The sequence below is a fragment of the Xenorhabdus sp. KJ12.1 genome (assembly GCF_963876495.1).
Classification (GTDB): Bacteria; Pseudomonadota; Gammaproteobacteria; order Enterobacterales; family Enterobacteriaceae; genus Xenorhabdus; species Xenorhabdus stockiae.
Genome location: NZ_CAWNQH010000060.1, coordinates 1 through 57,671, shown reverse-complemented (window position 1 = coordinate 57,671; position 57,671 = coordinate 1). Strand labels below are relative to the sequence as shown.

Below are 57,671 nucleotides of genomic sequence, written 5' to 3'. Positions count from 1 at the left end.
CACCCTGCTCTTTCAGCCACTTGAACACCATACCAGAGAGATACCATGCAAATGTTGGTGGTGTGTTATACATAGAATCGTTGTTCACCTGCACGGTGTAATCCAGAATGGATGGCGTGTGCTTATGGGCTTTACCCAATAAATCTTCACGAATAATAACGACGGTAATCCCAGCCGGACCGATGTTTTTCTGAGCGCCTGCATAAATAACCCCATAGCGGCTCACATCGATTGGTGCAGAAAGAATGGTTGAAGAGTAATCAGCAATAACAATTTTATCATCACCAAAATCAGGCTCTTCAAAAATAGCAATACCACCAATGGTTTCATTAGGGCAATAATGCACATAGGCCGCATCATTACTCAAATCCCATTCATTCATTGGCTTCACACTTTTAACGCCATCTGTTTCGGTAAGAATATTAATGACATTGGGTGTGCAATATTTTGCGGCTTCTTTAGCTGCACTTTCGGCCCAATAACCGCCAACGATATAGTCTGCTGACGTTTTATCACCAAGCAGATTTAATGGCAGAGCTGAAAACTGACCACGAGCACCACCATGACAGAACAGCACTTTGTAATTTTCAGGTATCGATAATAAATCCCGGAGATCTTTTTCTGCTTCAGACGCAACCGACATAAACTCTTTACTGCGATGACTGATTTCCATAACGGATGTTCCCAGTCCATGCCAGTTACAAAGTTCCTGCTCTGCACGACGTAATACTTCTGCTGGTAACATGGCTGGACCAGCACTGAAATTATATACCTGACTCATTAACTCCACCCTATCATTACGGATACAATAAAATCGGATGCATTGGTTTTATCACTCCCGCTCTACCTCTGCAATGGTTATTACTAGATTGTTACCAACCAGGGCATAATGGCTACCGGACAATACTGCTTATATATCCGTCGTCTTTCAGGTTGCCTCTTTGTTTGTTTCGCTCATTCACCCCTGCCTCCATTTTTATCAATATACCGTTATCTGTGCTCCAGGGGATTCTCTTCCTTGCCAAAGCAACACATCTTGAACACATTGTTTATAGTCAAAAATTCAGGAATTAAATAAAATACATTCAACTATTACGCCGAAACACTATTGTTCTGATTATATAAATCCAGCCTATTTAAATAAGAAAATTAGCATCAAATTATATGTAACACGAATTTAAATTAATCATAATAAAATACCAATTAAGTATATTCTTTTAATCTGAGATAATTAAAAAATAAACCACATATTTTATTAAGTTAAAATAGAACCTTTCTTTTTGGTTCTATGCCAATGAGAAGGAAATGTATTTAAAAAAACGAAAATAATAAATTTATACTTCCAATATTATAAAAAATTCAACATGTTAATAAGTTCACATATTCAATGTATTGTTTTTCATCTATAACATCTCTTTTGTAAAAAACATATATAGCCACAGTGGAAGTAAAATATCGATTAATGTCTTCCAATGAAGGACATTAAAAAAACAAAAAGACGCCTAAAAGCGCCTTTCTGTATATTTAATTCAGGAATTAATATTTAGAAAACATTTCCTGAATTTTTGCTGTGTCAGCAGTCTCAGTCAGAGCCAATTGCAGAAGAACACGAGCTTTCTGCGGGTTCAGGCGTTCTGATGCAACAAAACCGTATTTGCTGTCATTAACTTCAGCATTCTGAGTAGTGAAACCGAAAGGAATACGGCTGGAACGAACAACAACAACACCATCTTTAGCCGCCTGTGACAGAGAGTCCAGAATAGACTTATAGATGTTACCGTTACCAACACCAGCACTGATAATACCTTTATAACCATTCTCTACAAATGCTTTAACCGGCAGATCGGAAGCATTAGAGTAGTTATACACAATACCTACTTTTGGCAGTTCAGTCAGTTTGCTGACATCAAAAACAGCTTTATCTGATTTCACCGGTGCCGCAGAGTAGTAATTTACTTTACCGTTATGAATGAAGCCTTGTGGACCTGCATTCACTGCCTGGAAAGCCTGAACTTCAGTTGTGCTCAGTTTACCGATGTCACGTCCATGAATTACAGAATCATTCATAGCAAGTAAAACACCACGGTTTGCAGAGCCTTTATCTGACGCTACAACAACAGCATTATAGAGGTTCAATGGACCATCAGCACCCAGAGCCGTTGATGGACGCATTGCGCCAACCATTACGATAGGTTTATGACATTGAGTGGTCAGATCGAGGAAATAAGCAGTTTCTTCCATGGTGTCTGTACCGTGGGTGATGACAAAACCGTCAGTTTTATCACAATCTGCATTGATCTTTTTCGCCAGAGTCAGCCAAACCTGATCGTTCATGTCCTGGGAACCGATGCTAACAACCTGCTCACCTTTCAGATTAGCAATGTTTTTGATAGCAGGAACAGCATCCAGCAATGAATCAACACCAACTTGACCCGCAGTGTAGCTGGATTTAGTTGCAGATTCACCACCACCAGCGATTGTGCCACCCGTTGCCAGAACAGTAATGTTTGGCAATGCAAATGCAGAACCGCTGACTAAAGCCAAAAAGCTGGCTATTGCTGTTTTTTTAATACTTTTCATCATTCAACCTCTTGTAAAAAAAGCTATTCTAGTATGTATTGGGCAAATAAATAAACTCTAATTAACAATAATTTTTGGGAATTAAATAGAGGAGACAAAAAAAACGCCGTATGATATGTAACTCTTTACAGAAATCAAAGTGAATAATGATGACGCAGACCTACATTCCAGGCAAAGATGCCGCATTAGAAGACTCTATTAATAATTTCCAACAGAAACTGAGCGCACTGGGTTTCAATATTGAAGAAGCCTCATGGCTGAACCCTGTTCCTAATGTCTGGTCAGTACACATCCGCGATCGTGACTGCCCACTCTGTTTTACTAACGGCAAAGGAGCCAGTAAAAAAGCGGCATTGGCCTCTGCGTTAGGTGAATACTTTGAACGTCTATCAACTAACTATTTTTTCGCTGATTTTTATCTTGGTGAAGCCGTAGCTCAGGGCGATTTTGTTCATTACCCGAACGAAAAGTGGTTCCCTTTACCGGAAGATGATTCCCTGCCAGCAGGTATTCTGGACGAACATCTGCACCGTTTTTACAACCCGGATAATGAACTTTATGCCAGCCAGCTGGTTGATTTACAGTCCGGTAATGAAGAACGTGGGATCTGTGCCCTGCCTTTTACCCGTCAGTCTGATAATGAAACTGTCTATATCCCAATGAATATTGTTGGGAACCTGTATGTTTCAAATGGCATGTCAGCCGGTAATACCAAGAATGAAGCCCGTGTTCAGGGGCTGTCCGAGGTATTCGAACGTTATGTGAAAAACCGCATCATCGCAGAATGCATTAGCCTGCCTGAAATTCCGCAGACTATCATGGATCGCTATCCCGGCGTTGTAGCATCAGTCAATAAATTACAGGAAGAAGGCTTCCCGCTTTATTGCTACGATGCTTCTCTGGACGGTCAGTTCCCGGTTATCTGCGTTGTTCTGTTTAACCCGAATAACGGTACCTGTTTTGCTTCTTTTGGTGCTCACCCTGAATTTGGCGTTGCACTGGAGCGTACCGTCACTGAGCTTTTACAGGGCCGCAGCCTGAAAGATCTGGATGTCTTCACAGCACCTACTTTTGATGATGAAGAAGTTTCTGAGCACACTAACCTTGAAACCCATTTCATTGACTCAAGCGGAGCAATCAGCTGGGATCTGTTCAAACAGGATGCTGATTACGAATTTGCCGACTGGAATTTCAGTGGTACAACCGAAGAAGAATTTGCAACCCTGATGGGCATTTTCAATACTCTGAGTGCCGAAGTCTATATTGCTGACTATGAGCATCTTGGTGTTTATGCCTGCCGTATTCTGGTACCGGGGATGTCAGATATTTATCCGGTTGAAGATTTGCACATTGCTAATAATACGATGGGAACTCACCTGCGTGATACCATTCTGGCCTTACCGGATAGCCAGTGGCAGCCTGAAGAGTATCTGGCGTTTCTTGAGCAGATAGACGAAGAAGGGCTGGATGATTTTACCCGTGTTCGCGAATTGTTAGGGATCGCCTCAGGTAAAGACAATGGCTGGAGCAATTTAAGAATTGGTGAACTGAAATCTATGCTGGCGCTGGTTGGTAATGATCTGGAGCAAGCTCTGATCTGGGTTGAGTGGACACAAGATTTCAACTCTTCTGTCTTCACCGCCGAAAGAGCAAATTATTATCGCTGCCTACATACATTGCTGCTATTAACCCAGGAAGAAGATCGTAACCCAAGCCAGTATTATCAGGCATTTGTCAAAATGTATGGCCAGGATACAGTTGATGCCGCCTCTTCAGCTCTAACTGGTAAAAATTGTTTCCACGGGCTGTGGTCTGTCGATTCAGAATTAAAAGCATTACCAGCTCATCAGGCATTATTAAATGCTTATGAAAAACTACAAAAAGCTAAACGCACTTTTTGGTGTAAATAATCTGAAATATATAAACTGTTAAATTAATGCTTATTAATTAACAAAAGTAAAAATCAGGTTAAATTGAATTTTATTTAAAATAACAAATAAATGACAATTTAACCTGTTATTTTACCTTTCGTCTATTTCACACCAAATTCCTTATATAAAATTTTTTTATAAATTTTAAAAAATATTTTTAATTTAAAAATCAATTTGTTAGAATCGAAAAACGTTATTTAGCTAGTCATATATCACTGAACTTTCAATTTAATATGATCCATATCAAATTCATGTCAGTGTCCGTTTGTTACTATCATTACGTGCTATAATTAACCTAAGATAAAGAGAGTGTTAGTATGAAAACTGACGACACTTTTAACCTATTTCCACCTGCTGTAATGGCACAAATTGCTGATGATAGTGGTGTCTATAAAGTCAACAAAAATCCAGCAGTGACTTATTTATCAGCAATTATGGCTGGTGTATTTATTTCCATTGCATTTGTTTTTTATATTACGGCTACAACAGGAACTTCTTCTATTCCCTATGGCTTAGCAAAATTAACCGGTGGAGTATGTTTCTCTTTAGGGCTGATGCTGGTCGTCGTATTTGGTGTAGACCTCTTCACTTCCACAGTGTTAACTATTGTTTCGAAAGCAACCGGCCGTATTACCTGGTCACAAATGTTCAAAAACTGGCTGCACGTTTATATCGGTAATCTGATCGGTGCCCTGTTCTTTGTCACCTTGATGTGGCTGTCAGGCCAATATGCCGTTGCCAATGGTTTCTGGGGGCTGAATGTATTACAGGTCGCTGACCACAAAATGCACCATACTTTTGTCGAGGCTTTGTGCTTAGGCATTCTGGCTAACCTGATGGTATGCCTTGCCGTCTGGATGAGCTACGCAGGCCGCAGCCTTATTGATAAATTATCTGCATTAATTCTGCCAATTGGTATGTTCGTTGCCAGCGGCTTTGAACACAGCATTGCTAACATGTTTTTAATTCCTTTCGGGATTATTATTAAAGAATTCGCTCCAACTGAGTTTTGGGAAAAAGTCGGAGCAACACCAGAGCAATTTCCCCAACTGACAATTTCAAATTTCATTACTGATAATCTGATCCCTGTAACGATGGGTAACATCATCGGCGGTTCGATATTGGTTGGGTTAACTTACTGGTTCATTTATTTACGTGGCAGCCGCTGATCTTCATTTGCTTCCACACCCAATTTTTTACAAGTTCTACTGTTAAAAGGTAAAAATATCATGTCCGAGTTAAATGAAAAATTCTCCGTAGCATGGCAAGGCTTTAACGAGGGTAACTGGCAGAATGAAGTCAATGTTCGTGACTTTATTCAGAAAAACTATACTCCGTATGAAGGTGATGAATCATTCCTTGCGAGTGCCACAAAAGCGACAGATATTTTGTGGGAAAAAGTCATGGAAGGTATCAAAATTGAAAACCGCACTCATGCGCCGGTTGATTTTGATACTAACGTTGCGTCTACAATAACCTCCCATGATGCTGGTTATATTGAAAAAACTCTGGAACAAATTGTTGGCCTGCAAACTGAAGCGCCTCTGAAACGTGCCATTATCCCATTCGGCGGGATCAAAATGGTTGAAGGTTCCTGCAAGGCATATGATCGGGAGCTGGATCCGAAACTGAAACAAATTTTTACTGAATACCGTAAAACTCACAATCAGGGTGTGTTTGATGTTTATACCCCTGATATTCTGAAATGCCGTAAATCAGGTGTATTGACAGGTCTGCCAGATGCTTACGGTCGTGGTCGTATCATCGGTGATTACCGTCGTGTTGCTCTGTACGGTATTGATTTTCTGCGTGATGAAAAATATGCACAATTCACTTCATTGCAGGAAAAACTGGAAAACGGTGAAGACCTTGAAGCAACTATCCGCCTGCGTGAAGAAATTTCAGAACAGTATCGCGCTCTAGGCCAGATTAAAGAGATGGCCGCTAAATATGGCTACGATATCTCTGCCCCGGCGACTAATGCCAAAGAAGCAGTACAGTGGACTTATTTCGCTTATCTGGCGGCAGTAAAATCCCAAAATGGTGCTGCGATGTCTTTCGGTCGTGTATCCAGCTTCCTGGATATCTACATCGAGCGCGATATACATGCAGGAAAACTGACAGAGCAAGACGCGCAAGAGCTGATCGACCATTTGGTCATGAAACTGCGTATGGTTCGCTTCCTGCGTACTCCAGAATACGATGAGCTGTTCTCCGGCGACCCTATTTGGGCAACTGAATCTATCGCTGGTATGGGGCTGGACGGTCGTACTCTTGTTACCAAAAACAGTTTCCGTTTCCTGAATACCCTGTACACAATGGGACCATCTCCGGAACCTAACATGACCATCCTGTGGTCTGAAAAACTGCCTACTAATTTCAAAAAATACGCGGCAAAAGTATCCATTGATACTTCATCTCTGCAATATGAAAACGATGACCTGATGCGTCCTGATTTCAGCAGCGATGACTATGCTATTGCATGTTGTGTCAGCCCGATGATTGTTGGTAAACAAATGCAGTTCTTCGGTGCCCGCGCAAACCTGGCAAAAACCATGCTGTATGCCATCAACGGCGGTATGGATGAAAAACTGAAAATGCAGGTTGGTCCAAAAGAAGAGCCAATAAAAGATGACGTTTTGGATTATGACACCGTCACCGAACGTATGGATCACTTTATGGACTGGCTGGCAAAACAGTATGTCACCGCGCTGAATATCATCCACTATATGCATGATAAATACAGCTATGAAGCTTCTTTAATGGCACTTCATGATCGTGATGTTCACCGTACGATGGCATGTGGTATCGCAGGATTATCTGTAGCAGCCGATTCTTTATCCGCGATCAAATATGCAAAAGTAACCCCAATCCGTGACGAAAACGGTCTGGCTGTTGATTTCAAAATTGAAGGTGAATATCCACAGTTTGGTAATAATGACGCGCGGGTTGATGATATCGCTTGTGATTTGGTTGAACGCTTCATGAAGAAAATTCAGAAGTTACAAACCTATCGCAATGCAACTCCAACTCAGTCTGTGTTAACTATTACTTCTAACGTTGTTTATGGTAAAAAAACCGGTAACACGCCAGATGGACGTCGTGCAGGTGCACCATTCGGTCCGGGTGCTAACCCAATGCATGGCCGTGACCAGAAAGGGGCAATTGCTTCACTGACTTCAGTGGCTAAACTGCCATTTGCTTACGCAAAAGATGGTATTTCTTATACCTTCTCCATCGTACCTAATGCCCTGGGTAAAAATGATGACGTGCGCAGAGCCAACTTGGCAGCTCTAATGGATGGTTATTTCCATCATGAAGCCAGCAATATTGAAGGTGGCCAACACCTGAATGTTAACGTCATGAACCGCGAGATGTTACTGGATGCTATGGAAAATCCTGAGAAATATCCTCAATTGACAATCCGTGTATCCGGCTATGCTGTACGCTTTAACTCTCTGACTAAAGAACAACAACAGGATGTGATTACCCGTACATTTACCCAGACAATGTAAACATCCTGCTGCGTATTACCTCAAAAATGTCATTGTTTTAATAAGACAATTTTGATGAAATGAAACAGCATACACTTCAAGGCCCCTTTGCAATCGGGGCCTTTATTATCCTGTCAGTTTTTGGAGAAATCTTCCCATGCCCGTACTTGGCCGTATCCACTCTTTTGAATCCTGCGGAACCGTTGATGGCCCGGGTATTCGTTTTATTGTATTTTTTCAGGGTTGCCTGATGCGTTGCCTTTATTGCCATAATCGCGATACATGGGACACTCACACTGGCAAAGCAGTAACAGTCGAAGAACTTATAAAAGAAGCGACAACTTATCGTCATTTTATGAATGCTTCCGGAGGTGGAGTGACAGCTTCTGGTGGGGAAGCAATCCTTCAGGCTGAATTCGTTCGTGACTGGTTCAGGGCCTGCCATGCCGAGGGGATTCATACCTGTTTAGACACCAATGGCTTTGTCCGACGCTATGAGCCGGTGATTGATGAGCTACTGGATGATACCGATTTAGTCATGCTGGATCTGAAACACCTTAACGATGATATCCACCGGGAACTGGTTGGCGTTTCCAATCACCGAACACTCGAATTTGCTCGTTATCTGGCAAAACGTAATCAAAAAACGTGGATTCGTTATGTCGTTGTTCCCGGATGGTCAGATGATGACAAATCTGTCCATATGCTGGGAGAGTTCATCAATGATATGAAGAACATCGAAAAAATTGAGTTACTTCCCTATCATGAACTTGGTAAACATAAATGGGTTGCTATGGGTGAAGAATATAAGCTGGAAGACGTAAAACCACCGTCGAAAGAGACGATGGAAAGAGTAAAAGAAATTCTGATGAGCTATGGCCATCAGGTTATTTATTAATTAAATATACTCATCGGCTTTCAAGTAATCTCTAGTGGGCTGCGATACAACTTAAAACCCATTGGATTAAGTACATATTTATTATTCCTCAAATTAAATAATTACTGGCTCAATCATAAATTGCAGCCAGTTTTTTCCAAATGCCGTCTTATTTAACTATCGTTTAGTTTAAATTATGACATTTTCCCGTTCTATTTCCGTCATGAACTATACTAGTTAATAGTCATAGAAAATCAGCCAATAATATATAAGCCATCTTTCACATTTTGTGAGTAAATAAATTTAATTTTCACACACAGAGGATTACCCAATGAGTAATATAATAATTTATATTTTAGCATGTTATGTATTTTTTATTTCTTTGAGCTCACAAGCAAATGAAAAAGAATTAAAGTCAGATAAAAAAATATATCATTCTAATGATAATATTTTATTAAGTTACAATAAATCAAAGACTGGAGATACAACCTGGATTGGAATCTGGAAATTTAAATCTGATTCAAATACTCATCTAAACCCCTCAGATAATAACTCATGGCATCAATATTCCACTCATAGACCATATAAATTGAAATATATTATTGGAAAAAAAGGAATATATACCCTGAATGCCCTCACATTAGGCCCCGGACGCTATATCGCTTTTTTACTCAAAGGAAAAAATGACAATCAACTAAGTCACCCTGTCATTTTTGATATCGCAGATAAGAACAATAATATTCAACTAAAAGCTCTTACATTAAATATCTGGCAGGAAGGAACTCAAGTTACAGGAGGTTATGGTGGAATAGTAAATACAATTATAAACTCAAACGCCGATATTATTTCACTTAGTGAAGTAAGAAACTATCATTCTGATTTTACTTCACAGTTATCAAAAAGTCTTAATGATAAAGGCTATAAATATTATACTTATAGATCAGGAAATGATGTCGGTATTCTTTCGAAATATCCTATTAATCAACATAGTGATATTAATAGCTTTACAAAAGCATCAATTAATATAAGTGGAGAAAATATTGAGTTTTATGCAGGGCATTTAGATTACCACAATTATGCCACTTACCTACCCAGAGGATATGATGCAAATAACTGGAGTGAACTACCAAATGGCCCTGATACTAATCTAAACGATATCTTGAATGTAAATAATAATTCTGGACGCCCTGCTTCAATTCAGGCATTTATCCCTGATGCTAAGAATGAACTTAATAATAAAAAAATCGTTATCATGGCTGGTGATTTTAATGAGCCTTCCTGGCTGGATTGGACTGAGGCAACCAAAGAACTATTTGATCATCATGGAGCTATCGTTCCTTGGACAAGTACCAAATTACTAGCCGAAGCTGGCTATCTTGATACCTATCGCACTAAATACCCTGATCCAGTTAAATATCCCGGTTTTACTTGGGTAGCAAATAATCCAGATGTCGCAATCAATAAGCTTACCTGGGCACCAAAAGCAGATGAACGTGATCGGATTGATTATATTTTTTACTATCCTAGCCCACAGTTACTGGTGAAAGATGCGTTCATTGTCGGCCCTTCCAGTAGCATAGTTAAAAGCCAAAGGGTTAAAGAATCTTCGGATGATAAATTTGTAACACCAAAAGGAGTATGGCCATCCGATCATAAAGGCGTTTTAATTACATTTAATCTGAAAATCAAATAAATTTTAAATGAAAAATTATATTATATGATTATCTAACTACTAGTTTCATATGAAATTATCTTGAAATAGTACTGATTTTAAATAACTTATATAGTAAATACCCACTGTAATACAAAGGGCATTAACCTAAAATATTAAATAATCTTATTCCTCAATATAAATGAAAAATAGAATGATAATCCTTTAATCGGAAATAAATTAACCCTTGTTGATTAATGGCTTTCATGGAACAATTCTACCTAACTTATCCAGAAATCTTCCAGGATGGATTTAGTTAATATTTAATTTGGAAATTATCATTCAATCAAATAAAGCGAAAAAAATGAATAATCAAGATATCGAACTCAACTCTGGGGAAGGTAATATTTCCCTAACTAAAGAAAAAGAAATTTTCATTCGTGAAGGTCAGGCTGTAGGTGCTGGTGCTGCAACTGAATGGATTGGCGATGCCTGGAAAATGTTTAAAGCAAATCCATTACAGTGGATACTGTTTACATTAGTCTATTTCGCCATTATTTCAGTATTGAATTTTATTCCATTTATTAATTTTTTAGTGGGTTTATTCGGTCCGGTACTTGTTGCTGGTGTTATCGCTGCTGCTGAAAAACAGAGGACTACAGGGGACTTTAAGATAGATTTACTCTTTTACGGATTTAAAGAAAAATTAGGTTCACTGGTTGCTGTTGGTGCTCTTTACATAGGAATATGTGCACTTGGAGTCATTGCTGCTATTTTTATTGCAGGCTTTGGTATGATCGATTTTATTTTAGCCTCTCAAGAGGTAAATCCAGACCCACTACTATTGATTCAGGCTATCCCTTCTTTTATGTGGGCGTGTCTTGTGTTCTGTGTTTTCGCCATTATTGCTCTTGCATTTATCTGGTTTGCCCCTGCACTGATTATTATCAATAATCTGAAATTTGGTGACGCAGTGTCAATGAGTCTGAGTGCTGTAAAGAAAAATTTATTGGGTGGTTTTCTGTTTTTCTTACTCATGGGTATTATGATGTTTGCATCAGCGATCCCCTTACTTTTAGGCTTCATTATCACCTTGCCCATGAGCCTTCTTGTTTATTATACAACGTACCGCAGCATTTTTTATGCACAGGAAGACAAACAAACACAATCAGATTTAATTGTCTAAAGTTTTTTCTTTCAATATCTATAATAAGCGCTATTTCAGTGTTTATTATTTTTCTCTAACTAAAAACGTATATGTCATTAAATAAAAAAGCGCCTCACTAGGCGCTTTTTTATTACTTAGAATAAGCAGTTATTAACCAATATATTCCAGTCCATTCATATAAGGGCGTAATACTGCCGGAACTTCAATTCGGCCATCTTCCTGCTGATAGTTTTCCATCACTGCAACCAGGGTACGGCCAACAGCCAGACCTGAGCCATTCAGTGTATGTACCAGCTGGGTTTTCTTATCATCTTTACTGCGGAAACGAGACTGCATACGACGAGCCTGAAAATCCCACATGTTAGAACAAGATGAAATTTCACGATAAGTATTCTGGGCCGGTAGCCACACTTCCAAATCGTAAGTTTTTCTTGAACTTGCACTCATATCTCCGGTACACAACAACATCTTACGGTACGGCAGGTTTAGTAACTGCAATACTTTTTCCGCATGTCCCGTCAGTTCTTCCAGTGCTTCCATTGATTTCTCAGGATGGACAATCTGAACCAGCTCGATTTTATCAAACTGGTGCATACGGATCAGGCCACGGGTATCACGACCATAAGAACCCGCTTCAGATCGGAAACAAGGCGTATGTGCCGTCATTCTCAAAGGAAGATCTTTCTCATCCAGAATTTCACCACGCACTAAGTTAGTCACCGGTACTTCCGCAGTCGGGATCAGCGCATAGTTACTACCAGATTCTTCTTCCAGCGCTTTAGTATGGAATAAATCTTCACCAAATTTAGGCAGCTGACCTGTACCAAACAGAGTGTCATGGTTGACCAAATAAGGAACATAGGTTTCCAGATAACCATGTTGTTCAGTATGCAAATTCAGCATAAACTGCGCCAATGCACGGTGCAAACGGGCAATCTGGCCTTTCATTACCACAAAACGCGCACCCGTTAATTTCACTGCTGCCGCAAAATCAAGACCATCAGTCAATTCACCCAATGATACGTGATCTTTCACTTCAAAATTATACTGATGCGGCTCACCCCAACGGCTGATCTCTACGTTATCGCTGTCATCTTTACCATCAGGAGAAGAATCATCAGGAATATTCGGCATACTCAGTGCAAGATCACGGATCTCAACCTGTAATGCTTCCAATTCCGCTTTTGCTGTATCCAGCTTTTCTCCCAATTGATTGACTTCCTGACGCAGTGGTTCAATATCCTCACCACGGGCTTTCGCTGCACCAATAGATTTCGATCGGGAATTACGTTCTGCTTGCAGGGTTTCAGTTTCAACTTGTAAAAGTTTACGGCGCTCTTCTTGTTTACGCACCGTCTCCACATCAAGGGTATAACCCCTGCGAGCCAGTTTTTCGGCGACTGCGTCTAGCTCATTACGCAGCATATTTGGATCGAGCATGCTATTCCTGTGCTTGTTTGTTATTGAGAAAAAAGTTATTGGTAAAACAGTAATAAAATCAGTCTGGACTAAGCAGACTGATAGAGGTTTTTTAACATACCAACATTACCGTATCAGCCACATTAACGATAGCGTTTTATTGGACTATTTTGATCCTGCGACATTAGCCAGTTTAATTTTTCACCGATTTTACCTTCCAATCCTCTGTTAGTCGGATGGTAATAAGTTGTCTTTTGCATCTCAGGCGGAAAATAAATCTCTCCGGCGGCATAAGCATTAGGCTCATCATGCGCATAACGGTATGCTTCACCATATCCCATCTCTTTCATCAGCTTCGTTGGGGCATTACGCAAATGAGCCGGGACATCATAATCAGGCTTCTCCTGAGCATCGGCCATAGCCGCTTTAAATGCAGTATAAACAGCATTGCTTTTAGGGGCACAGGCAAGATAAACAATCGCCTGCGCAATGGCCCGCTCTCCTTCTGCGGCTCCGACACGCGTGAAACAATCCCATGCAGCAATGGCTACCTGCATCCCACGAGGATCTGCATTACCAACATCTTCAGAAGCTATCGCCAGTAAACGTCGGGCAACATAAAGAGGGTCACCGCCGGCAGTGATGATCCGCGCATACCAATATAGTGCAGCATCTGGTGCTGAGCCGCGGATTGATTTATGTAAGGCCGATATTAGATCGTAATATCTGTCACCTTTATTATCAAAGCGTGCACTTCTTTCCCCACTGACTTCTTTCAGTAGTTCAATTGTCAGAATCCGCTGGCCTTCCGCATCAATTTCTGCCATATCTGACATCATTTCCAGCAGATTCAGTGAACGGCGCGCATCACCGGCTACCAGCTCTGCGAGTATCTGCCGGGTATCTTCCGGCAACACAATATTTTGTCCACCAAGACCACGTTCTTTATCATTTATGGCCTGAGTCAGCACTTGTTCTATTTCTGCTGGCGAAAGGGATTTCAGTAAATAGACTCGTGCCCGTGATAACAGAGCTGAATTTAATTCAAAGGAGGGATTTTCGGTTGTAGCACCAATAAATGTAATTGTGCCATCTTCAATATGTGGCAGAAATGCATCTTGCTGGCTTTTATTAAATCGGTGAACTTCATCAACAAATAGAATTGTTCTACGACCTGCATTGCGATTTTGCCGTGCTTTTTCGATGGATTCCCGGATCTCTTTGATACCAGAAGTCACCGCAGAAATACGTTCAATATCTGCCTGCGCATAATAACCAATGATTTCAGCTAATGTGGTCTTTCCCGTGCCGGGTGGTCCCCATAAAATCATAGAATGGAGTTGACCCGCACGAATAGCTTTTGGTAAGGGTTTACCTTCCGCTAATAAATGCTGCTGACCAATATAGTGATCTAACGTGATTGGCCGCATTTTTGCGGCCAATGGCTGAAATTCATTCTGTGAAAAATCAAGAGAAAGATTGTTCAATTAAACCTCACTGGCGTTGATCGTCCAGCGTCACACCTTCTGGCAGAGTGAATTTAAATTTTGACGCATCTACACTCGTGTTCTGCTGCCCTTTCAACTGATAAGCACTTTTCTGTCCATCTTGTTCAACAGCAGTAAATTTCTGAATAGTGCCATCTGGTGTCACTGTGATTGAAAAATACTTAAGATTCCTGCTAGCACTCTTAGGTGTCAACTCAAAATGATTACCATTTTGGGTCACTTTGTATTGTTTCCAATCAGCTGAATCATTACGGGCAATCAACATAAATGGCGTATTCCCCGTAGCATCTTTCAGCCAATTGGCCGTAACTTGTTCGACAAAAGGATTATAAAACCACAATGTCTTACCGTCAGAAATCAAAGTACTTTCATCAGGTGATGTCATATGCCAGTTAAACAAATTAGGACGTTTAACCCAAAGTTGACCTTCACCATTTTGAATCGCTGAGCCATCATTACTGGTAACTGTCTGGGTAAAATTTGCATGAAAGCTATTTACCTTACTCAAACGTTCCTGCAAATCATGGGCAGCATCAGCCCATGCAGAACTCACGCTCAATCCCATCATCAGACAGCCAATCAACATCAGTTTTTTCATGTGTGAGTACCTTCAATTCATATTATTATCAGTGTTCGTGTGGCGGAGGAGCTAAAACCTCACGATTACCATTATGACCCGGCGTACTGACAATTTGCTGAGCTTCCATCTGTTCTACGATACGGGCTGCCCGATTATAACCAATGCGGAATTGACGTTGTACTCCGGAAATAGACACCCGACGTTTTTCAATCACAAACTCTACAGCTTGATCGAACAGAGGGTCCAACTCTTCATCACTATCCAATCCCAAACCGCCTTCACCATCTTCACCCCCTTTAATAATACTATCAATATATTGAGGGCGACCACGAGCTTTCCAGTCATTAACAACTTCATGAACTTCCTGATCACGCACGAAAGCCCCGTGAACACGTACAGGAATAGATGAATTTGGCGCTAAATAAAGCATATCCCCCATGCCAAGCAGTGATTCTGCACCACCCTGATCAAGAATAGTACGGGAATCAATTTTACTGGAAACGGTGAAGGCAATTCGCGTAGGAATATTAGCTTTAATCAGACCTGTAATAATATCAACAGAAGGACGCTGGGTTGCCAGCACCAGATGGATACCTGCTGCCCTTGCTTTCTGGGCCAGACGGGCAATCAACTCTTCTACTTTTTTCCCTACCGTCATCATTAGGTCGGCAAACTCATCGACCATCACAACGATATAAGGCTCTTTTTTCAGAACAGGGTGTTCCACATCCATGCTGTCACCGGGTTTCCAGAATGGATCAGGAATAGGACGGCCCATTTGCTCTGCCTGTTTGATCTTATCGTTATAACCTGCAATATTGCGCACACCTAAAGCTGACATCAGTTTATAACGGCGTTCCATTTCATTAACACACCAACGCAATGCGTTAGCTGCATCTTTCATATCTGTAACGACTTCAGTTAACAGATGTGGTATGCCTTCATAAACAGATAGTTCGAGCATTTTCGGGTCGATCATGATAAAGCGGACATCTTCGGGTTTTGCTTTATACAGGATGCTGAGGATCATCGCATTAACCCCCACAGATTTACCCGAACCGGTCGTCCCTGCAACCAGTAAGTGCGGCATCTTCCCTAAATCAGCCACAACAGGCTGCCCCCCGATATCTTTCCCTAAAACGATGGTTAAAGGTGAGGGGTTATCACGGAATTTTTCGCAGTCCAATACTTCTCGCAAATAAACGGTCTGACGTTTTTTATTAGGTAACTCCAGACCGACATAAGGCAGTCCCGGTATCACTTCTACAATCCTGACAGCTACAGCTGAAAGTGAACGAGCAAGATCACGGGATAGATTGGAAATACGCGAAGCTTTAACGCCGGGAGCCAGATCCAGCTCGAACCGGGTAATCACAGGGCCAGGCGAAAACCCGACAACATCAGCCTTGACCCGATAATCATTCAGGCGAGATTCAATTAAACGTGAAGTCTGTTCCAGAGCGAACATGTCGACAGGTTCTTCTTCTGCTGGCGGAGCTGCCAGAAGATCGAGAGAAGGCATCGGTGTAGTTGGTTTAGGTAATGGTTGATCATTACGCACCAAAAATGGATGGAACAGGCTTTGCTGTGGTTGCTGCGGTTGCTGCGGTTGCTGCGGTTGCTGCGGTTGCTGCGGTTGCTGCGGTTGCTGCGGTTGCTGCGGTTGCTGCGGTTGCTGCGGTTGCTGCGGTTGCTGCGGTTGCTGCGGTTGCTGCGGTTGCTGCGCAAAATTATGCCGGACTTCTGCCTCGTGGGAAACACTCGGAACAGGAGAAATTGCTGAAACACTTGAAACAGGCGGAACATTTTTTTCCTGTTCTGGTTGTGCAATATCTTCTACAGGTATGAACTCAGAAGGCATAAAGAGTGGCTCTGTTGGCACTGATTTATCTGAACTATCAATTTGTGAAAGATATTCAAACACAGATTTTTCAGGCTGTTGTAAAGCGGTAGTCTGGTTTTGGTAGCGCTCACTCTGCTGCTGCTCAAATGCTTGCCGCAACATTTCTTCCTGCTCTGCCTGCTCGTCAACATTATTGATAGGTCGCTCAGCTGGAGCCTCTACTGCTGTATCGTCATATGTGTTATCAAGAACAGTCTCGTTTGGAGCATAGTTAAACAACTCTGCATCCTCTTTAGGCTCTTTTTCAACATCACTGCCGTAACGCTCACGTTGCTGATCAAGAAATTGCTGGCGCAGCATATCTTGTTGTTGCGCATCCATTTTCTGTTCTTCAGCCTCAGCATTAAGCTCTTCCTGTCTCTCCTTTTCTTTTCGCTGTAAATGTTCAGCCAAACGATGAGAAGGAACTTTAACGCCATACAATTCACGGCGAGTCGGTATCCGTACTGGGTTCGGTCTCGGCATCTCGGGACCAATACCTTGTTTTACCTGCGGGTTTCTTACTGACACAGCAGGAGTTGTTACCGGACGCTGCAACTCATCATCGTTATCAGGTAATGGCGACACAGCTAAAATATCCTGCACTGTAGCTGAATGAATATTGGCTGGAGATAGGTCTGGTTCCGGCACAGTATGCGACGCATTACTAAACTCTGCGGTTATATTCCTTGTTTGCTCATCACCCGGCAGTTCAAATGTATAACGGGTAGGTTCTGCTTCCTGAGTATTCTCAGCCTGCTCTGATATAGCCTGAGTTGTTTCCGGAACAATAGAAACCAGAGGTTCAAATGAAGCACTCTCAGATGCAATGCTTCCAGATGAAATACTGACAGGAGAAAGGCTTTCTTCTGATTTTTCGCTTTCTGGCTGCTTTGAATCAATATTCGCTAATTCTGCTACCGTTGGTGTTACCAACAACGCATCGTCTTCATCGACAATACCTGAATTCTGCATAATGTCAGCAGTAGCAGGCTTATTCCCATTATGACCAGATTCTTTTTCAGCTCCAGAGGAAGCAGAGACTGCATCTTTTTCCAGTAGCAGCTCTTCCTGTTCTTCATCATATTCAGATTCAGGACGGCTACGATTGAGGACAAAGCTAATTGAATCGAGAATACAAGCGCCAATTTTTTCTGCAATAGTAAGCCAGGACCAACCAGTAAATAGCGTAAATCCAATAACCCAAATACCAAGCAGGGCCAGAGTGGTACCCAGAATATTGAGCCACGGCAAAACGGCGTTACTGAATAAACTGCCAACTACACCACCTGACGCAAAATCATTGAAATCATCAATATTAAGTTCTGCTAAACCACATGAAGTCAGGATAAGTGCCAAGGCACCAATAATACGTAATGCGAGCGTGAAAAAATCTACATACTCTTGCCTATCTTTCTGACGGAAAGCATTCCAACACCCTAAAAAGATCAATGGCGGGACTGCATAGGCAAGAATACCGAATGCGGAAAATAGTATGTCTGATAACCACGCACCAACACTGCCACCTAAATTATGGACAGGCTCATGCCAGGCAGTTTGGGACCAGCTGGGGTCGGAAGGATGAAAACTGACAAGTGCTACCATTAAGTAGACGGCACATATAGCAATAACCAACAGAATGGCTTCCAGAAGCCTGCGGCCACTGCTGACTCTTTTTAATTTAACACGTTTGTCTTCTGTATATTCCTGGTTCAAGAAAGGCTCTCCAGGTTTTCCTGTAGATTAAACGGAACAACGCTGAGGGCAGCTCAGCGTTGAAACTGTATGCATAAACAGGAGTGTACCTAACTTTTTCCTGTTTTGCATCTATGCACTGTACATTGTAGACAAAAGCTTAACGAGTCTTAATTACCAGACGGTTACTCTGTTTCACTTCTTCCATAACTACATAAGTACGAGTATCGTTAACACCCGGAAGGCGTAGCAGGGTTTCACCCAGCAATTTACGGTACGCAGACATATCTGGTACACGTGTTTTCAGTAAGTAGTCAAAATCTCCAGAAACTAAATGACACTCTTGAATTTCTTCAAGTTTTTGTACGGCAGTATTGAACTGCTCAAAAACATCTGCTGCTCCGCGATTCAGGGTGATTTCAACGAATACCAGCAATGATGCATCCAGGTAGTGAGGATTCAACAACGCCGTATAACCAGAAATAAAACCCTGACGCTCTAAACGACGTACACGCTCCAGACAAGGAGTTGGTGATAACCCTACTCGTTTGGATAATTCCACATTAGAAATACGGCCGTCTTTCTGCAATTCATTAAGGATATTACGGTCTATGCGATCAAGATCTTTTCCTGGACGCTTCTTATTATCTATCATCTTATTGCTCTCTCTTTATATTCCTACACCCATAACATTTTCCCTATCTCTTTTAAGCAGTTGAGCTGGAAAAGATGTCTTCAAAGGCTAAAGCTCAATCTGTAACCAAGGTTTGGGGCCTGCACGTAATCTTCCAGAACACAATTTCCCAGAACTCGATTAACCAAAATACGACTTACTAGAACACCGTCTTCCAGAATGTAATTTCCCAAAACACGATTTTCCCAAAACATTGGGTTTCCCAGAAAGCAGCTTATCGGCAATTTTTAATATTCTATGAGAAAATCATCCCCTCAGAATTGTCTATTCTATAGAAACAATTGATTAGCGAGGTAGATAATTATCTCTTACACAGATGTTTTCGCAAATGCATAGCCGATTGTCAAAGTAAATGAACAAAAATCAGAACAACATACCAAACAAATTTTCGGTAAATCGCCTTAGTCGCTCGTTTCATGACTAAAACGCATAAATGATGTTCAATTCAAAATGTTAAGCACTTACTCCTTACATTCCCATTACATCATAGTTACTATCTATCGGTAAAATCGTTAATAACATGAATATTTTATCTGATAATCGCTTTTTTTAACTTATCATTTCTCCTACAATCCCTAAATCCACGATATGTGATAATGGAAATGAGGTATTCATGAGTACAGCCAAACACAGTAAGCTCATCATTCTTGGCTCAGGTCCTGCTGGTTATACTGCTGCTGTTTATGCAGCCCGTGCTAATCTAAGTCCCGTACTCATTACAGGGGTTGAGAAAGGCGGCCAATTAACCACCACGACTGAAGTTGAAAACTGGCCCGGTGACCCTGAAGGGCTGACAGGCCCTGGCTTGATGGAGCGTATGTTCCAGCACGCTGAAAAGTTTCAGACAGAAATTGTTTCCGACCACATTAGGAAAGTTGATTTCTCAAAAAAACCATTCCATCTGTATGGTGATGATCAAGAATATAGCTGTGATGCTCTGATCATCGCAACTGGTGCTTCGGCTCGCTATTTAGGCTTACCTTCCGAGGAAGAATTCAAGGGGCGTGGTGTTTCTGCCTGTGCAACCTGTGATGGTTTCTTCTACCGTAAACAAAAAGTTGCAGTTGTCGGTGGTGGTAATACCGCTGTTGAAGAAGCATTGTATCTGGCAAACATTGCATCTGAAGTTCACCTGATACACCGTCGTGATACTTTCCGCTCAGAGAAGATCCTGATTGACCGTTTGATGGATAAAGTTAAAAACGGCAATATTATTCTGCATACAGACCGCACTCTGGACGAAGTTTTGGGTGATGAGATGGGCGTAACAGGTGTTCGTATCCGCGATACTAAGAGCGATAACACCGAAGAGTTGGATGTTGCCGGTGTTTTCATTGCTATCGGCCACAGCCCGAATACCGATATTTTTGCAGGGCAGCTTGAACTGGAAAACAGTTATATCAAAGTCCAGTCAGGTTTGCATGGAAATGCCACTCAGACTTCTATTCCGGGTATTTTTGCCGCTGGTGATGTAATGGACCATGTTTATCGTCAGGCGATTACGTCTGCCGGTACTGGCTGTATGGCAGCACTGGATGCTGAACGTTTTCTGGACGGGCTGGCAACCAAATAAAATTATCTCCCTTAAAAGCGCTATTCCGGTAGCGCTTTTTAACAGGGCGCATTTTTTGTAAGTAACATTTTGTAGATAGCATAGTGTTGTAGATAGCATGGTGTTGTAAATAAAATAGTGCGCGGAAGCTGGCAAGGTGGTTACCAGCTTGTTTTGATACTTTGTATCATCTGTTAATCTGAAATTTTTCTTATGGACAAAACAAGACAATCTGAACTGGTTCGATGGCTGAAACAACAAAGTACCCCAGCTCGTCGATGGCTTCGTCTATCCATGCTATTGGGCCTGATTAGTGGCCTACTGATTATCTCTCAGGCCTGGCTGCTCGCTTCCATTCTTCAGGCGCTTGTCATGGATCATGTTCCCCGTGAAAATCTTATCAGCCAATTTGCAATGCTACTGGCTTCTTTTACCCTGCGAGCGGTTGTCAGTGCTATTCGGGAGCGTATCGGCTTTATCTGTGGCAAGGTTGTACGTCAGCAAATCCGCCGTATGGTTTTGGATAAGCTGACCCAATTAGGGCCTGTCTGGGTAAAAGGTAAACCTGCTGGCAGCTGGGCAACGATTATTCTGGAACAGATCGAGGATATGCAGGATTTTTATTCCCGCTATTTACCTCAAATGACCCTCGCAGCCACTATTCCAGTGCTTATTCTGATGACAGTATTTCCAATCAATTGGGCTGCCGGTGTTATTTTATTGGTAACAGCACCTTTGATTCCGCTTTTTATGGCATTAGTCGGATTAGGAGCAGCAGATGCGAATCGACGCAATTTTATTGCACTCAGCCGGTTAAGCGGTAATTTTCTTGATCGTTTGCGGGGTCTCGAAACATTGCGCTTATTCCATCGGGGAAAAGCTGAAGTTAAGCAAATTACCGAATCAACTGAAGATTTCCGCCTCAGAACGATGGAAGTGCTGCGCATGGCGTTTTTATCTTCTGCAGTACTAGAGTTTTTTGCTGCTGTTTCTATTGCCGTTGTCGCTGTCTATTTTGGTTTTTCTTATCTGGGAGAATTGCATTTTGGCAGTTATGGCCTTGGTATCACACTATTTGCCGGTTTTCTGGCGCTTATCCTGGCTCCGGAATTTTTTCAGCCGCTACGTGATCTGGGTACTTTCTACCATGCTAAAGCTCAGGCTATCGGTGCGGCGGAATCACTTTTCACGCTGTTAACCAGCGATGAGGAACATGCCTCATACGGCGGTAAAAAAATCCTGTCAGATAAAAATGCTGTCAGTATTGAAGCAAATGAGCTGGAAATTTTGTCGCACGATGGTCATCGTCTTGCTGGCCCTTTGAACTTTACGATTGAGCAGCATCAGCGTATTGCATTAGTGGGTAAAAGCGGTGCGGGAAAAAGTTCTCTTATAAATGTCTTACTCGGTTTTCTTCCTTATCGCGGCTCACTAAAAATCAATGGAAGTGAACTCAATGAACTTGATCTCGACAAATGGCGTGAACAATTAAGCTGGGTTGGGCAAAACCCTCACCTGCCAGAACAGACCATACTTGATAATATCTGTCTTGGTCAGTTTGATGCGACACAGGAACAAATTCAGAGTGTCATGCAACAAGCCTATGTTACGGAGTTTGTCTCTGAACTGCCCGATGGCATAAACACCGTTATTGGTGATAATGCAGCACGGCTATCTGTTGGGCAGGCACAGCGTATTGCTGTCGCCAGGGCTTTATTGCATCCCCGCCAGCTTTTGCTGCTGGACGAGCCCGCCGCCAGTCTCGATGCTCACAGTGAGCAACGGGTAATGACAGCCTTGAATCAGGCATCCAGTCAGCAAACCACGCTATTGGTTACACACTTACTGGAAGAAACGCCGGAATATGATCAAATCTGGGTGATGGAAAGTGGACTTATTATCGAAAAAGGCAACTATGAAAGCCTGAGACAATCTCAAGGCGCATTTTCCCGCCTGTTGTCTCATCGCAGTATGGAGCTTTAATCATGCGTATATTACTTCCATTTCTCGCACTATATCGCCGCCACTGGTTTCTCATCAGTTTAGGGATGGTTCTGGCAACACTAACTCTGTTAGCCAGTATTGGCTTACTTACACTGTCTGGCTGGTTTCTAGCTGGTACGGCTGTGGCGGGCTTTGCCGGAAAATATACCTTTAATTACATGCTGCCTGCCGCAGGTGTCCGGGGCGCCGCAATTTTCCGCACTGCCGGGCGTTATGGAGAGCGGCTGGTTAGCCATGATGCTACATTTCGGGTATTGGCCCATCTGCGGGTATTTACCTTTCAGAAGATCCTGCCACTTTCGCCGGGAGGGATTGCCCGTTTTCGTCAGGGGGAGCTATTAAACAGGATTGTGGCTGATGTAGAAACATTAGATCACCTCTATCTTCGTGTCCTGTCTCCATTGCTTGCTGCACTCGCTGTGATTGTAGTTCTGACATTAGGTCTAGGCTTTCTTGACTGGACTCTCGCCTATACTCTCGGCGGTATTATGCTGGGATTATTACTGATCTTACCTTTTGTGTTTTATCACGCAGGTAAACCTTATGGCAGGAATATCACAGTATTACGTGGGCAGTATCGAACTTTACTCACCAGTACATTACAGGGTCAGGCAGAATTAACCGTTTTCGGTGCCCTTAAACGTTTCCGCCAGACAATGTCCGAAGTTGAATATCAATGGCTAAAAAGCCAGCAACAGCAAGCCAACCTGACAGGGCTTTCTCAGGCCATCATGATTTTTGCTACTGGTATGACGGTAACATTAATATTGTGGCTGGCAGCAGGAGATGTAGGCGGAAATAGTCAACCCGGTGCATTAATTGCCCTGTTTACATTCTGTGCTCTTTCAGCATTTGAATCTCTGGGGCCAGTCACTGTTGCATTCCAGCACATGGGGCAGGTGATCTCGTCAGCAACCCGCGTTTCTCAGCTAATGCATCAGAAAGCAGAAGTCACCTTTCCTGCTGACGGGCCAAAAAGTACAGGCAATCTCAGCCTTGAGATAAAAAACATAGAATTCACTTACCCTAACCAGCCTATACCTGTATTGCAGAGTGTTTCACTGTCTCTTCAGGCAGGTGAACATATCGCCTTATTAGGTAAAACTGGCTGTGGTAAATCGACTCTTTTGCAATTATTAACCCGGGCGTGGAATGTTGATAACGGAGAAATTCTACTCAACCAGCAGCCCATTTCTCTCTATGATGAAGCCACACTGAGATCAATGATATCAGTCGTTCCTCAACGGATACATGTATTCAGCCATACTCTGCGGGAAAATCTGTTAATGGCAAAACCGGGTGCCACAGATGAAGAATTAGAAACGGTATTGCAACAGGTTGGCTTAGGAAACTTGCTAGAAAACAATGAAAAGCTAAACTGTTGGATGGGCGAAGGCGGACGTCAGCTTTCAGGTGGTGAACAACGCCGCTTGGGTATTGCCAGAGCATTACTACATAACTCACCACTCATGCTTCTGGATGAACCAACAGAAGGGCTTGATGCAGATACTGAACAACAAATCCTGGCACTATTACGCCATAATTGTCAGGATAAAACACTTATTGTAATTACCCATCGGTTAACAGGCTTACAACACATGGATCGGATCTGTGTGATGGATGGGGGACGTATCATTGAGCAAGGACAACACGATGTGTTATTGTCCCAACAAGGACGCTACTACCAATTCTATCAACGACAGAGCTATCCTGATCAGGAGTAATAAGTTTTATGTTGATAGCTCAATTGGATAACTCATATGAATTTCCCCATCCAGATACTGCGCTGGCAGAACCAAATGGCTTGTTAGCATTTGGGGGTGATCTAAGTGCAGAACGATTAAAGACCGCATATCGCAAAGGCATTTTTCCGTGGTTTTCACCGAATGAACTTCCTTTGTGGTGGTCTCCCGACCCCAGGGCTGTCCTGATCCCTGGAGAATTACATACCGGCCGAACTTTGCGACGTTTTATTCGCAAACATCCTTACCAAATTACGGTAAACTATGCTTTTGAACAGGTGGTCTATGGTTGTGCCCAGAGACAAGAAGGCACATGGATCGGTTCTGACATTCAATTGGGTTACCAAACCTTGCATCAGGAAGGTTTAGCTCACTCAGTTGAAGTTTGGCATAAACAACAGCTCGTCGGTGGGTTATATGGTGTTAATATAGGAACACTATTTTGCGGCGAATCGATGTTTAGCAAAATGGAGAATGCATCCAAGTGTGCTTTTGTGGCATTCTATCACCATTTTTTGCGTCATGGCGGCCAACTGTTTGATTGCCAGGTGCTAAACCACCATACAGAATCACTGGGCGCCAAAAATATTCCAAGGAAAGAGTTTCTCCGGCATCTTGACCAGTACCAAAAACAATCATTGCAAGCTGGTTGTTGGGATGCGCAAGCGCTGGAGTTATAGTCAATACTTGGTGGTTTATGCTGTTCACGGTGGGAGTGTCAATACCATTATGAGGAAAATAATGGTGTAAAATACGACATTCCTTTACATAATGAGGGTTTTTCGGCATTATCTTGCCGGTTAAAAACTATGGTTGTTACATTTAGAGGATTAGATGGCCAAAGAAGACAATATTGAAATGCAAGGTACTGTGTTAGACACACTGCCAAACACCATGTTTCGTGTCGAATTAGAGAACGGACACGTCGTTACTGCTCACATTTCAGGCAAAATGCGTAAAAACTATATCCGCATCCTGACTGGAGACAAGGTTACAGTTGAACTAACTCCATATGACCTGAGCAAAGGCCGTATCATCTTCCGTAGCCGCTGATTCCGATACCTTCTTACACACCACAGGTTATGTACTTTCAACATTCGCCTGTGGTGTTGCTCTTAACTTAATTGCTAGTTTTGCATATACCGTACTGATTATAGTACGGCATCTTCTGATTTTTTCTTGTTTGATTTTTGTACGCTTTTGAAATCGTATTTCAGTGCATTTTTATCTTTATCAAGACTAATTCTGACTGAACCTCCATGTACTAAAGAGCCAAACAATAACTCGTTAGCTAATGGTTTTTTCAGGCTATCCTGAATCACACGGGCCATCGGACGGGCACCCATCGCTTTATCGTACCCTTTATCACATAACCACTGACGGGCATCCGTGCTGATTTCCAGTGACACACCTTTTTCATCCAGTTGAACCTGCAATTCAACAATGAATTTATCAACCACTTGTTGAATAACTTCCGCAGAAAGTGAGTCAAACCAGATAATACTATCAAGACGATTGCGAAATTCGGGGGTAAAGGTTCGTTTGATCTCAGCCATCCCATCAATGCTATTATCCTGTTCCGTGAACCCAATAGATTTACGCTGTATCTCACGTACTCCCGCATTGGTTGTCATCACCAGAATAACATTACGGAAATCTGCCTTCCGACCATTGTTATCAGTCAACGTTCCGTTGTCCATCACCTGCAGCAGGATATTGAATACATCCGGATGGGCCTTTTCAATCTCATCAAGCAACAACACAGAATGAGGGTGCTTAATAATAGCATCTGTCAATAAACCACCCTGATCATAACCAACATAACCTGGCGGAGCACCTATCAAGCGACTGACAGTATGACGCTCCATATATTCAGACATATCAAATCTTAATAATTTAATATTGAGGACCTTCGCCAACTGTACTGTGACTTCTGTTTTACCAACTCCTGTAGGCCCGGCAAACAGGAAAGAACCAACAGGTTTGTGCTCCTGCCTCAGCCCCGCACGGCTCATTTTGATGGCTTCGGTTAATACACCAATTGCTTTGTCCTGACCAAATACCAGCATTTTCAAACGATCATCCAGTGTTCTCAAGACATCTTTATCACTGGCTGAAACTGTTTTCTCCGGAATACGGGCAATACGGGCAACGACTGATTCAATATCTGCAACATTAATGGTTTTTCTACGACGGCTGATTGGAACCAACCTTGTACGCGCACCGGCTTCATCAATCACATCAATAGCTTTATCCGGCAAATGGCGATCGGTGATATATTTCACCGACAACTCGACAGCAGCCCGAATAGCTTTTGCTGTGTAGCGAACATCGTGATGCGCTTCATACTTAGCACGTAACCCATTAATGATCTGTACCGTTTCTTCGGAAGAAGGCTCCAGAATATCGATCTTCTGAAACCGACGGGCCAGAGCGCGGTCTTTTTCAAAAATATTGCTGAATTCCTGATAGGTTGTCGAACCAATCACGCGAATACGGCCACTGGATAAAAGAGGTTTAATCAGATTGGCTGCATCCACCTGACCACCCGAAGCGGCACCAGCACCGATAATGGTATGGATTTCGTCAATAAAGAGAATACTTTTACTGTCCTGTTCCAGGGTTTTTAACAAAGTTTTGAAGCGCTTCTCAAAATCACCTCGATATTTAGTCCCTGCCAACAATGAACCGATATCCAGAGAGTAAATCGTGCAATCCTTCATCACTGCCGGAACATCTTTTTGCACGATGCGCCAGGCAAGCCCTTCAGCAATCGCAGTTTTACCAACTCCAGATTCCCCAACAAGCAATGGGTTATTTTTGCGCCGGCGACACAACACCTGAATTGTTCTTTCCAATTCATGCTGACGACCAACCAGCGGATCAATTTGCCCTTTTTGTGCAGATTGATTCAGATTTGTAGTGAAATTTTCCAATCTATCCTCACCTATCGCTTGTTCTTCCTGAACTGGACTAACATTATGATGACTCTCATTATCGAGCTCATCTTTACGTGTTCCGTGAGATATAAAATTCACAACATCCAGCCGACTGACGTCATGCTTGCGCAGTAAGTAAGCCGCCTGAGATTCTTGTTCACTAAAAATTGCAACCAGTACATTCGCCCCGGAAACTTCTGAGCGGCCTGAAGATTGAACATGAAACACCGCTCGTTGCAACACTCGCTGAAAGCTCAATGTTGGCTGGGTATCCCGATCATCATTCTCTGGTAATAAAGGGGTTGTTTGAGTAATAAAATTTTCCAGTTCCTGGCGTAAAACTGCCAGCTCGACCTTACAAGCCTCCAGTGCTTCTCGCGCTGATGTGTTACTTAACAACGCCAGTAGCAGGTGCTCGACAGTCATAAATTCATGTCTGTTATCCCTTGCTTTGGCAAAAGCAATGTTGAGACTCAGCTCCAATTCTTGATTGAGCATAAGCACCTCCTCCAAAATCAATAAGCCAGATCAGACTTTTTCCAGCGTGCAAAGTAACGGATGCTCGTGCTCCTTAGCATACATGTTCACTTGCGCAGCTTTAGTTTCTGCGACCTCTGCTGTATAAATACCGCAAATTGCCTTCCCTTGGTAATGGACATCCAGCATTAGTTGCGTTGCTCGTTCAATATCATAAGAAAAGAACTTTTGTAATACGTCAACCACAAACTCCATGGGGGTATAGTCATCGTTATTCAAAATTATCTTGTACATAGATGGCGGCTGTAGCGCTTGCTTTGCTTTGTCTTCTATAAATTCTTCAAAATTCAAGCTGTTATAAAACTGACTCATTGTCTTTCCACTGAGTATTATCTTTCTATCGGATTTTAGTATGAACTAATTCGTTCTACCTCTATATATTTTATCACTACATAAAGCACTCTGCTTATTCCCGTAGACGATCAGAGCCAGTATTCCACCTAAAAGTCTGATAACGTTATCTATATCAAACTTTGGCGATTTGAGACAACCTGTCATAACTTCTGCACTTGACGATAAAATGAATTTCACTACAGTGTATTTTATGAACACCATTCCTAGCTGGACGACTGTTCATGATCCTGAAATTTTTAGTGATTCCTAAACCCGAAATCATAATACGAGGGATAGAGAAGTATGGAAACAGGTACAGTTAAATGGTTCAATAATGCGAAGGGCTTTGGATTTATTTGCCCGGCAAGTGGCGGTGAAGATATATTTGCTCACTATTCAACCATTCAGATGGATGGTTATAGGACGCTGAAAGCCGGGCAAAAAGTGAATTTCAGCGTTAATCAAGGCCCTAAAGGCAATCATGCCTGTGTTATTGTTCCTTTGGAAGATGGCTCAAAATTAAAAAAGAGTAACCAATAGTTTCGTAATTCACACGCCACAGGTAAATTCCTCCTTTGTTTGTGGCGTGTTATTTAGCGGATAACCTCACTGTCTCCCTCCCCTAAGAACCTATTCATGTTTAGTCACAATAAATATAATTGAGTGAGATGTAAATCAATTGGATTTAAATGAAACAAATGTAAAAATCAGGAGAGTTTTATCATCAAATATCAGTCATAACTGACGCATATCTCTAAGACAGCCATTTTCCATACCATACAAAAAGATATTACCCTGTTTTGCTTTGAATTTGCTTAATTTTTTTGTGAATTCAAAATGACAGGATAGCAAGAATAAGCTGAATTTCAGTAGGTTTCCCTTTCCTCGACATGTTATAGTAGTGTGAATTATTTGTTGTTACAGCTTTTTTAGTTTTTATGACCAGTCAAAGATATACCAATGGATTTCGAAGTATGCCCTGCAACAAAAAAGCGACTTGAAAAACAAGAGTATAAAGCCAGATTAAAAGACGTTTATTATAAGGATATGTGACATGTTTTCAGGATTACTAATTATCCTCCTTCCATTGAGCCTAGGTTATCTGATTCGCTTAAATAACAAAACGATACTTACCAGAGTTCACCAATTGCTCAATGTCATGGTTTATCTCATTCTCCTGCTTATGGGTATCAGTCTTGCAATGTTGGATAATCTAGGTAGTAATTTGCTTTCTATCCTACTGTATGCGATGACATTTTTTCTGTGTATATTTGCAACTAACTGGCTTGCCCTTTTTTTTCTGGATAAAAAAGAACCGTGGATTATTACAGGACATAAACAGGAAAGTCCCCCTTCCCGCCTACATATGGCACTTGACTCCATCAAATTATGTGGTGCACTGATATTCGGTTTTTTGCTCGGCCTGACTGAATGGTCATGGTTCCATTTTTCCAGCAAGGCCAGTGAAATCACCTTAATTTTCTTACTATTTTTTGTTGGTATCCAACTACGTAATAACGGCTTAAGCCTAAAGCAAACATTCATGAATCGCCGTGGAGCTGTTGTTGCGATTATTGTCGCTATCAGTTCACTTATTGGTGGCGTGATAGCAGCATTCCTGCTTGGATTACCAACCAAGACTGGCCTGGCTATTGCATCCGGATATGGCTGGTATTCTCTTTCCGGCATTTTAATTTCTGATGCCTACGGGCCAGTATTTGGCAGTACAGCTTTTTTTAATGATCTAGCTCGTGAACTGGCATCTATTATGCTTCTTCCCATGCTAATCAATCGCTATCGCTCAACTGCACTAGGTTTAACCGGCGCTGCATCAATCGATTTCACATTACCCATATTACAGCGCTGTGGGGGTATAAGTATTGTACCCGCAGCCATCGTTCACGGTTTCATTTTAAGCCTGATGACGCCTATATTTATCGCATTTTTTACCCGATAGATTTATATAAATAAACGCATAACGTTATTTAATAATCTTATATTTACGCTAAAAACAGTACCTAACAAAAGGTAAAAAAAGAACACAGCCTGATTATAAAACCCATAAAACTGACTAAAATAACGATTTTACGCGCACATTATTGCATAGTTATTCTTTTGGGATTAATATCCCATCAACTAATTAACTATTCATAGTTTTCGCATGAAAATTCAATTAAAAAATATCAATTGTTTCTATGGAACTAATCAGGCTCTGTTTGATATCAATTTTGAATGTGGATCAGGGGAAACCGTCGTTCTGCTTGGGCCTAGTGGTGCAGGCAAAAGCTCCTTACTTCGAGTCCTGAATTTACTCGAGATGCCTCGTTCCGGCCAGTTAAGTGTAGCAAAGCATCAGTTTGATTTTAAACAACCTCCTAATGCAAAAGAAATCCGTGCCCTGCGGCAAAATGTAGGGATGGTTTTTCAGCAATATAACTTATGGCCACATTTAACCGTAATGGATAACCTGACTGAAGCTCCCTGTCGGGTGCAGAGGTTATCCAAACAAAAATCCACGGAAAAAGCGGCCAAGTTACTTTCCCGTCTTCGTCTTGAAGAGTTTGCTAATCGCTTTCCGCTGCACTTGTCAGGGGGGCAACAACAACGAGTCGCTATTGCACGTGCGCTAATGATGGAACCTCAGGTTCTGTTATTTGATGAACCAACAGCTGCACTTGATCCCGAAATCACATCTCAGGTCGTTGACATCATAAAAGAACTGGCAGAAACAGGAATTACCCAAATTATTGTGACACATGAAGTGGAACTTGCCCGTAAAACGGCTAGCCAGGTTATCTACATGGAAAAAGGACGAATTATAGAAAAAGGTGATGCAAGTCATTTTTTAAAGCCTCAAACCGAAGCTTTTGCTCATTATTTGTCACACTAAGTTTGGCATACTGAGCCAGCCATACAGATAATTTCAGAAAAATAACCATCAATCACATGATCATCAGTTACAGGACATGGCTATGAAAAAATTCTTGCTTGCAGCTTTATTAACTACTGTCACCCTATCAGCAACCGCAGCGGAGAAAGAAACTCTGCGTTTCGCGACTGAAGCAACTTACCCTCCATTTGAATTCGTTGGTGCTGACAACAAAATTCAGGGATTCGATGTCGATCTGGCAGATGCAATGTGTAAGAAACTTAATGCCGAATGTAGTTTCACTAATCAGGCCTTCGACAGTCTTATTCCCAGCCTGAAATTCCGTCGTGTTGATGTGTTAATGGCAGGTATCGATATTACGCCTGACAGAAAAAAACAGGTTGATTTTACTGATACTTATTATGATAACTCTGCCAATTTTGTGACTGTCAAAGGCAAGTTTTCCAAAATTGATGAATTAAAAGGCAAATTAGTAGGTACTCAGAATGGCACGACACATCAAAAATACCTGATGGAACAGCATAAAGAGCTACAAACAGTGCCATATGATAGCTACCAGAATGCAATTCTCGATCTGAAAAATGGCCGTGTTGATGCAATATTTGGTGACACTGCTGTTGTCAATGAATGGCTGAAAAAGAATAAAGAGCTAGGTACCATTGGTGAGAAAGTCACTGATAAAGATTACTTTGGCACAGGTTTAGGTATCGCTGTTCGTAAGGGCAATACAGACTTATTAAATAAACTGAATAAGGCTCTGGCAGAAATCAAACAGGATGGTACTTATGACACCATCTACGAAAAATGGTTTGGCAAAAATAATCAATTGAACTCCAATGAATGAATTTCAATCTTTAATTAGTGCCGCCGGTATCACCGTCGGCCTTGCTGTTTCCTCTCTTATAGCCGGTTTGATTCTGGCAATGATTTTTGCTGGCTGGGAATCTTCCCGCAGGAAAGCCTTTGCACTTTTAGGTTCCTGCTGGGTTACCCTGATCCGGGGATTACCTGAAATTCTGGTGGTCCTTTTTATCTACTTCGGGAGTTCACAGCTTCTTATCATTTTATCTGAAGGTTTTGATATCAATCTTGTAGTCTGGCAGTTCAGAATACAGATGGAAATTGATAATTTTGACGTCAGCCCTTTCCTGTGCGGTGTCATTGCGCTTTCCCTCCTTTATTCTGCCTATGCATCCCAGACGATAAGAGGGGCATTAAAGGCTATTCCTATCGGGCAAAGAGAAGCGGGTCAGGCACTGGGATTAAGCCCAAGCCGCATCTTTTTCCGGCTGGTTATGCCTCAAATGTGGCGTCATGCTTTACCCGGATTAGGTAATCAATGGTTAGTTTTATTAAAGGACACAGCTCTGGTCTCATTAATAAGCGTTAATGATTTAATGTTACAAACAAAAAGTATCGCCACTCGTACACAAGAGCCATTCACCTGGTACATGGTTGCCGCAATCATCTATTTAGTTATCACACTGGTGAGCCAATTTATCCTTAAACGACTTGAAGTACGTGCAACTCATTTTGAACGGAGTGCTTCTGATGCTTGAGTATATAAAGGATATCTTACCGGGCCTGCAAACCAGCCTGAGTCTGACTTTCACAGCATTGCTGGTGGCGTTTATGCTATCAGTCATCCTGACTGTCATTCTGACAATGAAACTGCCGATGCTCTCGCAATTGGTGAAAGGCTATATAACACTATTCACCGGTACTCCCTTACTCGTACAGTTTTTTTTGATTTACTATGGTCCCGGGCAATTTCCAGCCATAAAAGCATACCCGTGGCTATGGCAGTTAATGTCCGAGCCGTGGCTCTGTGCGATGGTGACGCTGGCGCTAAATAGCGCAGCCTATTCCACTCAACTTTTTTATGGGGCAGTTAAAGCAATCCCAGAAGGGCAATGGCAATCCTGTTATGCACTTGGTATGTCACAGGCACATTCTATGCGCATATTACTACCGTATGCCTTCAAAAGAGCGCTCTCATCCTACTCAAACGAAGTTGTGTTAATTTTCAAAAGCACGTCACTGGCCAGTACAATCACTCTGTTGGATATTATGGGATACAGCCAGCTACAATTTGGCCGCAGTTATGATGCAACCGTTTTTGTTGCAGCCGGTATCATTTACCTCTGCATAAATGGTCTTTTAACATTGCTGATGCGTACTTTTGAACGGCGCACACTATCATTTGAGCAACGTAACTAAACAACCAAGCATTATTTTATGATGTATCTTTGCTTCCATTGCTGATTACCAACAATGGAAGCTATTCTTCATTGCGGGCTAACCATTATTCAGAACCAACAGAGTCAGCGTTTCGTAATGTTCAGTGTGTGGAAACATATCGAATAACTGCACTTTTTCTATTCGGTATCGTTCGAGCATGGTGATATCTTTTGCCATCGTTTCCGCATTACAACTTGAGTAAAGAATATACTCAGGTGCCATTCGGTTAAGATACTGGCAAAGTTCTTTGCCAATTCCTCTTCGAGGCGGGTTAACTAATACCAACTCCGGAATTTGCGATTTTTCAAGAGCGAAATGCGTAGAATCCAGAGCCTGAAACTCAACATGTTTGAGCCCGAGGCTGTCAGCTGAATTTCTGGCACAGGCAATAGCTTCCTCACTGATTTCAATGCCTGTCAGCTTGGTTTCTTTATCTGCACAATGCAGACCAAAACCTCCCGCGCCACAAAACAGATCCCACATACTGCCTATATTTAGTTCCCTGACCCACTGCCCCGCTGTCATATATAACTGTGAAGCAATAGCCGGATTCGTCTGGAAAAAACTCCGGGGCCGAATATACAACGGAATATTATTGAAATTTTCCTGTAACATTTTCTTTTCAGTGAAAATAATCTCTTTTTCACCTTCAAGGATCGCCATATGTGTCGGTTGGATATTCGCAGAAATTACCGTCAGCTGTGGTAACTGTTTCTGTAACCAGGATAAGGATCGTTGTAACTGTTCCAGTTTTGTTTCTGAACGTAACACAAACCTCAGCATCATCTCTTTATCAGCCCGGCTTTCGGTCAACAGAATGTATTTCAGTTCACCTTTTTTACGTGCAACGTTGTATGGGACTAACCCCGCTTTTGCGATAAATATTTTTATTACGTCAAAGACTGGCTGAAAGTGTTGCGGATATAAAGGACAATCACAAAGATCGACTGTTCTGCCATCCCTATGCAGCATTCCGAGTAGCGGGCGCTCAACACTGCCACTTACGACCATTTTAGCTTTATTACGAAACCCACTAAGCTGGCTGGCAACAGGAGGTTGCCAGCGCGTGTTCGAAGTATCTCGTAAAAGCTGTTGTAAATGTTCTTGTTTCTCTGATAACTGATTTAAATAGGACTTATCAAGCCACTGGCAGGAGTGACAATGCCCCGCGGTATACTGCGCACACTGCATTGTAAAAAACCACTTAAAAAAATATTAGTGCAAGGTAAACGTTGATGTTTCTGTCGAAGCCTGTGCCTCATCTTCTTCATCTTCTACTTCCATTTCACTTTCCATATCACTCGTGACATAAAGGAAATTGTTACTGTGAACTTCAAAGATCACATTGGCAATTTGCTCCTCACCGAGTTTCAGAAAATGAGAGAATTGCTGGAACGTCATACCGGCGGCGATAGGAAATGACTGACAAACAATAAGTTTTGGTAAATTTTCATCCTGAATATCAAGGAATGCCTTCACAGTCAGAGAACTGGCATTAATCTGGCTAAGATTCGCAACCAATGGAATGATCGCTGTTGGCCGGACTTCAGCCAAAGCGGAGAAAAAGACAACATCCCCCAGCAGATCAATCTTGGCATCAAACAGGCCTTCAATGTTCTGCATATGAGGCAAATGCAATACCTGGCTTGCTTCATTTTCAAAATAAGAAATTTTCAGCTTATCAAGCCAATTACGTAATGTTGCTAAATTTGGGGTAACCATAGAATCCATTGAATCAACCTCATATGACTAAAAGTGACACCTGCTACCTTCAGAAAACACTCTATTAGGATAGCAACATGAAATCGTTAACCTATTTTATTTTTTCTCCATCAGAAACAACCCGATGATTGCTGCCCTCTTTCTTATGATCAATACCTAAAAAAGAGAGATTATAGATCGCACGCCAGATAATATGGATAGCTGCGGGAATCAAACAGCCGATACCCAATAAGATCATAGCAACGTGTGCTTCTGTCGTCATTAATAAAGGTGATAGAATTAGGCTATCAGTTATCGATAAATAGACTAACGCTAATAACCCGATACCCAATATTTCCAATAAAATAACCATCTTTGGCATATCAGCCAACGAACGCATCTCTTTTGATGTACTTTTCTTCATTTGTTGACCACCTTCCAAATCTGATACGGGTGATAAATTTTGACCATACCTCACCAGATAATCATGCCTGAACCGCTTGTATTGGCAGGACTAATTAAAGCGAAAGGAAATTCCTACTTTTTTTTACTGACACTTACAGGCATAGTAACTCAAGATGACATATCAATGTAGCCCATGATCATTACTACTTAAGGAGTTTATATGTACACTGTCATTTTTGGTCGCCCTGGTTGCCCATACTGTGTCCGCGCAAAAGAACTGGCTGAAAAATTAAAAACAGAGCGTGAAGACTTTGATTACCGCTATGTAGATATCTTGGCAGAGGGTATCACCAAAGAAGACTTGTCAAAAACGGTAGGCAAAACTGTTGAGACCGTTCCACAGATTTTCATTGATGAAACACATATTGGCGGTTGCACTGACTTTGAAGCCTACGCCAAAGAAAATCTAGAACTGTATAAATAATCACGGCACCATTGCTGTTCAGGCAAAAGAATTCTCTTAGCCTGAGCAGCAAATATCTCATTAATTCCAAAAGAAATTCCAGACCACACCATTCAAAAAGCCTACTAGGTAGAAAAAATTCGGTAATTTTTTTACGATCGTGAGAACTTTCAGGTTTTCGTACAGTCTCAATTAGTGCCACTGCTTTTCTTTGATGTCCCCATATTGAGGAGCCCGATAGTCATCCCCTTTGGTTAAAGACTATCGGGTTTTTTGTTTATACGGGGTGTTAAATGAGGGAAAAACAACTTATCCCATATCATGAATACATTATTGACCTACCCAACTGCAACAATCATTAAATAAAATGACAAATGAAGGCGATATCGCTTTACTGATCCACATGCTAAAATTATTGTTTTTACCGATAAATTGATAAACACGTTATCACATTTTTACTCCAAGGCACGTGTGAGGCTCATTTTGCTAGAACAACTGAACCACGATTTGTTTAACCTTATCAATGCGACACCAGATTCATCATCAGGCATGATCATGTTTTCAATCTTTATTGCAAAATATCTGGTGTATGTATATCCCATAACACTAGCAGTTTTCTGGCTTTGGGGGAAAAAAGAGGCCATCTCACATCAACGTGCTGTTGTCAGTAAATCCTGTATTGCTTTTGCCTTTGCCATAACAGCATCAACAATCATTGGAGCACTTGTTCCTCATGCCCGCCCATTTGTTGTAGGGATTGGCTATAACTTTCTCGCTCATGCGCCTACAGTTTCATTCCCCAGTAACCACGGTACAGCTGTGTTTACGTTCTCACTGGCATTTCTTTTCTGGCACCGTATCTGGTCAGGGTTGTGTCTGATGGTTATTGCTTGTGCTATCGTGTGGGCCCGGGTTTATGTTGGCGTTCATTGGCCAATTGACATGGCTGGCGCTTTTTTGGTCAGCCTGATGGGGTGTGCATTTTCCCAACTATTCTGGCATCTATACGGAGCATTTTTACAAAATAAGCTAACTTTTCTTTATCAATTCTTCTGTTCCTTTTTGATTAAAAGAGGCTGGGTGCAAAGTTAGCTTATCTTTTCCTCAGAAGGAAAAAAATATCCAGTAAATTTCAAGTTGTAGTTTTGTCAGCTACAACTTGAAAGACGCAGGGTATAGATATGAAGCCCTCTCAGTCATCATAAAACGCTTCGCTATATATAACATCACATAATGAAATATGATTACTCTTTCTACATAAAAAATAACCAATGATAATTCCCTTTCATATGATGACCGTTTAAAATTAAGATGTTTATTAAGTTATAATACTAAGAACCAAATTCCGATTCATAAAATTCACACCTTAACTCAAACCAAAAAAACAGAATTATTTTACTTTTATTTCAGCATGATACAATTAAATAGAATAAATTAAATTTATATTTAAGATTATAAGAACTAATATCAACCACTTTAATTGGAATTAAAAATTTCAAATTTAAAAATTTTGTTAATATTTTAATGATTATATTAATCGCATAATCAGAACAGAAAGTTTAAATTTAAATTATGATACTTATTATCTTCATTTTCTACCGCCACGTTTTATTTAATATTTAATTAACATCATCATAAAGATTCGTAACATATTAACTTTACGATATAAATCTTGCAATTGCGAGAGCGATCACGGTACATTTTACTAAAAATAATTATATTTCCCTTAGCAAATGTCTGTAGTTAAGAATTTTGATTTAAATATCAAAAATAGGACTAAACGGGATCTCAGATCATTAGTTTAAAATGACTGTATTTTAAACGATATTATTAGTATATAAATAAACATGTATAAATAAACGTCAGCTCAACATTTGACAATTTATTATTCATATAACGAATCCAACTCGCGCATTTTATTAATGTGCGAGTTTAGTAGTTTTTAAATTTTACTTTACCGCGTTATTTCGGAGATATTTATGGACACATCTCAAGCAGGTTCAATCGCATCCTCTGCTTCTGGCAGCAAAAGCGATTACTCTACCTGGCGTAAATCAGACACTGTATGGATGTTGGGATTATATGGTACAGCCATCGGGGCTGGCGTTCTGTTTCTTCCCATAAACGCCGGGATTGGCGGATTAATACCACTTATCATCATGGCTCTGCTCGCACTTCCGATGACATTTTTTGCTCACCGGGGAATGTGTCGTTTTGTCCTGTCCGGCAAAAATAGCGGTGAAGATATTACTGGCGTAGTAGAAGAGCATTTCGGGAAAGTAGCCGGCTTTTTTATCACTATCCTCTACTTCTTTGCTATCTACCCTATCCTGCTGGTTTATAGTGTTGCACTGACCAATACGGTAGAAAGTTTCATCATCCACCAGCTGAATATGGATGCACCTCCTCGCGCACTGCTGGCACTGGTCCTGATTCTCGGCGTTATGAGCATTATCCGTTTCGGTGAGCAAGCCATCGTTAAAGCAATGAGCGTATTGGTATTCCCATTCGTCACTGTATTAATGCTGCTGGCTCTGTACCTGGTTCCTCACTGGAACACTGCGATTTTTGACACACTGTCACTGGAAAATGCTGTTTCTTCCACAAACAGTCACGGCCTGCTGTTCACCCTGTGGCTGGCTATTCCGGTTATGGTTTTCTCTTTCAACCATTCTCCAATCATCTCTGCGTTTGCTGTAGCAAAACGTGAAGAATACGGCGAGAATGCGGAAAAGAAATGTTCACGCATTCTGGGCTATGCTCATATCATGATGGTACTGACAGTCATGTTCTTTGTGTTCAGCTGCGTACTCAGCCTATCACCTGAGAATCTGGCAGAAGCAAAAGCACAGAACATTACCATCCTGTCTTATCTGGCTAACCACTTTAATACACCACTCATTGAATATATTGCTCCATTCATTGCCTTTATCGCTATTACCAAATCATTCCTTGGTCACTATCTGGGTGCTCGTGAAGGTTTCAATGGTATCGTTAGTAAAGCTATGAGCGCACGAGGCAAATCTATTCAGCACAAAACGCTGAATCGAATCACCAGTCTCTTCATGCTGATCAGCGCATGGATTATTGCTACTCTTAACCCAAGTATTCTGAACATCATTGAATCTCTGGGTGGCCCAATCATTGCCATGATCCTGTTCATCATGCCAATGTATGCCATTTACAAAGTACCTGCTATGCGTAAATACGCAGGCAAGCCAAGCAATATCTTCGTTATTGTGACAGGTTCAATTGCGATTTCTGCCGCAGTTTACTCTGTAATGTAACCAGTATATCAGGCAACTTTTTAGCGTTGCCCTCCTGAAAAAAATGCCAGTCTCTTTTATAGGACTGGCATTTTTATATCGCTCTGGCTGTATGATACACAATGGATTTCAAGTTGCATCGCGACGGCAAGCAAGAGAGTAACAAATTCGTCGGGAACGAATTTGCCCAGCCAAAGGCTGGCCTCCGGTGAGAGGCAGAAGCCTCTCAGTAATCCCCAGGCGCATAGATAACCGTATGTTTATAAAAACGGTGACTGGGGTGAACGAGCGCAGCCAACAAAGAGGCAGCCTGAAAGACGAAGTGTATATATTTTCGTATTTTTAAATCACTTATTAACTGAAAATTGAATTAAACCAGCCACTAACCATCTTCACAATAAAATCCCAGATACGACCAAAAAATCCCGTTTCCTCAACCGCTTCTTTTACTACCAGTGGGTGCTGTTCAACTACCTTCCCATCCAGCATAAAATTAACGGTGCCTACAACCTGATTTTTTGCCAATGGCGCTTCCAGCTCAGGCTGATTCAGGGTGAAACTCGCTTTCAAATTACCGGCCTGCCCACGCAAGAGAGTAACGGCGGCATCTTTTTCAACACCTAATGCTACTTCCGAACGTGTTCCATACCATACTTTTTGCGTGACAAAAACTGCATCAGCTTTTAATGGGATCGTCGTTTCATAAAAACGAAAACCCCATGACAGAAGCTTTTCACTATCCACAAAGCGCATTCGATCACTGGAAGCTCCCAAAACAACCGAGATTAAGCGCATCGGACCTTCCGTAGCAGATGCGACAAGATTATATCCCGCACCACTGGTATGCCCTGTTTTTATGCCATCCACATTCATATTCTGATTCCACAACAAACGGTTGCGGTTAGGTTGGCGGATCTTGTTAAACGTAAATTCTTTTTCTTTATTCAGCGCATATTCTTCAGGGACATCACGGATCATCGCCTGCCCCAAAACAGCCATATCACGCGCAGTACTATACTGCCCTGAAGCATCTAACCCATGCACTGTTTTAAAATGCGTATTCGTCAGCCCCAGTGACTGAGAATATTTATTCATCAAATCAACAAAAGCATCCTGGCTTCCTGCAACATAATCAGCCAGCGCAATACTTGCATCATTACCAGACTGAATAACAATCCCGCGATTCAAATCAATAACTTTGACTCTATCACCCGGTTTTAAGAACATCAGGGATGAGCCTTTGAGCACAGGGTTACCTGTCGCCCACGCATCCTTTCCCACTGTAACCATATCATCCTGAGAGATTTTACCTGACTTCATCGCCTGCCCGACTACATAGCTGGTCATCATTTTTGTCAGACTTGCAGGATCTAAGCGTTCATCAGCATTATTTGATGCCAGAATTTTTCCGCTGGCATAATCCATTAAAACATAAGATTTTGCATCAACCTCAGGTGCTGCTGGTTCGTCCATTGCATATAAGCTGGTACTCACCAGCCAAAAAACACCCAGCCCCACCGTAAAAGACTTTATTCTCTTAATATGACCTCTTTTTTTCATCATTATCATCTACCTTCTCTCTCTGACAACCACATCCTATTCAACAATTGAAATACAAAACTCCTATTAATATAGATGTTATAGGATAAGTCTCCAATCCAATAACGCAAAGATTCTCCTGTTATTTCTATGAATTTATTGTCATATTATCAAACAACTTGATATTGAGGAGAAAATGATGCTGACAGTCTGGGGCCGTAAAAATTCATCAAATGTCAAAAAAGTGCTTTGGTGTCTGGAGGAATTAAATATTCCTTACCAGCAAATTGATATCGGAGGGAAATTTGGCAAGCTTGATGACCCGAATTATTTACACATGAACCCCAATGGAGTAATTCCATGCTTACAGGATGGTGATTTTATTCTGTGGGAATCAAATGTGATCGTTCGCTACCTTGTCGAAAAATTTGGCAAAAATACTCTATATACTAATGATATTAAAGAAAAATATAATATCGAAAAGTGGATGGACTGGACTGGATGCAATCTCTTCTCCCCCATCAAACAGCTCATGATAAGCCTTGTCAGGACACCAGAGGCACAGCGTGATCAAAAAGTCATCGCACAGGCTTTAGCTGAAATAGAAAGACTGCTGAAAATTGCCGATGAAGCATTAAGCCAACAAACATACCTTTCCGGTGATAAATTCGGCATGGCTGATATAGCCTTGGCTCCGTTTATCTACCCGTGGATCAATGTGGTAACTGAACGCCCATCATTGCCAAACTTAGAACGCTGGTATCAATTAATGACCGAAAGGCCAGCATTCCAAAAAATCGTTATGATCGAAATAAATTAATTACAGACTCATCGGCATACTCCCGGGATCTGGATACTGATACTCGAACCCCAGTTCCCGGCAAATACGGCTTCCATCCACAATTTTACATTTTTCAGTGTTGCTTTCCGATCCCTCATCTTCCGACTGTAAAAATTCTGGCGGAGTCAGATTAAGCTGGCAACAAGCCTGGGAGTAAAATTCAGACCTTTTAGGATGGACAGGCGCACATAGGTTGTAGACATTTCCTCCTTCAGAATGCTGAATAAGCAACTTAATAGCGGAGATAGCATCATCCTGATGAACCAAATTAACAGCATTTTCTCCTCCTGAAATTGCCTTCCGCCCTGCCAGAAAACGCCCTGCGTGGCGACCCGTACCGACCAATCCTGCCAAACGTAAAATATCAACTGAAGTATTGGGTAACTGATGCAGCCAATTTTCCAGTTCAACCAATGCTCTGGCTGGCTGAGTTTCAGGAGCTAATGGTGCATCTTCATTAAGGTGACCAACAGACGAGCCATAAACGGAAGTTGAGCTGGTAAAAATAATATGAGGAACAGAATGCGAAAGTGCTGTGTCTACAAGTAACTGTATTGCTCTGACATACTCTACACCACCTCCTGCGATACCACTGGTTGGCAACATCAGAACCAATACATCAACGGACATCAGTTGTTCAAGCTCATCAGCTGTACAGACTATTTCAGGAATCAGGTTTAATAAGTGGCAATCAATACCACACATACATGCTGCTTCAACCCCGTCTGGTGTTGTTTTACTGCCAATGACCTGTAAACCACTCCCTTGCAGGGCTTGCGCTAATGGGAGTCCCAGCCATCCCAGCCCGATAATTGAAACCTTTTTCACTATAATACTCTCCAGCTCATATGCTTTTGATTATTCGGTAAAATAATTCCCATAAAAATATTAATCAACTATATATTAATGAGATAAACTATAATTCCTTACAAAACAAAATGTTAATACCGAAAAGTAACTTTTTTGAAAAAAAGGTTGCTTTTCACACATAGAATCAGATAGGTTAAATGACAGACAGTTTATTATTTATTCTGGCAAACCACGCCAGCATATAGACAAAGTTAAGCATAAAGTTACCTTGAAGTCACAAAATAGCCCTTGATACAAATAACACAAAAATCACATCAAACAGAGAACACACATATTATGAATCGTATTCAATTTAGCCATCATCATCACCATCATCCTGACTAGTCTTTCAGGCTGTTGTGTGCTGGAAGACATTTAGTAAGTCTTCCGGAGGCATGAATACGATAAAACCCTCGGAAGATTTTCCGGGGGTTTTTTTTATACCTAATAAATCCCGAGTCAAATAAATTTCGAGCTACAGAAAATATTCTGATTTATATATAGGGTAGACATAACATGTTAGATAAAACACGCTTGCGGATAGCCATGCAAAAATCAGGGCGCCTGAGTGATGATTCCAGAGAATTACTGGCACGCTGTGGTATCAAAATCAATTTGCAACAACAGAGATTGATCGCTTTCGCGGAAAATATGCCTATCGATATCCTTCGTGTCCGTGACGATGATATTCCGGGCCTCGTGATGGATGGCATTGTTGATTTAGGTATTATTGGTGAAAACGTACTGGAAGAAGAGTTACTGAGCCGCCGGGCACAAGGGGATGCCCCCCGTTATACCACATTACGCCGTCTTGATTTTGGCGCTTGCCGTCTTTCTCTTGCTGCTCCTCTTGATTACAACTATACAGGGGTGGAATGCTTACAAAATTCACGCATCGCCACATCTTATCCACACTTACTAAAGCGCTATCTGGATAAAAAAGGCATTCAATTCAAACCTTGCCTGCTCAATGGCTCAGTTGAAGTTGCTCCAAGGGCTGGATTAGCTGATGCCATCTGTGATCTGGTTTCAACCGGTGCAACACTGGAAGCAAATGGATTACGGGAAGTAGAAGTCATCTATCGCTCAAAAGCCTGCCTGATCCAACGTGATGGCGAAATGCCGGAAGCTAAACAACAGCTGATCAATAAATTGATGACTCGTATTCAGGGTGTGATTCAGGCTCGTGAATCCAAATACATCATGCTACATGCACCAAGTGACAAACTGGAAGAAATCATCGATCTGTTACCGGGCGCAGAACGCCCCACCATTTTGCCGCTGGCCGGAGCGCAGAATCGTGTAGCCATGCATATGGTAAGCAGTGAGACACTGTTCTGGGAAACTATGGAAAAACTCAAGGCACTGGGAGCCAGTTCTATTCTGGTTTTACCAATCGAAAAAATGATGGAGTAAGCCCGATGAGCACCAATGTCAGTATTGTCGATTTTAGCACCATTATCCATTGGCAGGCATATACACCGAAGCAGCAAAAAATGTTGCTGACCCGCCCTGCTATCGCCGCATCTGAAGATATTACATATACGGTGAAACAGATTCTGGAAGCCGTTAAAGAGCGCGGTGATAACGTGTTACGGGAATACAGCCAGCGTTTTGACAACACAACAATTGATGCAGTCCGAGTCCCAAAAGAGGAGATTAATGCTGCAGGTAAGCACCTGACAACGGAAATCCGGCAGGCTATCCAGCAGGCAATGGATAACATTCGTCTGTTTCATGAAGCGCAAAAACCTGTGGTAATTGAAGTAGAAACTATGCCCGGTGTGTGTTGCCAACAAATCACACGGCCAATTGATTCTGTAGGGCTCTATATTCCCGGCGGCTCTGCACCACTGCCTTCTACGGTACTAATGCTGGGGATCCCTGCCAGCATTGCCGGGTGTCGTAAAGTAACTCTGTGTTCTCCACCACCTATTGCAAATGAAATACTCTATGCTGCGCAACTATGCGGTATCAGTGATATCTTCCAGATTGGTGGTGCTCAGGCTATTGCAGCAATGGCATTTGGCACAGAATCGGTTCCCAAAGTAGATAAAATTTTTGGTCCGGGTAACGCATGGGTGACCGAAGCTAAAAAACAGGTCAGTCAACGTATTGACGGTGCGGCCATTGATATGCCTGCTGGCCCTTCTGAAGTACTGGTGATCGCTGATAGTGGTGCCAATCCCGTATTCACAGCAGCAGATCTACTTTCACAGGCAGAACACGGGCCAGACTCACAAGTCATACTCGTTACACCTGACGAAGGTTATGCCGGGGAAGTTATCCGTGAAATTGAAAAACAGCTCCCAACCCTGCAACGCCAACAAATTGCAATACAGGCCTTGCAGTCCAGCCGGATTATTGTCGCTGACGATATCGCCCAATGTGTGGCGATCAGCAATCAATATGGCCCTGAACATTTGATTATCCAGACACGGCAACCGGAACAGCTTGTAGATAAAATTACCAGCGCCGGTTCCGTTTTTCTCGGCGACTGGTCACCGGAATCTGCGGGAGATTATGCCTCCGGTACCAATCACGTTTTGCCCACTTACGGCTACACCTCTACCTACTCAAGCCTTGGGCTGGCGGACTTTTTGAAAAGAATGACCGTACAGAAGCTAACGCCACAGGGCTTGAAAAAACTGGCTCCAACCATCGAAACACTGGCACAGGCAGAGCAACTCACTGCACACAAAAATGCAGTTACATTACGCATCGCTGCCTTAAATAATCCTGATAATACAAACAATAATGCAAACACTAGCTCTCAGGCTAAGGAGTAATTAATGAGCACTGTTTTTGATGTCACTTCACTGGCAAGAGAAAATATCCGCAAATTAGTCCCTTATATGTCAGCCCGTCGTTTGGGTGGCAATGGTGATATTTGGTTAAATGCCAATGAATATCACGCCGCACCTGATTTTCAGTTCTCTGAAAAAACACTCAACCGTTACCCTGAATGCCAGCCTGCGACAGTTATTCAGCGCTATGCTGATTATGCTGGCCTGCAACCAGAACAAGTACTTGTCAGCCGAGGAGCGGATGAAGCAATCGAACTGCTGATACGTATTTTTTGTGAGCCGGGCAAAGATGCAGTTATGTTTTGTCCACCAACCTATGGCATGTACAGTGTCAGCGCTGAAACCTTCGGTGTCGCACAGAAAAAGATCCTCGCGGGCACAGACTGGCAGCCAAATATAACGGCCATCAAAAATAATCTGGATCGCGTCAAATTAATCTATATCTGTAGCCCGAATAACCCAACAGGTAATTTGATTGCTCCCTCTACGTTACGCCAGATCCTCGAACTGGCCCGTAATCGTGCCATCGTTGCTATTGATGAAGCCTATATCGAATTCAGCCTGCAGAATACTACCACTCGCTGGCTAAAAGAGTATCCACATCTGGTAATTTTGCGAACCCTCTCGAAAGCTTTTGCTTTAGCAGGGCTGCGTTGTGGATTTACGCTGGCTTCTGCCGATATTATCGCGCTAATGTTGAAAGTGATCGCTCCATATCCCATTGCTACACCTGTTGCAGATATCGCGGCACAGGCTTTAACAGCATCAGGCATACGGGTAATGCAGGAGCGGGTAGAAGAAATTATTGCCAATCGCGCTTATCTACAGGACGCACTTGATAAGCTGATATTAGTGGAGAAAGTATTTCCCAGTGAGACTAACTATATTCTGGTGAGGTTCACCAATGCTGAATTTGTATTCAGGGCATTATGGGATCAGGGCATTATTCTTCGTGATCAACAAAAGCAACCGGAGCTGGAAAATTGCCTGCGAATTACTGTTGGCAGTCGTCGTGAATGTGAGCAACTGATCACCGCCATTGACGCTCTTTGCAAACAAAATCAACAAGTACAGGAAACAGAGAATCCATGAGCCAGAAAATACTTTTTATTGACCGCGATGGCACGTTAATCACTGAACCACCAACGGATTATCAGGTTGATCGCCTTGATAAGCTGGCATTTGAATCCGGGGTGATCCCTGCTCTGTTAGCCTTACAGAAATCCGGTTATAAGCTGGTCATGGTCACTAATCAGGATGGACTAGGTACAGACAGCTTTCCGATGACTGATTTTGAACCACCTCACACACTGATGATGCAGGTATTTTCTTCACAGGGAATTCAGTTTGAAGAAATATTAATCTGTCCTCACAAACCCGCAGATAACTGTAACTGTCGTAAGCCAAAACTCGGGTTAGTAGAAAAATATCTGGCTGATGGAATGTTGGATACAAAAAATAGTTACGTTATCGGTGATCGGGAAACAGATCTGCAATTAGCCCGGAATATGGGAATTCAGGGTCTTCACTATCAGCCTGAATCATTCGGCTGGTCAGCAATTTGTGAGCACTTAACCCGCAAGGATCGTTATTCCAGTGTAAACCGCACAACCAAAGAAACAGCCATCAATATTGAAGTCTGGCTGGATCGTGAAGGAAAAAGCCGCATTAATACAGGGGTAGGCTTCTTTGACCATATGTTGGATCAAATTGCCACTCATGGTGGTTTTCGTATGAACATTCAAGTTGATGGTGATCTTTATATTGATGATCACCACTCTGTTGAAGATACAGGCCTTGCTCTGGGGGAAGCGCTGAAACAGGCATTGGGTGACAAACTCGGTATTGCCCGTTTCGGTTTTACTCTTCCAATGGATGAATGCCTTGCCCGATGTGCGCTGGATATTTCCAGCAGACCACACCTTGAATATAAAGCTGAATTCAAACATCAGCGTGTCGGGGATTTGAGCACAGAAATGATCGAACATTTTTTCCGCTCACTCTCTTATACCATGGGATGTACTTTACATCTGAAAACTAAAGGTAAAAACGATCACCATCGTGCCGAAAGTCTGTTCAAAGTTTTTGGTCGCACACTGCGGCAGGCTATCCGCGTCGAGGGCGATACCCTACCCAGCTCTAAAGGCGTTTTATAAGAGAGAATAATGATGAAAGTTGTTATCTTGGATACCGGCTGTGCCAACCTTGCTTCGGTCGCCTATGCCATTCATCGGTTAGGGTATGATCCAATAATCAGCCTTGATGCAGATGTTGTGAAATCAGCAGAAAAATTGCTCTTGCCGGGTGTCGGCACCGCTGCCACTGCAATGGCCCAGCTACAACAACGGGAGTTAATCCCTCTGATCACTTCCCTTACTCAGCCTGTTTTGGGTATTTGCCTAGGCATGCAGCTTCTGGCTGAAAGCAGCGAAGAAGGCGGTAATATCCCGCTACTGAAATTAATCAACGCTCCTGTAAAAAAAATGGCAACTTCTGGCCTGCCATTACCGCATATGGGTTGGAATCAGGTTAATTTTCCATCAGGGAATCCTCTGTTTCATGGCATTGAAAATAACGCCTATTTTTATTTTGTTCACAGCTACGCACTGCCCGTTGGTGAATACACCATTGCTCAAACAGATTATGGCAGCTTGTTTAGCAGCGCTATTTCAAAACACAATTTTTTTGGTGTCCAATTTCATCCTGAGCGTTCTGGTGCAGCAGGAGAACAGCTATTAAAAAACTTTCTGGAGATGTAACCCCATGATTATACCTGCATTAGATTTAATCGATGGCAATGTTGTACGTTTACATCAGGGGGATTATGGTCAGTGTCGAAATTACGGTAGTTCTCCCTTATCCCGTTTACAGGAATACGAACAGACAGGAGCTAAACTGCTGCATTTGGTGGATTTGACCGGAGCGAAAGATCCTGCCAAACGCCAGATTTCACTGTTACGCGAACTACTATCTGGCATATCGGTTCCAGTGCAGGTAGGAGGGGGGATCCGCTCAGAAAGCGATGTTGCTGCGCTCCTTGAAGCCGGAGCAAGCCGGGTTGTTATAGGTTCAACTGCGATCACTCAGCCAGCGTTAGTTAAGCAGTGGTTTGAGAATTATGGTGCGGAATCCATTGTGTTAGCGCTGGATGTCCGCATCAATACAGATGGTATTAAGCGAGTTGCTATCAGTGGCTGGCAGGAAAGCAGCGAAGCAACACTGGAACAGGTCGTTGACCAATATCTCCCTGTTGGTCTGAAACATGTTCTGTGTACTGACATTTCCCGCGATGGCACATTGAACGGTTCTAATATTTCACTCTATCAAGAGATTAGCCAACGCTATCCACAAGTTGCATTTCAGGCATCCGGAGGCGTTGGCAGTCTGGCCGATATTTCTTCTCTGCCTGCATCCGGTGTTACGGGTGTCATTGTCGGGCGCGCGTTGCTTGAAGGAAAATTTACACTGAAGGAGGCAATCCAATGCTGGCAAAACGCATAATTCCCTGCCTTGATGTTCGTGATGGGCAGGTAGTCAAAGGGGTACAATTCCGCAATCACGAAATTATTGGTGATATTGTGCCTCTTGCACAACGCTATGCTCAGGAAGGTGCTGATGAACTGGTATTTTATGATATCACCGCCTCTTCTGATGGTCGTGTTGTGGATAAAAGCTGGGTTGCAAAAGTGGCTGAAGTAATCAATATCCCATTCTGCGTCGCTGGCGGGATCAAAACAGTCGAAGATGCCGGGCAAATTTTATCATTTGGTGCAGATAAGATTTCTATTAACTCCCCAGCTCTGTCAGACCCTTCTTTAATTAACCGCCTAGCTGATCGCTATGGAGTGCAATGTATCGTAATCGGCATCGATACGTGGTTTGATGAAAAAAGTAATAACTATCAGGTATATCAGTTCACCGGAGATGAAAAACGCACCACAGCAACTGCGTGGCAGACTCTGGATTGGGTCAGGGAAGTACAGCAACGTGGAGCCGGTGAAATTGTCCTGAATATGATGAATCAGGATGGCGTTCGTAATGGTTATGATCTTACCCAGCTTAAACAAATTCGGGAAATCTGTTCCGTGCCTTTGATTGCATCAGGAGGAGCCGGCGCTCCGGTTCATTTTCTGGACGCCTTTAAACAGGCCAACGTTGATGGCGCCTTGGCTGCTTCGGTTTTCCATAAGCATATTATTAACATTGGCGAACTCAAACAATATCTGGCGGAACAAGGGGTTGAGGTAAGAATATGTTAACGATATCACCATTAACATCGCAGGAAATCGAAAAATTAGACTGGGAAAAAGTCGATAACCTGATGCCCGTGATCGTGCAGCATGCTGTATCTGGTACCGTACTGATGATGGGATATATGAATAGAGAAGCCCTGAATGCAACGCTAAATTCCGGCAAAGTCACCTTCTTTTCACGTACCAAACAACGGTTATGGACGAAAGGTGAAAGTTCTAGTTACTTTCTGGAGTTATCCGAGATTTATCCTGACTGTGACAACGATACTCTGCTTATCCTTGCCAATCCTATCGGCCCAACCTGCCATAAAGGGACTGAAAGCTGCTTTGGCCCAGCACAAACACAATGGGGTTTTCTTTATCAATTAGAGCAATTACTGGCAAGCCGGAAAAATGCATCTCCCGATAGCTCCTATACCGCCCGCCTGTATGCCAGCGGAACAAAACGCATTGCACAAAAAGTAGGAGAAGAAGGTGTAGAAACCGCATTAGCAGCAACTGTGAATGACCGGGAAGAACTCACCAATGAAGCGGCTGATTTACTCTACCATCTGTTGGTGTTACTCCAAGATCAAAATTTAGATCTGAGCTGTATTATCCGTCAATTACAAAAAAGGCATTCAGTTAAAGATAACGCGCCCTTTTCTGCTCAGGAATAAAGTTCAGAAAACAGAGCCACTTCGTTAAATGACAGCAACCGAATAAAACGAAGTGGCATTTTATGACTAAGGCCTATCTCTAGCTGGATAGCTACATAGCCTCTTCGAAAATGGCCACAATCTCTTCATGTGATGCCTGAATTGGGTTAGTGAACCCACAAGCATCTTTTAGTGCATTAGATGACAATACAGGCAAATCTTCCACTTTAACGTTCAATTCAGTTAATCCAGCTGGAATATTGACATCTTTTGCCAATCGGCGGATTTCCCGAATACAGGCTTCCGCGCCTTCCTGGTCAGAAACATTCTCGACATTTACTCCCATCGCAGCTGCAATATCTTTCAGGCGGGGTGCTGCAACTTTTGCATTAAAGCGCTGTACATGGGGCAACAAAACTGCATTACAGACACCATGTGGTAAATCATAGAAACCGCCCAACTGGTGAGCCATCGCGTGAACATACCCCAAAGAGGCATTATTGAATGCCATACCCGCTAAAAATTGGGCATAAGCCATATTTTCCCGCGCTTCCACATCACTGCCATTTTCAACAGCACGACGTAAATAACTGCTGATCATTTCCACCGCTTTCAACGCACAGGCATCAGTAATAGGGTTGGCCGCCGTAGATACATAAGCTTCAACTGCATGAGTCAGCGCATCCATCCCTGTCGCTGCGGTCAGCCCTTTCGGCATACCAATCATCAGAGAAGGGTCATTCACGGATAAAATAGGCGTCACGTTTTTATCCACAATCGCCATTTTGATGTGGCGCTCTACGTCCGTGATAATACAAAAACGTGTCATTTCAGAAGCTGTACCTGCTGTGGTATTGATCGCTATCAACGGCAACTGAGGTTTTGCAGAAACATCAACTCCTTCATAATCGCGGATATCTCCGCCATTTGCCGCAACCAATGCAATACCTTTAGCACAGTCATGCGGCGAACCACCCCCCAGCGAAATCACAAAATCGCAACTATGCTGATGCAAAATCGCCAACCCTTCTTCAACATTAATCGTAGTTGGGTTAGGATTCGTTCCATCATAAAGTGCACTTTTTATCCCTATATTAGTCAATAAATTCTGAACTTTCCCAACAACACCAATCTCGTTCAGTACTCGGTCAGTAACAATCAACGCCCGTTTGTAACCATAAGTTTTTGCTAACTGAATGGCCTCATTCAGACATCCTTCACCGATTTTATTCACTGGTGGGATAAAGAAAGTTGATATTGCCATTAGGAACTCCTTAGGTTTTACTGAGGTATCTCAAATATTGAATAAGAGAAGTGATTTATAATTTCTCACTTATCCACGTCAGTTATTTTGACTCAAATCAACCATCACAAGTGTAGGAATAAAAAATAAACGGAAATTCACTAAACTTCAAAAGGATAAAAATTTATTTAATAATCAGATGAATACAATTAAAAATATTCAGGATCAGGAGAGCATTTTGTTAAAAAATGATATTTTTGAACACCTTACTACCTTACTTGATACTAACCATGCCCGTTATCGGGTGATGGAACATGCTACTGGCGGGAAATCAGAAGAAGTCGCAAAAATACGTGGGACACAGTTAGGTCAGGGGGCAAAAGCTTTAGTCTGCCATGTTAAGGGAAATAATTATCGTCAATATATTCTGGCAATCTTACCTGCCGATCAGCAGGCTGATCTGGCAGTTCTGGCCAAGCAGGCAGGTGGCAACAGAGCATCACTGGCAAGCCCGAAAGAGGTTTCAGAATTAACTCGCTGTGTTTTTGGTGCCATTCCCCCCTTTAGTTTTCACCCTGATTTAAAGCTGATTGCCGACCCACTTTTATTCGAACGTTATGATGAATTGGCATTTAACGCTGGCAGCCTGGAACGATCAATCATTTTAAATACTGAAGATTACCGCCGTATCGCTATGCCTGAGCTAATTGCATTTCGCAAAGTGATTAATCAGCCAGACTTAACCTAGGTAAAATTCACGTTCTGCTATAATTCAACCAGACAAGATGAGTAATTATCCTATGAATAAATTGTTTATTTTGATAATGCTTGGTCTGGTTATTATTACCTGCATCATATTACTGAACAATATGCTTGATGCTCATCTCGATCATTGGATGGAGCATGTTGCCCACTGGCTGTTAAAATAGCAATCATTTCCCTGAATTTACTACTAGGAAATTACCTGTAAAAAAGGTGCTGAATAGTTCAGCACCTTTTTGAATAATAATCGTTAAATATTAACTTTCTATTATTCTAACCACTCGGTATGGAATACACCTTCTTTATCAGTGCGTTTGTAGGTATGCGCACCAAAATAGTCACGCTGTGCCTGAATCAGGTTGGCTGGCAGGACTGCGGAACGGTAGCTGTCATAATAAGAGATGGCAGCAGAGAATGTTGGAGTTGGAATACCATTCTGTACGCCATAAGAAACGACATCGCGCAGAGCTTGTTGGTATTCATCAGCAATTTGTTTGAAATAAGGTGCCAGCAATAGGTTAGCAATAGCCGGATTTTCGTTGTAAGCATCCGTGATTTTTTGCAGGAACTGAGCACGGATAATACAACCCGCACGGAAGATCTTAGCGATCTCGCCATAATTCAGATCCCAATTGTATTCATCGGAAGAGGCTTTCAGCTGTTGGAAGCCTTGCGCATAAGAAACAATTTTGCCTAAGTACAACGCACGACGGACTTTTTCAATAAATTCCGCTTTATCACCTGCAAATGGCTGCGTTTCTGGGCCTGACAGAACTTTAGATGCGGCAACACGCTGATCTTTCAGTGAAGAAATGTAACGTGCGAAAACTGATTCAGTAATCAACGTTACCGGAACACCCAAATCAAGAGAACTTTGGCTGGTCCATTTACCGGTTCCTTTATTGGCGGCTTCATCCAGAATGACATCAACCAGATATTTACCTTCTTCATCTTTCTTACGGAAGATATCAGCAGTAATTTCGATCAGATAACTACTCAGTTCGCCTTCATTCCAGCCACTGAATACTTCTGCCAGTTCCTGATTACTCAGGTTCAGTGAATGTTTCAGTAAAGAGTAAGCCTCAGCAATCAACTGCATGTCGCCATATTCAATGCCATTGTGAACCATTTTCACATAGTGACCGGCACCATCAGCACCAATATAAGTCACACAAGGTTCACCATCCACCTGAGCAGCAATCTCTTTCAGAATCGGCGCAACCAGCTCATAGGCTTCTTTCTGCCCACCCGGCATAATTGAAGGGCCTTTCAATGCACCTTCTTCACCACCAGAAACCCCTGTACCGATGAAATTAAAACCTTGTGCAGATAATTCACGGTTACGGCGGATAGTATCCTGAAAATAGGTATTGCCGCCATCAATCAGAATGTCACCCTTATCCAAGTGTGGCGTCAGAGATGCAATAGTTTTATCCGTAGCTTCACCGGCCTTAACCATCAACAGGATACGACGCGGTTTTTCCAGTGAATCGACAAACTCTTCAATGGAATAACTTGGAACTAATTTTTTCCCTGGATTTTCAGCGATAACTTCATCAGTTTTATCACTGGAGCGGTTGAAGATAGATACAGAGTAGCCACGGCTTTCAATATTCAACGCCAGATTGCGACCCATAACCGCCATACCGACAACACCGATCTGTTGTTTGGACATGAATAACTCCCGTCTGATAATGACTGCTATCTACCAAAGTGTTGTACATGTAACAATGTTGAGTACAACAAAATATAGTAGACAATTTGTTAATGAGATCACATGTTAACTCATGAATGGGCATTGGGGGTAGTTATTGATGCAATCGATATCGTCATACTGTTTTTTTGCTGAAAAAATTTCCAGCCGCAATAAATCATCTATTGATATTTTGACAGTCAATCCTCATTATTCAGGAGTCGGCACACGCCGTCACACTAAAAGGTAAAATAAACTGTATGGAATGGATCGCTGATCCGACGATATGGGCAGGTCTGGCCACTCTTATCGTTTTAGAAATTGTTCTGGGCATTGACAACTTAATATTTATTGCCATTCTGGCAGATAAACTACCGGAAAAGCAAAGGGATAAGGCAAGGCTCACGGGCTTATCCTGTGCTCTGTTAATGCGGCTTATCCTCTTATTCAGCCTCTCTTGGCTTGTCTCCCTGACAGCGCCATTGCTGACTCTGTGGGGTCATTCATTCAGCGCCCGCGATTCAATTATGCTGATTGGGGGAATATTCCTGCTTTTTAAAGCAACAATGGAACTGAATGAACGGCTGGAAGGAAAAAATCTGCATACCAATCAACAGCGTAAAGGAGCAAGTTTCTGGGCAGTAGTTGTACAGATTATTGTTCTGGATGCGGTTTTCTCACTGGACTCCGTGATTACTGCTGTCGGTATGGTTGATCACATTGGTATCATGATCGCTGCTGTTATTATTGCTATGATCCTGATGATATGGGCCAGTAAACCACTGACAAAGTTTGTCAACGCTCACCCGACCATAGTGATATTGTGTCTCAGCTTCCTGTTAATGATCGGCTTCAGTCTGGTTGCAGAAGGCTTTGGTTATCGTATTCCCAAAGGCTACCTTTACGCCGCCATTGGCTTCTCTATTATAATTGAAGCACTGAATCAATTTGCACAGTTCAACCGCCGAAAATTTCTGAGTGCTTCCCGTTCATTACGTGAAAGAACGGCAGAAGCGGTTCTGCATATTTTAAATGGTAAGCGTGAAAGAGCGAATCTGGATGATCATGCATCTAATTTGATTGCAGATCATGAAGAGCACAAAGAAGTCTTTGAACCACAGGAACGGCAAATGATTGCCCGTGTTCTTAGCCTTGCACAACGCACTGTCAGCAGCATCATGACTTCACGCCATGATGTCGTTTACCTTGATGTTCATTCACCCATGGACAAACTGGCTGTACTACTGAAACAAAAACCGCATACCCGGATTGTGGTTACAGATGAAAAAACCAGTGATGAACCACTGGGCGTCGTGCATGTGATCGATATTCTTAATCAACAGCTTACTCATCATCCCTTCGATTTGCGTCAGTTAGTACAGCAGCCATTAATTTTTCCTGAGTCTCTTTCCTTACTTCAGGCATTAGAGCAATTCCGTCAGGCTCAAACGCATTTTGCCTTTGTTGTTGATGAGTTCGGCTCTGTTGAAGGTATCGTTACGGTCACAGACGTAGTAGAAACGATTACAGGAAACTTACCGGTAGGTAGTGGTGAAATTGATGCCCGCCACGATATTCAGGTTACAGAAGAAGGGGACTGGATTGCTAATGGTTTTATGCCATTGGATGACTTGGTACTTTACGTTCCGCTACCGCTGGATGAGAAACGTGAATATCAGACACTGGCTGGCTTATTGATGGAGCATCTACAACATATTCCACAACTGGGCGAACAGCTAAAGATCGGTGATTATCTTTTTGAACCGATGGAAATCACCAGCCACCGCATCAATAAAGTGAAAATCACATCGCTGAAAGTGGAAAAAGAAATGGTCGAATAACCTATTAAATAGAGATATGACTTACTAAAAAACCGGCATAATGTCGGTTTTTTTAGTTCTGACAAATTTTATTATATCGATTTAATGTGAATTTTCAGATAATTAAGCCTTAAAATCTTACGTATGCAATTGTATGTCTTACTTCATTGACTTGTCATTCATAAATATGGGGGTTACATGAGTAATAAATATTTTGCATTATTGACGGATTCAGGCGCCAATAAACTGGAAAATGCAGCAACCTCAGGAAATAAGCTTGAAATCACGCATATGGCTGTTGGTGATGGGCATTTACCAACACCTCATGCCAATCAAAGCCAATTAATAAATGAAAAGCATCGTGCAGAAATTGACCGGCTATTCATCGATCCCAATAACCCTAACCAAATTATTGTTGAGCAGATAATTCCGGAAACTGAGGGTAACTGGTGGATCCGAGAAATAGGCCTGTTTGATGAAGATAATACGCTAATCGCTGTCGGAAACTGTGCTGCTCTGTACAAATCACAAATGCAGGAACAAACAGTTCGCATGGTTTTACCTATTGGTGATAGAAATTTAACTGGCTGGATAGCAGAACTAATTTCTGGCCTAGCCACTCGTAGTTATGTCAGAGGGAAAATTAGAGATCATGCAGAAAGTCGTAATCATCCCGATGCCACATTAAAAAATAAAGGTTTTGTCATTCTAAGTAATGCTGTAGACAGTAATAGCGAAGCTCACGCAGCTACATCCAAAGCTGTGAAATCCACCCATGAATTAGCCCAGAAAGCCTATAATTTAGCTGACCAAGTTAATGCCATGAATAAATGGGTTCCGCTAACCCGTAAGATCAACCATAAAGAGCTGGTCAATGATATCAATCTAAACGCAGCGGACGTAGATGCCTATAACAAAGCCGAGACCGATGCGCTGATTTCACCCATTCAGCAGGACGTCGCACAGGCAATGAAACTGGCAGATACCGCTAACCAAAATGCTACCAGCGCCATCAACAATGCGGAAAGCAAAGTCCCGTTAACCCGTAAAATTAATGATAAAGAGCTGGTCAATGATATCCGCCTGATCGCAGCGGACGTGGATGCCTATAACAAGACTGAAACCGATGCGCTGATTTCACCCGTTAAGCAGGACGTCGTGCAGGCAATGAAACTGGCAGATACCGCCAATCAAAATGCCACCAGCGCCATCAACAATGCGGAAAGCAAAGTCCCGTTAACCCGTAAAATTAATGATAAAGAGCTGGTCAATGATATCCGCCTGATCGCAGCGGACGTAGATGCCTATAACAAGGCCGAAACCGATGCGCTGATTTCACCCGTTAAGCAGGACGTCGTGCAGGCAATGAAACTGGCGGATACCGCCATCAAGGAGGCAGAAAACAAAGTTCCGCTAACCCGTAAGATCAACCATAAAGAGCTGGTCAATGATATCAATCTAAACGCGGCGGATGTGGATGCTTATAACAAGACTGAAACCGATGCACTGATTTCATCCATTCAGCAGGACGTCGCACAGGCAATGAAACTGGCAGATACCGCTAACCAAAATGCTACCAGCGCCATCAACAATGCGGAAAGCAAAGTCCCGTTAACCCGTAAAATTAATGATAAAGAGCTGGTCAATGATATCCGCCTGATCGCAGCGGACGTA

50 protein-coding genes and 1 other annotated feature (1 of these 51 running past the window's edge) are annotated in these 57,671 nt (G+C 42.2%); of the genes, 34 read left to right on the top strand and 16 right to left on the bottom strand.

All coding sequences use genetic code 11. From position 1 onward, the window contains the following. A protein-coding gene (gene serC / locus AACS92_RS07150) for a 3-phosphoserine/phosphohydroxythreonine transaminase (RefSeq protein ID WP_099110696.1) crosses the window boundary here: on the bottom strand, positions 1 to 781 show its 5' portion. The gene continues 308 nt to the left of window position 1, outside the view; the window shows 781 of its 1,089 coding nt (coding positions 1–781); it begins with the start codon at positions 779 to 781; the stop codon falls past the left edge of the window. 755 nt (positions 782 to 1,536) lie between these two features. Continuing rightward, entirely contained in the window at positions 1,537 to 2,580 is a 1,044-nt protein-coding gene (ansB, locus tag AACS92_RS07145) for an L-asparaginase 2 (RefSeq protein WP_099110731.1), read from the bottom strand. Between the two features lie 149 nt (positions 2,581 to 2,729). On the opposite strand from ansB, the gene ycaO reads away from it, so the two are divergent. The 6 genes from ycaO to AACS92_RS07115 all read left to right on the top strand — a co-directional run bounded on the left by ycaO (position 2,730) and on the right by AACS92_RS07115 (position 11,719). Further along, positions 2,730 to 4,490, top strand: coding sequence for a 30S ribosomal protein S12 methylthiotransferase accessory factor YcaO (gene ycaO / locus AACS92_RS07140; protein ID WP_099110695.1), 1,761 nt, complete (start codon positions 2,730 to 2,732; stop codon positions 4,488 to 4,490). 338 nt (positions 4,491 to 4,828) lie between these two features. Continuing rightward, on the top strand, positions 4,829 to 5,680 hold the full coding sequence (gene focA, locus AACS92_RS07135) for a formate transporter FocA (protein ID WP_099110694.1): 852 nt from the start codon (positions 4,829 to 4,831) through the stop codon (positions 5,678 to 5,680). Between the two features lie 60 nt (positions 5,681 to 5,740). After that, positions 5,741 to 8,026, top strand: a complete 2,286-nt coding sequence (gene pflB, locus AACS92_RS07130; protein WP_099110693.1) for a formate C-acetyltransferase — start codon at positions 5,741 to 5,743, stop codon at positions 8,024 to 8,026. A 136-nt stretch (positions 8,027 to 8,162) separates the two neighbouring features. Next, positions 8,163 to 8,903: a pyruvate formate lyase 1-activating protein gene (pflA, locus tag AACS92_RS07125; protein ID WP_099110692.1), complete on the top strand. Its 741-nt coding sequence runs from the start codon at positions 8,163 to 8,165 to the stop codon at positions 8,901 to 8,903. A gap of 310 nt (positions 8,904 to 9,213) precedes the next feature. Beyond that, positions 9,214 to 10,575 (top strand): endonuclease/exonuclease/phosphatase family protein, encoded by a 1,362-nt coding sequence (locus tag AACS92_RS07120; RefSeq protein WP_099110691.1) that lies wholly within the window; start codon positions 9,214 to 9,216, stop codon positions 10,573 to 10,575. Positions 10,576 to 10,897: 322 nt separating this feature from the next. After that, a complete protein-coding gene (locus AACS92_RS07115) occupies positions 10,898 to 11,719 on the top strand; it encodes a BPSS1780 family membrane protein (protein ID WP_099110730.1) in 822 nt (273 codons plus the stop codon). 132 nt (positions 11,720 to 11,851) lie between these two features. Here AACS92_RS07115 and serS read toward each other — a convergent pair whose 3' ends face one another. From serS to lrp, 5 genes are all read right to left on the bottom strand, one after another. Continuing rightward, on the bottom strand, positions 11,852 to 13,141 hold the full coding sequence (serS, locus tag AACS92_RS07110) for a serine--tRNA ligase (RefSeq protein ID WP_099110690.1): 1,290 nt from the start codon (positions 13,139 to 13,141) through the stop codon (positions 11,852 to 11,854). A 122-nt stretch (positions 13,142 to 13,263) separates the two neighbouring features. Beyond that, on the bottom strand, positions 13,264 to 14,607 hold the full coding sequence (locus tag AACS92_RS07105; RefSeq protein ID WP_099110689.1) for a replication-associated recombination protein A: 1,344 nt from the start codon (positions 14,605 to 14,607) through the stop codon (positions 13,264 to 13,266). Between the two features lie 7 nt (positions 14,608 to 14,614). Continuing rightward, positions 14,615 to 15,226 (bottom strand): outer membrane lipoprotein chaperone LolA, encoded by a 612-nt coding sequence (lolA, locus tag AACS92_RS07100; RefSeq protein ID WP_099110688.1) that lies wholly within the window; start codon positions 15,224 to 15,226, stop codon positions 14,615 to 14,617. A 28-nt stretch (positions 15,227 to 15,254) separates the two neighbouring features. Beyond that, positions 15,255 to 18,806: a DNA translocase FtsK 4TM domain-containing protein gene (locus AACS92_RS07095; protein ID WP_099110687.1), complete on the bottom strand. Its 3,552-nt coding sequence runs from the start codon at positions 18,804 to 18,806 to the stop codon at positions 15,255 to 15,257. Positions 18,807 to 18,945: 139 nt separating this feature from the next. Next, positions 18,946 to 19,440 (bottom strand): leucine-responsive transcriptional regulator Lrp, encoded by a 495-nt coding sequence (gene lrp / locus AACS92_RS07090; RefSeq protein ID WP_004256338.1) that lies wholly within the window; start codon positions 19,438 to 19,440, stop codon positions 18,946 to 18,948. 652 nt (positions 19,441 to 20,092) lie between these two features. On the opposite strand from lrp, the gene trxB reads away from it, so the two are divergent. The 5 genes from trxB to infA all read left to right on the top strand — a co-directional run bounded on the left by trxB (position 20,093) and on the right by infA (position 25,830). Then, positions 20,093 to 21,052, top strand: a complete 960-nt coding sequence (gene trxB, locus AACS92_RS07085) for a thioredoxin-disulfide reductase (RefSeq protein WP_099110686.1) — start codon at positions 20,093 to 20,095, stop codon at positions 21,050 to 21,052. Positions 21,053 to 21,244: 192 nt separating this feature from the next. Continuing rightward, entirely contained in the window at positions 21,245 to 23,014 is a 1,770-nt protein-coding gene (cydD, locus tag AACS92_RS07080) for a heme ABC transporter permease/ATP-binding protein CydD (RefSeq protein WP_099110685.1), read from the top strand. 2 nt (positions 23,015 to 23,016) lie between these two features. Continuing rightward, positions 23,017 to 24,759, top strand: coding sequence for a heme ABC transporter ATP-binding protein/permease CydC (gene cydC, locus AACS92_RS07075; RefSeq protein ID WP_099110684.1), 1,743 nt, complete (start codon positions 23,017 to 23,019; stop codon positions 24,757 to 24,759). Between the two features lie 8 nt (positions 24,760 to 24,767). Beyond that, positions 24,768 to 25,457, top strand: a complete 690-nt coding sequence (gene aat / locus AACS92_RS07070) for a leucyl/phenylalanyl-tRNA--protein transferase (RefSeq protein WP_099110683.1) — start codon at positions 24,768 to 24,770, stop codon at positions 25,455 to 25,457. 154 nt (positions 25,458 to 25,611) lie between these two features. Further along, complete coding sequence (gene infA, locus AACS92_RS07065; RefSeq protein WP_004244560.1) at positions 25,612 to 25,830, top strand: translation initiation factor IF-1; 219 nt, start codon at positions 25,612 to 25,614, stop codon at positions 25,828 to 25,830. A gap of 98 nt (positions 25,831 to 25,928) precedes the next feature. Here the strand turns inward: infA and clpA are convergent, their stop codons facing one another. Together clpA and clpS are read right to left on the bottom strand one after the other, a co-directional pair. Then, on the bottom strand, positions 25,929 to 28,214 hold the full coding sequence (clpA, locus tag AACS92_RS07060; protein WP_099110682.1) for an ATP-dependent Clp protease ATP-binding subunit ClpA: 2,286 nt from the start codon (positions 28,212 to 28,214) through the stop codon (positions 25,929 to 25,931). 30 nt (positions 28,215 to 28,244) lie between these two features. Continuing rightward, positions 28,245 to 28,565 carry an ATP-dependent Clp protease adapter ClpS gene (gene clpS, locus AACS92_RS07055; RefSeq protein ID WP_099110681.1) on the bottom strand — a complete coding sequence of 107 codons (321 nt, stop codon included), beginning with the start codon at positions 28,563 to 28,565 and terminating at the stop codon, positions 28,245 to 28,247. 324 nt (positions 28,566 to 28,889) lie between these two features. Here clpS and cspD point away from each other — a divergent pair, with 324 nt between their 5' ends. From cspD to artM, 6 genes are all read left to right on the top strand, one after another. Next, a complete protein-coding gene (gene cspD, locus AACS92_RS07050; protein ID WP_099110679.1) occupies positions 28,890 to 29,126 on the top strand; it encodes a cold shock-like protein CspD in 237 nt (78 codons plus the stop codon). 514 nt (positions 29,127 to 29,640) lie between these two features. Beyond that, positions 29,641 to 30,543 carry a lysine exporter LysO family protein gene (locus AACS92_RS07045; RefSeq protein WP_099110678.1) on the top strand — a complete coding sequence of 301 codons (903 nt, stop codon included), beginning with the start codon at positions 29,641 to 29,643 and terminating at the stop codon, positions 30,541 to 30,543. Positions 30,544 to 30,747: 204 nt separating this feature from the next. Beyond that, on the top strand, positions 30,748 to 31,476 hold the full coding sequence (gene artP, locus AACS92_RS07040) for an arginine ABC transporter ATP-binding protein ArtP (protein ID WP_099110677.1): 729 nt from the start codon (positions 30,748 to 30,750) through the stop codon (positions 31,474 to 31,476). Between the two features lie 82 nt (positions 31,477 to 31,558). Continuing rightward, positions 31,559 to 32,320, top strand: coding sequence for an arginine ABC transporter substrate-binding protein (artJ, locus tag AACS92_RS07035; protein ID WP_099110676.1), 762 nt, complete (start codon positions 31,559 to 31,561; stop codon positions 32,318 to 32,320). Continuing rightward, positions 32,313 to 33,035: an arginine ABC transporter permease ArtQ gene (artQ, locus tag AACS92_RS07030; protein ID WP_099110675.1), complete on the top strand. Its 723-nt coding sequence runs from the start codon at positions 32,313 to 32,315 to the stop codon at positions 33,033 to 33,035. Before artJ ends, artQ begins: the two co-directional genes overlap by 8 nt. Next, entirely contained in the window at positions 33,028 to 33,696 is a 669-nt protein-coding gene (gene artM / locus AACS92_RS07025) for an arginine ABC transporter permease ArtM (protein ID WP_099110674.1), read from the top strand. The genes artQ and artM overlap by 8 nt, the downstream gene beginning before the upstream one ends. A gap of 78 nt (positions 33,697 to 33,774) precedes the next feature. On the opposite strand, the gene rlmC is transcribed toward artM, so the two are convergent. The 3 genes from rlmC to AACS92_RS07010 form a co-directional block, all read right to left on the bottom strand. Beyond that, positions 33,775 to 34,908, bottom strand: a complete 1,134-nt coding sequence (gene rlmC / locus AACS92_RS07020) for a 23S rRNA (uracil(747)-C(5))-methyltransferase RlmC (RefSeq protein ID WP_099110673.1) — start codon at positions 34,906 to 34,908, stop codon at positions 33,775 to 33,777. 24 nt (positions 34,909 to 34,932) lie between these two features. Then, positions 34,933 to 35,448: a YbjN domain-containing protein gene (locus AACS92_RS07015; protein WP_099110672.1), complete on the bottom strand. Its 516-nt coding sequence runs from the start codon at positions 35,446 to 35,448 to the stop codon at positions 34,933 to 34,935. 82 nt (positions 35,449 to 35,530) lie between these two features. Continuing rightward, complete coding sequence (locus AACS92_RS07010; protein WP_099110671.1) at positions 35,531 to 35,842, bottom strand: YbjC family protein; 312 nt, start codon at positions 35,840 to 35,842, stop codon at positions 35,531 to 35,533. A 201-nt stretch (positions 35,843 to 36,043) separates the two neighbouring features. Here AACS92_RS07010 and AACS92_RS07005 point away from each other — a divergent pair, with 201 nt between their 5' ends. The 3 genes from AACS92_RS07005 to AACS92_RS06995 all read left to right on the top strand — a co-directional run bounded on the left by AACS92_RS07005 (position 36,044) and on the right by AACS92_RS06995 (position 39,573). Next, positions 36,044 to 36,307: a GrxA family glutaredoxin gene (locus AACS92_RS07005; RefSeq protein ID WP_086953673.1), complete on the top strand. Its 264-nt coding sequence runs from the start codon at positions 36,044 to 36,046 to the stop codon at positions 36,305 to 36,307. Positions 36,308 to 36,769: 462 nt separating this feature from the next. After that, entirely contained in the window at positions 36,770 to 37,378 is a 609-nt protein-coding gene (ybjG, locus tag AACS92_RS07000) for an undecaprenyl-diphosphate phosphatase (protein WP_099110729.1), read from the top strand. A gap of 887 nt (positions 37,379 to 38,265) precedes the next feature. Then, positions 38,266 to 39,573, top strand: a complete 1,308-nt coding sequence (locus AACS92_RS06995; protein ID WP_099110670.1) for an HAAAP family serine/threonine permease — start codon at positions 38,266 to 38,268, stop codon at positions 39,571 to 39,573. Between the two features lie 333 nt (positions 39,574 to 39,906). Here the strand turns inward: AACS92_RS06995 and AACS92_RS06990 are convergent, their stop codons facing one another. Then, complete coding sequence (locus AACS92_RS06990) at positions 39,907 to 41,115, bottom strand: serine hydrolase (RefSeq protein WP_099110669.1); 1,209 nt, start codon at positions 41,113 to 41,115, stop codon at positions 39,907 to 39,909. A 175-nt stretch (positions 41,116 to 41,290) separates the two neighbouring features. On the opposite strand from AACS92_RS06990, the gene AACS92_RS06985 reads away from it, so the two are divergent. Then, positions 41,291 to 41,911: a glutathione S-transferase family protein gene (locus AACS92_RS06985; RefSeq protein ID WP_099110668.1), complete on the top strand. Its 621-nt coding sequence runs from the start codon at positions 41,291 to 41,293 to the stop codon at positions 41,909 to 41,911. Here the strand turns inward: AACS92_RS06985 and AACS92_RS06980 are convergent, their stop codons facing one another. Then, the gene (locus AACS92_RS06980) at positions 41,912 to 42,760 is read right to left on the bottom strand and encodes an SDR family oxidoreductase (protein ID WP_099110667.1); all 849 of its coding nucleotides are present in this window, start codon (positions 42,758 to 42,760) and stop codon (positions 41,912 to 41,914) included. Between the two features lie 318 nt (positions 42,761 to 43,078). Here AACS92_RS06980 and hisL point away from each other — a divergent pair, with 318 nt between their 5' ends. The 9 genes from hisL (at position 43,079) to hisIE (ending at position 50,500) form a co-directional block, all read left to right on the top strand. After that, positions 43,079 to 43,126 (top strand): his operon leader peptide, encoded by a 48-nt coding sequence (gene hisL / locus AACS92_RS06975; RefSeq protein ID WP_139837445.1) that lies wholly within the window; start codon positions 43,079 to 43,081, stop codon positions 43,124 to 43,126. Then, positions 43,102 to 43,222: a sequence feature (His leader region), on the top strand. It overlaps the preceding gene by 25 nt. Before the next feature lie 75 nt (positions 43,223 to 43,297). Next, positions 43,298 to 44,197 carry an ATP phosphoribosyltransferase gene (gene hisG, locus AACS92_RS06970; protein ID WP_099110666.1) on the top strand — a complete coding sequence of 300 codons (900 nt, stop codon included), beginning with the start codon at positions 43,298 to 43,300 and terminating at the stop codon, positions 44,195 to 44,197. A 5-nt stretch (positions 44,198 to 44,202) separates the two neighbouring features. Continuing rightward, on the top strand, positions 44,203 to 45,570 hold the full coding sequence (hisD, locus tag AACS92_RS06965; protein ID WP_099110665.1) for a histidinol dehydrogenase: 1,368 nt from the start codon (positions 44,203 to 44,205) through the stop codon (positions 45,568 to 45,570). A gap of 3 nt (positions 45,571 to 45,573) precedes the next feature. Next, a complete protein-coding gene (hisC, locus tag AACS92_RS06960) occupies positions 45,574 to 46,680 on the top strand; it encodes a histidinol-phosphate transaminase (RefSeq protein WP_099110664.1) in 1,107 nt (368 codons plus the stop codon). Then, the gene (hisB, locus tag AACS92_RS06955; protein WP_099110663.1) at positions 46,677 to 47,744 is read left to right on the top strand and encodes a bifunctional histidinol-phosphatase/imidazoleglycerol-phosphate dehydratase HisB; all 1,068 of its coding nucleotides are present in this window, start codon (positions 46,677 to 46,679) and stop codon (positions 47,742 to 47,744) included. The genes hisC and hisB overlap by 4 nt, the downstream gene beginning before the upstream one ends. Positions 47,745 to 47,756: 12 nt before the next feature. Next, the gene (hisH, locus tag AACS92_RS06950; RefSeq protein WP_099110728.1) at positions 47,757 to 48,347 is read left to right on the top strand and encodes an imidazole glycerol phosphate synthase subunit HisH; all 591 of its coding nucleotides are present in this window, start codon (positions 47,757 to 47,759) and stop codon (positions 48,345 to 48,347) included. Between the two features lie 4 nt (positions 48,348 to 48,351). Next, entirely contained in the window at positions 48,352 to 49,089 is a 738-nt protein-coding gene (gene hisA / locus AACS92_RS06945; RefSeq protein ID WP_099110662.1) for a 1-(5-phosphoribosyl)-5-[(5-phosphoribosylamino)methylideneamino]imidazole-4-carboxamide isomerase, read from the top strand. Further along, positions 49,071 to 49,847 (top strand): imidazole glycerol phosphate synthase subunit HisF, encoded by a 777-nt coding sequence (gene hisF, locus AACS92_RS06940; protein WP_099110661.1) that lies wholly within the window; start codon positions 49,071 to 49,073, stop codon positions 49,845 to 49,847. Before hisA ends, hisF begins: the two co-directional genes overlap by 19 nt. Next, a complete protein-coding gene (gene hisIE / locus AACS92_RS06935) occupies positions 49,841 to 50,500 on the top strand; it encodes a bifunctional phosphoribosyl-AMP cyclohydrolase/phosphoribosyl-ATP diphosphatase HisIE (RefSeq protein WP_099110660.1) in 660 nt (219 codons plus the stop codon). Before hisF ends, hisIE begins: the two co-directional genes overlap by 7 nt. A 91-nt stretch (positions 50,501 to 50,591) precedes the next feature. Here the strand turns inward: hisIE and yiaY are convergent, their stop codons facing one another. Beyond that, positions 50,592 to 51,743 carry an L-threonine dehydrogenase gene (gene yiaY / locus AACS92_RS06930; protein WP_099110659.1) on the bottom strand — a complete coding sequence of 384 codons (1,152 nt, stop codon included), beginning with the start codon at positions 51,741 to 51,743 and terminating at the stop codon, positions 50,592 to 50,594. 178 nt (positions 51,744 to 51,921) lie between these two features. Between yiaY and AACS92_RS06925 the strand changes: the two genes are divergently transcribed. Both AACS92_RS06925 and AACS92_RS06920 read left to right on the top strand, forming a co-directional pair. Beyond that, positions 51,922 to 52,470: a YbaK/prolyl-tRNA synthetase associated domain-containing protein gene (locus AACS92_RS06925; RefSeq protein ID WP_141554485.1), complete on the top strand. Its 549-nt coding sequence runs from the start codon at positions 51,922 to 51,924 to the stop codon at positions 52,468 to 52,470. Between the two features lie 52 nt (positions 52,471 to 52,522). Next, on the top strand, positions 52,523 to 52,651 hold the full coding sequence (locus AACS92_RS06920; protein ID WP_255398518.1) for a hypothetical protein: 129 nt from the start codon (positions 52,523 to 52,525) through the stop codon (positions 52,649 to 52,651). 101 nt (positions 52,652 to 52,752) lie between these two features. Here the strand turns inward: AACS92_RS06920 and gndA are convergent, their stop codons facing one another. Next, the gene (gene gndA / locus AACS92_RS06915) at positions 52,753 to 54,159 is read right to left on the bottom strand and encodes an NADP-dependent phosphogluconate dehydrogenase (RefSeq protein ID WP_099110658.1); all 1,407 of its coding nucleotides are present in this window, start codon (positions 54,157 to 54,159) and stop codon (positions 52,753 to 52,755) included. 278 nt (positions 54,160 to 54,437) lie between these two features. Here gndA and AACS92_RS06910 point away from each other — a divergent pair, with 278 nt between their 5' ends. Together AACS92_RS06910 and AACS92_RS06905 are read left to right on the top strand one after the other, a co-directional pair. After that, positions 54,438 to 56,018: a TerC family protein gene (locus AACS92_RS06910; RefSeq protein ID WP_099110657.1), complete on the top strand. Its 1,581-nt coding sequence runs from the start codon at positions 54,438 to 54,440 to the stop codon at positions 56,016 to 56,018. Between the two features lie 177 nt (positions 56,019 to 56,195). Beyond that, positions 56,196 to 57,671, top strand: a 1,476-nt coding sequence (locus tag AACS92_RS06905) for a phage tail protein (protein ID WP_099110656.1), incomplete at its 3' end; no start/stop codon positions are given.

Excerpts from the sequence above, each read along its gene's own strand:
- ansB (WP_099110731.1), bottom strand. The coding sequence starts at position 2,580 with ATGAAAAGTATTAAAAAAACAGCAATAGCCAGCTTTTTGGCTTTAGTC.
- ycaO (WP_099110695.1), top strand. The coding sequence starts at position 2,730 with ATGACGCAGACCTACATTCCAGGCAAAGATGCCGCATTAGAAGACTCT.
- focA (WP_099110694.1), top strand. The coding sequence starts at position 4,829 with ATGAAAACTGACGACACTTTTAACCTATTTCCACCTGCTGTAATGGCA.
- pflB (WP_099110693.1), top strand. The coding sequence starts at position 5,741 with ATGTCCGAGTTAAATGAAAAATTCTCCGTAGCATGGCAAGGCTTTAAC.
- pflA (WP_099110692.1), top strand. The coding sequence starts at position 8,163 with ATGCCCGTACTTGGCCGTATCCACTCTTTTGAATCCTGCGGAACCGTT.
- AACS92_RS07120 (WP_099110691.1), top strand. The coding sequence starts at position 9,214 with ATGAGTAATATAATAATTTATATTTTAGCATGTTATGTATTTTTTATT.
- AACS92_RS07115 (WP_099110730.1), top strand. The coding sequence starts at position 10,898 with ATGAATAATCAAGATATCGAACTCAACTCTGGGGAAGGTAATATTTCC.
- serS (WP_099110690.1), bottom strand. The coding sequence starts at position 13,141 with ATGCTCGATCCAAATATGCTGCGTAATGAGCTAGACGCAGTCGCCGAA.
- lolA (WP_099110688.1), bottom strand. The coding sequence starts at position 15,226 with ATGAAAAAACTGATGTTGATTGGCTGTCTGATGATGGGATTGAGCGTG.
- lrp (WP_004256338.1), bottom strand. The coding sequence starts at position 19,440 with ATGATAGATAATAAGAAGCGTCCAGGAAAAGATCTTGATCGCATAGAC.
- trxB (WP_099110686.1), top strand. The coding sequence starts at position 20,093 with ATGAGTACAGCCAAACACAGTAAGCTCATCATTCTTGGCTCAGGTCCT.
- cydD (WP_099110685.1), top strand. The coding sequence starts at position 21,245 with ATGGACAAAACAAGACAATCTGAACTGGTTCGATGGCTGAAACAACAA.
- cydC (WP_099110684.1), top strand. The coding sequence starts at position 23,017 with ATGCGTATATTACTTCCATTTCTCGCACTATATCGCCGCCACTGGTTT.
- aat (WP_099110683.1), top strand. The coding sequence starts at position 24,768 with ATGTTGATAGCTCAATTGGATAACTCATATGAATTTCCCCATCCAGAT.
- infA (WP_004244560.1), top strand. The coding sequence starts at position 25,612 with ATGGCCAAAGAAGACAATATTGAAATGCAAGGTACTGTGTTAGACACA.
- clpA (WP_099110682.1), bottom strand. The coding sequence starts at position 28,214 with ATGCTCAATCAAGAATTGGAGCTGAGTCTCAACATTGCTTTTGCCAAA.
- clpS (WP_099110681.1), bottom strand. The coding sequence starts at position 28,565 with ATGAGTCAGTTTTATAACAGCTTGAATTTTGAAGAATTTATAGAAGAC.
- cspD (WP_099110679.1), top strand. The coding sequence starts at position 28,890 with ATGGAAACAGGTACAGTTAAATGGTTCAATAATGCGAAGGGCTTTGGA.
- AACS92_RS07045 (WP_099110678.1), top strand. The coding sequence starts at position 29,641 with ATGTTTTCAGGATTACTAATTATCCTCCTTCCATTGAGCCTAGGTTAT.
- artP (WP_099110677.1), top strand. The coding sequence starts at position 30,748 with ATGAAAATTCAATTAAAAAATATCAATTGTTTCTATGGAACTAATCAG.
- artJ (WP_099110676.1), top strand. The coding sequence starts at position 31,559 with ATGAAAAAATTCTTGCTTGCAGCTTTATTAACTACTGTCACCCTATCA.
- artQ (WP_099110675.1), top strand. The coding sequence starts at position 32,313 with ATGAATGAATTTCAATCTTTAATTAGTGCCGCCGGTATCACCGTCGGC.
- artM (WP_099110674.1), top strand. The coding sequence starts at position 33,028 with ATGCTTGAGTATATAAAGGATATCTTACCGGGCCTGCAAACCAGCCTG.
- rlmC (WP_099110673.1), bottom strand. The coding sequence starts at position 34,908 with ATGCAGTGTGCGCAGTATACCGCGGGGCATTGTCACTCCTGCCAGTGG.
- AACS92_RS07015 (WP_099110672.1), bottom strand. The coding sequence starts at position 35,448 with ATGGATTCTATGGTTACCCCAAATTTAGCAACATTACGTAATTGGCTT.
- AACS92_RS07010 (WP_099110671.1), bottom strand. The coding sequence starts at position 35,842 with ATGAAGAAAAGTACATCAAAAGAGATGCGTTCGTTGGCTGATATGCCA.
- AACS92_RS07005 (WP_086953673.1), top strand. The coding sequence starts at position 36,044 with ATGTACACTGTCATTTTTGGTCGCCCTGGTTGCCCATACTGTGTCCGC.
- AACS92_RS06995 (WP_099110670.1), top strand. The coding sequence starts at position 38,266 with ATGGACACATCTCAAGCAGGTTCAATCGCATCCTCTGCTTCTGGCAGC.
- AACS92_RS06990 (WP_099110669.1), bottom strand. The coding sequence starts at position 41,115 with ATGATGAAAAAAAGAGGTCATATTAAGAGAATAAAGTCTTTTACGGTG.
- AACS92_RS06985 (WP_099110668.1), top strand. The coding sequence starts at position 41,291 with ATGCTGACAGTCTGGGGCCGTAAAAATTCATCAAATGTCAAAAAAGTG.
- hisG (WP_099110666.1), top strand. The coding sequence starts at position 43,298 with ATGTTAGATAAAACACGCTTGCGGATAGCCATGCAAAAATCAGGGCGC.
- hisD (WP_099110665.1), top strand. The coding sequence starts at position 44,203 with ATGAGCACCAATGTCAGTATTGTCGATTTTAGCACCATTATCCATTGG.
- hisC (WP_099110664.1), top strand. The coding sequence starts at position 45,574 with ATGAGCACTGTTTTTGATGTCACTTCACTGGCAAGAGAAAATATCCGC.
- hisB (WP_099110663.1), top strand. The coding sequence starts at position 46,677 with ATGAGCCAGAAAATACTTTTTATTGACCGCGATGGCACGTTAATCACT.
- hisH (WP_099110728.1), top strand. The coding sequence starts at position 47,757 with ATGAAAGTTGTTATCTTGGATACCGGCTGTGCCAACCTTGCTTCGGTC.
- hisA (WP_099110662.1), top strand. The coding sequence starts at position 48,352 with ATGATTATACCTGCATTAGATTTAATCGATGGCAATGTTGTACGTTTA.
- hisF (WP_099110661.1), top strand. The coding sequence starts at position 49,071 with ATGCTGGCAAAACGCATAATTCCCTGCCTTGATGTTCGTGATGGGCAG.
- hisIE (WP_099110660.1), top strand. The coding sequence starts at position 49,841 with ATGTTAACGATATCACCATTAACATCGCAGGAAATCGAAAAATTAGAC.
- yiaY (WP_099110659.1), bottom strand. The coding sequence starts at position 51,743 with ATGGCAATATCAACTTTCTTTATCCCACCAGTGAATAAAATCGGTGAA.
- AACS92_RS06925 (WP_141554485.1), top strand. The coding sequence starts at position 51,922 with ATGAATACAATTAAAAATATTCAGGATCAGGAGAGCATTTTGTTAAAA.
- AACS92_RS06920 (WP_255398518.1), top strand. The coding sequence starts at position 52,523 with ATGAATAAATTGTTTATTTTGATAATGCTTGGTCTGGTTATTATTACC.
- gndA (WP_099110658.1), bottom strand. The coding sequence starts at position 54,159 with ATGTCCAAACAACAGATCGGTGTTGTCGGTATGGCGGTTATGGGTCGC.
- AACS92_RS06910 (WP_099110657.1), top strand. The coding sequence starts at position 54,438 with ATGGAATGGATCGCTGATCCGACGATATGGGCAGGTCTGGCCACTCTT.